The sequence below is a fragment of the Mycolicibacterium moriokaense genome (assembly GCF_010726085.1).
Taxonomy (GTDB): domain Bacteria; phylum Actinomycetota; class Actinomycetes; order Mycobacteriales; family Mycobacteriaceae; genus Mycobacterium; species Mycobacterium moriokaense.
This window is the reverse complement of sequence record NZ_AP022560.1, coordinates 5006604-5064274: the sequence shown is the minus strand read 5'-3', so window position 1 is coordinate 5064274 and position 57671 is coordinate 5006604. Positions and strand designations below refer to the sequence as shown.

The 57671-nt window shown below is 65.7% G+C and carries 21 protein-coding genes and 1 pseudogene (2 of these 22 cut by a window edge); 14 read left to right on the top strand and 8 right to left on the bottom strand.

The features are described from left to right. The 6 genes and pseudogenes from G6N43_RS24690 to G6N43_RS24665 form a co-directional block, all read left to right on the top strand. Positions 1-4327, top strand: the 3' end of a protein-coding gene (locus G6N43_RS24690; protein ID WP_234810283.1) for a non-ribosomal peptide synthetase. 5903 nt of this gene lie to the left of the window's left edge; only the last 4327 of its 10230 coding nucleotides appear in the window; its start codon lies beyond the left edge, outside the window; the stop codon is at positions 4325-4327. A gap of 23 nt (positions 4328-4350) precedes the next feature. After that, positions 4351-11969 (top strand): annotated as a pseudogene (locus G6N43_RS24685) (amino acid adenylation domain-containing protein). 2 nt (positions 11970-11971) lie between these two features. Next, on the top strand, positions 11972-12754 hold the full coding sequence (locus tag G6N43_RS24680; protein ID WP_083157845.1) for a GAP family protein: 783 nt from the start codon (positions 11972-11974) through the stop codon (positions 12752-12754). Positions 12755-12862: 108 nt separating this feature from the next. After that, complete coding sequence (locus G6N43_RS24675; RefSeq protein WP_083157844.1) at positions 12863-13201, top strand: hemophore-related protein; 339 nt, start codon at positions 12863-12865, stop codon at positions 13199-13201. A 134-nt stretch (positions 13202-13335) separates the two neighbouring features. Continuing rightward, positions 13336-14121, top strand: a complete 786-nt coding sequence (locus G6N43_RS24670; RefSeq protein WP_083157843.1) for a TylF/MycF/NovP-related O-methyltransferase — start codon at positions 13336-13338, stop codon at positions 14119-14121. 515 nt (positions 14122-14636) lie between these two features. Continuing rightward, a complete protein-coding gene (locus G6N43_RS24665) occupies positions 14637-22271 on the top strand; it encodes a non-ribosomal peptide synthetase (RefSeq protein WP_163658192.1) in 7635 nt (2544 codons plus the stop codon). Here the strand turns inward: G6N43_RS24665 and G6N43_RS24660 are convergent. Then, positions 22268-23347 (bottom strand): acyltransferase family protein, encoded by a 1080-nt coding sequence (locus G6N43_RS24660; protein WP_083157853.1) that lies wholly within the window; start codon positions 23345-23347, stop codon positions 22268-22270. The genes G6N43_RS24665 and G6N43_RS24660 overlap by 4 nt on opposite strands. 879 nt (positions 23348-24226) lie before the next feature. Between G6N43_RS24660 and G6N43_RS24655 the strand changes: the two genes are divergently transcribed. Beyond that, complete coding sequence (locus tag G6N43_RS24655) at positions 24227-42643, top strand: non-ribosomal peptide synthetase (RefSeq protein ID WP_163658190.1); 18417 nt, start codon at positions 24227-24229, stop codon at positions 42641-42643. Positions 42644-42662: 19 nt separating this feature from the next. Here G6N43_RS24655 and htpG read toward each other — a convergent pair whose 3' ends face one another. After that, positions 42663-44603 (bottom strand): molecular chaperone HtpG, encoded by a 1941-nt coding sequence (gene htpG / locus G6N43_RS24650; RefSeq protein ID WP_083149223.1) that lies wholly within the window; start codon positions 44601-44603, stop codon positions 42663-42665. A gap of 108 nt (positions 44604-44711) precedes the next feature. Between htpG and G6N43_RS24645 the strand changes: the two genes are divergently transcribed. Next, on the top strand, positions 44712-45464 hold the full coding sequence (locus tag G6N43_RS24645; protein WP_083149470.1) for an alpha/beta hydrolase family protein: 753 nt from the start codon (positions 44712-44714) through the stop codon (positions 45462-45464). An 11-nt stretch (positions 45465-45475) separates the two neighbouring features. Here G6N43_RS24645 and G6N43_RS24640 read toward each other — a convergent pair whose 3' ends face one another. Both G6N43_RS24640 and G6N43_RS24635 read right to left on the bottom strand, forming a co-directional pair. Then, positions 45476-46330 carry an endonuclease/exonuclease/phosphatase family protein gene (locus tag G6N43_RS24640; RefSeq protein WP_083149224.1) on the bottom strand — a complete coding sequence of 285 codons (855 nt, stop codon included), beginning with the start codon at positions 46328-46330 and terminating at the stop codon, positions 45476-45478. Further along, positions 46327-47298: an NADPH:quinone oxidoreductase family protein gene (locus G6N43_RS24635; RefSeq protein ID WP_083149471.1), complete on the bottom strand. Its 972-nt coding sequence runs from the start codon at positions 47296-47298 to the stop codon at positions 46327-46329. Before G6N43_RS24635 ends, G6N43_RS24640 begins: the two co-directional genes overlap by 4 nt. A 109-nt stretch (positions 47299-47407) precedes the next feature. On the opposite strand from G6N43_RS24635, the gene G6N43_RS24630 reads away from it, so the two are divergent. After that, the gene (locus G6N43_RS24630; RefSeq protein WP_083149225.1) at positions 47408-48379 is read left to right on the top strand and encodes an alpha/beta fold hydrolase; all 972 of its coding nucleotides are present in this window, start codon (positions 47408-47410) and stop codon (positions 48377-48379) included. 203 nt (positions 48380-48582) lie between these two features. On the opposite strand, the gene G6N43_RS24625 is transcribed toward G6N43_RS24630, so the two are convergent. Then, positions 48583-49938, bottom strand: a complete 1356-nt coding sequence (locus tag G6N43_RS24625) for a flavin monoamine oxidase family protein (RefSeq protein ID WP_083149226.1) — start codon at positions 49936-49938, stop codon at positions 48583-48585. Positions 49939-49957: 19 nt separating this feature from the next. Here G6N43_RS24625 and G6N43_RS24620 point away from each other — a divergent pair, with 19 nt between their 5' ends. The 4 genes from G6N43_RS24620 to G6N43_RS24605 are packed head-to-tail and all read left to right on the top strand — an operon-like array spanning position 49958 to position 54257. Beyond that, positions 49958-50947, top strand: a complete 990-nt coding sequence (locus G6N43_RS24620; protein WP_083149227.1) for a TIGR03617 family F420-dependent LLM class oxidoreductase — start codon at positions 49958-49960, stop codon at positions 50945-50947. Between the two features lie 40 nt (positions 50948-50987). Beyond that, the gene (locus tag G6N43_RS24615; RefSeq protein ID WP_083149228.1) at positions 50988-52496 is read left to right on the top strand and encodes a flavin-containing monooxygenase; all 1509 of its coding nucleotides are present in this window, start codon (positions 50988-50990) and stop codon (positions 52494-52496) included. A gap of 10 nt (positions 52497-52506) precedes the next feature. Continuing rightward, complete coding sequence (locus G6N43_RS24610) at positions 52507-53994, top strand: flavin-containing monooxygenase (protein ID WP_234809982.1); 1488 nt, start codon at positions 52507-52509, stop codon at positions 53992-53994. Positions 53995-53999: 5 nt separating this feature from the next. Next, the gene (locus tag G6N43_RS24605; protein WP_083149230.1) at positions 54000-54257 is read left to right on the top strand and encodes a DUF4345 family protein; all 258 of its coding nucleotides are present in this window, start codon (positions 54000-54002) and stop codon (positions 54255-54257) included. Between the two features lie 43 nt (positions 54258-54300). Here G6N43_RS24605 and G6N43_RS24600 read toward each other — a convergent pair whose 3' ends face one another. Both G6N43_RS24600 and G6N43_RS24595 read right to left on the bottom strand, forming a co-directional pair. Continuing rightward, a complete protein-coding gene (locus G6N43_RS24600) occupies positions 54301-55413 on the bottom strand; it encodes an Rv3169 family protein (RefSeq protein WP_083149231.1) in 1113 nt (370 codons plus the stop codon). Next, positions 55413-56546: a phosphotransferase family protein gene (locus G6N43_RS24595; RefSeq protein ID WP_083149232.1), complete on the bottom strand. Its 1134-nt coding sequence runs from the start codon at positions 56544-56546 to the stop codon at positions 55413-55415. Before G6N43_RS24595 ends, G6N43_RS24600 begins: the two co-directional genes overlap by 1 nt. A 46-nt stretch (positions 56547-56592) precedes the next feature. On the opposite strand from G6N43_RS24595, the gene G6N43_RS24590 reads away from it, so the two are divergent. Then, a complete protein-coding gene (locus G6N43_RS24590; RefSeq protein WP_083149233.1) occupies positions 56593-57195 on the top strand; it encodes a TetR/AcrR family transcriptional regulator in 603 nt (200 codons plus the stop codon). A 77-nt stretch (positions 57196-57272) separates the two neighbouring features. On the opposite strand, the gene G6N43_RS24585 is transcribed toward G6N43_RS24590, so the two are convergent. Continuing rightward, positions 57273-57671, bottom strand: the 3' portion of a protein-coding gene (locus G6N43_RS24585; RefSeq protein ID WP_083149472.1) for an SDR family NAD(P)-dependent oxidoreductase. The gene runs 381 nt beyond the window's last position; only the last 399 of its 780 coding nucleotides appear in the window; its start codon lies off the right edge, out of view; its stop codon occupies positions 57273-57275.

Genomic DNA, 57671 nt, shown 5'->3' with positions numbered 1-57671 from the left:
GTCGGCGAATCGGCTGGCTCGTCGCCTGATTGAGTTGGGTGCGGGTCCGGGGGAGCGGGTGGCGTTGTTGTTGCCTCGCACTCCGGAGGCGATCGCGGCGATTGTGGCGGTGCTCAAGACCGGGGCGGCGTATCTGCCGATCGATCCGGCGCATCCGGATGCCCGCATCGAGTTCGTGGTCGGGGATGCGGCGCCGATCGCGGCGGTCACCACCGCCGATTTGCGCGCGCGACTGGAGTCGTTCGAGGTGCCGGTCCTCGATATCGCCGAAACCGCAGCTGAAACCGATGGCGCGGCAGTGTCATCGGTGGCTGCCCCGGATGACGTCGCCTACATCATCTACACGTCGGGCACGACCGGGAAGCCCAAGGGGGTGGCGGTCACTCACCGCAACGTGACCCGGTTGTTGGAATCGCTGGATGTCGAGCTGTCGCTGGGTCAGGTGTGGACGCAGTGCCACTCGCTGGCGTTCGACTATTCGGTCTGGGAGATCTGGGGCGCGCTGCTTTATGGCGGCCGCCTGCTGATCGTGCCCGATGCGGTGGTCCGCTCTCCGGAAGAGCTGCACGCCCTGCTGGTCAGCGAACAGGTCAGTGTGCTGAGCCAGACCCCGTCGGCGTTCTATGCGTTGCAGACCGCCGACGCGCTGCAGCCGGAGCTGGGCCAGCAACTCAAACTGCAGACCGTGGTCTTCGGCGGCGAAGCGCTGGAGCCGCAACGTCTTTCGACGTGGTTGCACAGCCATCCGGGATTGCCGCGGATGATCAACATGTACGGCATCACCGAGACGACGGTGCACGCGTCGTTCCGGGAGATCGGGGTCGGCGACGTCGCTGACAGTTCCAGCCCGATCGGTGTGCCGTTGGAGCATTTGGCGTTCTTCGTCCTCGACGAGTGGATGCGCCAGGTGCCCGTCGGCGTCACGGGTGAGTTGTATGTGGCCGGAGCGGGGGTGGCGACCGGGTACGTGGGTCGCTCAGATCTGACATCGACACGGTTTGTGGCGTGCCCGTTCGGGGCGCCCGGATCGCGGATGTATCGCACCGGCGACTTGGTCCGCTGGGGTGCTGATGGGCAGCTGCGCTATGAGGGGCGTGCCGACAAGCAGGTCAAGATCCGCGGCTACCGCATCGAGCTCGGCGAGATCCAGGCCGCCCTGGCCGGCCTCGACGGGGTGGACCAGGGCGCGGTGATCGTGCGCGAAGACCGCCCCGGCGACAAACGACTGGTGGGCTATATAACTGGGACCGCAGACCCGTCGACAGTGCGGACCAAGCTTGGTGAACGGCTGCCGACCTACATGGTGCCCGCCGCGGTGGTGGTGCTCGACACGCTGCCCTTGACTGTCAACGGCAAGCTCGACACCCGCGCCCTGCCGGCACCGGAGTTCTCCGACACCGACAGCTACCGCGCGCCGTCGACCGCCTTCGAAGAGATCCTGGCAGGCATCTTCGCCGAAGTCCTGGGTGTGGAGCGGGTCAGCGTCGATGACTCGTTCTTCGACCTCGGCGGCGACAGCATCCTGTCGATGCAGGTCGTCGCCCGCGCGCGCGCCGCCGGACTGGTATGCCGACCCCGCGACATCTTCGTCGAACAAACCGTCGCCCGACTGGCACAGGTGACGGTCTACGCCGACGCCGAGGGCGGCGCGGTCGACGAGGGCATCGGGCCGGTGGTGTCCACCCCGATCATGGAGTGGCTCTACGGTCTGGACGGCCCGGTCGATCAGTTCAACCAGACCGTCGTGTTGCAGGCTCCCGCGGGAGTGACCGAAGACGACGTGGTCGTCGTCCTCCAGGCGCTGCTGGACCGGCACGCCATGTTGCGGCTGCTCGTCGATGACGACGGCGCAGGCGGCCGCGCGCTGAGCGTGCCCGAGGTGGGCGCCGTGGATGCGCGAGGCTGCCTGCATGCGGTGGACACCTTCTCCGACGACGCACTGATCGAGGCGCGGGAGTTGTTGAGCCCGGCCGCCGGCGCGATGGTCAGCGCGCTGTGGGTGCGCGACACCAGCCGGTTGGTGCTGTTGATTCACCACCTGGCCGTCGACGCTGTGTCGTGGCGAATCCTGTTGGAGGACATCAACATCGCCTGGGCCCAGCACCACAGCGGCCAAGCGGTCGCCCTGCCGACCGGCGGGACGTCGTTCCAACGCTGGGCGGCGATCCTCGACGAGCACGCGCGCGTGCCCGCAGTCGTCGAGCTGGCGGAGGCCTGGCGGCAGGTCAGTTCGGTGCCCGCCGCGCTGCCGGCGGTACAACCGCAGATCGATACCTACGCCAACGCCGGGCAGTTGTCGATGTCGTTGGACACCGACACCACCAGGCTGCTGCTCGGGGAGGTGCCCGCGGCGTATCACGCCGGCGTGCAAGACATTCTGTTGATCGCGTTCGGGCTGGCCTTCAAGCAGTTCCTGGGCACCGGCGCATCGCCGATCGGTATCGACGTCGAGGGTCACGGCCGCCAGGAAGAACTGGCTGATGCGGACTTGTCGCGCACGGTGGGGTGGTTCACCACCAAGTACCCGGTCGCGCTGAATGTCGACGGGGTCAGCTGGGAGCAGGTGACCGCCGGCGACGCCGCGCTGGGGCCGCTGATCAAGAACGTCAAGGAACAACTGCGGTCGCTGCCCGACGGCCTGACCTACGGTCTGCTGCGCTACATGAACCCCGACGCCGACTTGGGCGAGACCGATCCCGCGATCGGGTTCAACTACCTGGGCCGCCTGGGCGCGGCCGCGGCCGACCTCTCCGAGGACCTGTGGCGCATCGACCACGATGGTGTGGCGATCACCTCGGCGGCCACCGCAGTGCCCACGCCGCTGGGACACACCGTGGAGCTCAACGCCGGCACGATGGACACCGAGGCCGGACCGCACCTGCATGCGACGTGGACGTGGGCGCTGTCGGCCCTGGATCACGAGCAGATCAGCCGGTTGGGCCAGCTGTGGTTCGACGCGCTGGCCGGCATCTGCACCCATGTCCAACAAGGCGGGGGTGGGCTGACGCCGTCCGACGTCCTTCCGGCACGCGTGAGCCAGCAGCAGATCGACGAACTGACCCGGCAGTACCAGCTCGCCGATGTGCTGCCGCTGACCCCGCTGCAGCAGGGCCTGCTGTTCCACACCGGCGCCGCACCCGGCAACGAAGACCTCTACGCGGTCCAGCTGGACATCACCATCACCGGCCAACTGGATGCCGAGCGTCTTCGCGATGCGGTGCAGAACATGATCAACCGCCACCCCAACCTGGTGGCCCGGTTCAACGAAGACTTCGGTGAGCCGGTGCAGGTGCTCGTGGCCGATCCGCCGCTGACCTGGCAGTACCTCGAGCTCAACGGCACCGCAGCCGACATCGAGAACCAGATCGACCAGTTCAGTGCCGCCGAACGCGCGGCGGTGTGCGACCTGGTCGACGGGCTCCCGTTCCGGGCGGCGTTGATCCGGACCGCCGAAGACCAGTACCGGTTCGTGCTCACCAACCACCACATCGTGCTCGACGGCTGGTCAAAGCCGATCCTGCTGCAGGAGATCTTCGCCGGCTACTTCGGTGCCCGGCTGCCCGCACCGGTGACTTACCGGAGGTTCATCACCTGGCTGGCTGCACAGGATCGCGAGGCTGCACAGGCCGCGTGGCGCAAGGCGTTCGCCGGATTCGAGAACCCGACCCTGGTGGGTCCACCGGGCCGGTTGTCGCTCGGGCAGCGAGGGGTCGAGGACTTCCACGTCTCCGCGGAGACCACGCAAGCCCTCACCGAGTTGGCTCGCCAGTGCCGCACGACGGTCAGCACGGTGCTGCAGGCCGGCTGGGCGCAAATGCTGATCTGGCTGACCGGACAGCACGACGTGGCCTTCGGCACCGCCGTTTCCGGACGGCCAGTTGATTTGCCAGGCGCCGAATCAATGATCGGCCTTTTGATCAATACCGTGCCAGTACGGGCCAGCGTCACACCTACAACCACAATTGCCGATTTGCTGAACCAACTACAGGGCGCCTACACTGAGACGTTAGAACACCAACATTTGGCGCTGAACGAGATCCATCGCGCTACCGGACACGACCAACTCTTCGACACCGTCTTCATATACGAGAACTACCCGATCGACACCGCGGGCATGTTGAACGTGCCCGAAATGGCGATCACCGGCTACACCAACCGCGAGTACAACCACTACCCGCTGTCGGTGCAGGCCGTGCCCGGTAACGAATTGGGTCTACGCGTCGAATTCGATAAGGACGTGTTCACCACCGCCCGCATCGGAAAGCTGGTCGACAGATTCCGGCGCGTGCTCGAAGCGATGACCGCAGACACGAGGGGTAAGTCATGAGTGCTGACGCCACCAGGACACTTCTGTCACTGGACCTCCTCGACGACGACGAGCACGACCAGCTGGCCGAGTGGGGTAACCGCGCGATCCTGACCGAGCCCGCCCGTCACCGCGACTCGATCCCGGCGTTGTTCAACTCGCAGGTCGTCCGCGCCCCCGAGGCCGTCGCTCTGGTATGCGGTGAGCAGTCCTGGACGTATCGCGAGCTCGATGAAGCCGCCAACCGGCTGGCTAACCTCCTGGTCGGCCACGGCGCCGAGCCAGGCAAGACGGTCGCGCTGCTGATTCCGCGTTCTGCGGAGGCGATCATCTCGATCCTGGCGGTGCTCAAGACCGGGGCGGCCTATCTGCCGATGGACCCCGCCCACCCGGATGAGCGGATTGCGTTCATGCTGGGCGACGCCGAGCCGATCGCTGCGGTGACCACCGCGGACCTGCGTTCGCGTCTGGTCTCCTCGGACCTGACGGTCGTCGACTTCGATGACCCCGCCATCGCCAAGCAATCCAGCACCGAGGTGTCCACCCCGGCGCCGGAGGACTTGGCATATATGACGTATACGTCCGGGACGACGGGTGTTCCGAAGGCGGTGGCGGTTACGCATCGGAATGTGGCGTCGTTGGTGGAGTCGTTGCATGCGGATCTGCCTGCGGGGCCGGGGCAGGTGTGGTCACAGTGGCACTCGTTGGTTTTCGACGTCTCGGTGTGGGAGATCTGGGGTGCGCTGCTGCACGGGGGCCGGCTGGTGGTGGTGCCCGAAGCGGTCGCCAGTTCGCCGATTGATTTCCACAATTTATTGGTCACCGAGAAGGTGAGTGTGCTGTGCCAGACGCCGTCGGCGGCGGGGATGCTGTCGACGGAGGAGCTGGAGTCCACGACGTTGGTGGTGGCCGGGGAGGCGTGCCCGACGGAGTTGGTGGATCGCTGGGCCAGCGGCGATCGGGTGATGATCAACGCTTATGGGCCGACAGAGGCCACGATCTATGCCGCGATGAGTGCGCCGTTGGTGGCTGGTGCGGGGGTGGCGCCGATCGGGTCGCCGGTTCCTGGCGCGGCGTTGATGGTTTTGGATAAGTGGTTGCGTCCTGCGCCGGAAGGTGTGGTCGGTGAGTTGTATATCGCCGGCGAGGGTGTGGCTGCGGGGTATGTGCGTCGGGCGGGGTTGACGGCGTCGCGGTTTGTGGCGTGCCCGTGGGCGCCGGGGGCGCGGATGTATCGCACTGGCGATTTGGTTCGTTGGGGCGAGGATGGCCAGCTGCAGTACCTGGGGCGTGCCGACGAGCAGGTCAAGATCCGCGGCTACCGCATCGAACTCGGTGAAGTGCAGGCCGCACTCGCCGACCTCGACGGCGTAGACCAAGCGGTCGTCATCGCCCGCGAGGACCGCCCCGGCGACAAGCGCCTCGTCGGCTACATCACCGGAATCGCCGAACCGGCCCAGCTGCGCAGCGCGCTGGCCGAACGACTTCCCGCCTACATGGTCCCGGTCGCGATCGTGGTGCTCGAGACACTACCGCTGACCGTCAACGGCAAGCTCGACAAGCGTGCCCTGCCCGCACCCGAATATCGCGCAGTCGGTGCCGACTACCGGGCTCCCGGAACTCCGGTGGAGGAGATCCTGGCGTCGATTTATTCGCAGGTGCTCGGCGTGGAGCGCGTCGGTGTCGACGACTCGTTCTTCGACCTCGGCGGCGACAGCATCCTGTCGATGCAGGTGGTCGCGCGCGCCCGCGCCGCGGGCCTGTTGTGCCGCCCGCGTGACATCTTCGTCGAACAGACTGTCGCCCGGCTGGCGACCGTGGCCAAGGTTGTCGGCGGCGAAGCCGCGGTTGTCGACGAGGGCATTGGCCCCGTACAGGCCACCCCGATCATCCGCTGGCTGCAGAGCGTTGAGGGTCCGGTCGACGAGTTCAACCAGACTCTGGTGTTGCAGGCTCCTGCCGGGGTCACCGAGGACGACGTGGTCGCCGTGCTGCAGGCGCTGCTGGACCGCCACGCCACACTGCGGCTGCAGGTCGAGGACGACGGCGCCGGTGAGTGGTCACTGCGGGTGCCTGCGGTGGGCTCGGTCGACGCTCGCGCCTGCGTCTACGTCGTCGACGAACTGACCGACGACGCCATCGCCGGGGCGCGGTCGCGGCTGAACCTCGGTGCCGGGGCGATGCTCAGTGCGCTGTGGGTGCCGACCACCGGTGAGTTGGCGCTGATGATCCACCACATGGCCGTCGACGGGGTGTCCTGGCGCATTCTGTTGGAGGACCTGAACATCGCCTGGGCGCTGCATCACAGCGGTCAGCCGGTGGAGCTCCCGACCGGGGGTACGTCGTTCCAACACTGGGCCGTGCTGCTGGAAGAGCATGCGCGCCGTCCCGAGGTCGTTGAGCTGGCCGACGCCTGGCGACAGGTGACGGCGGCGCCGGTGGACTTGCCCGCCGTGGATCCCGCGGTGGACACCTATGTCAACGCCAAGGAAATGTCGGTGACGTTGGATGCCGCGACCACCCGGTCCTTGCTGGGCGAGGTCCCCGCGGCGTTCCACGCCGGCGTGCAGGACATCCTGCTGATCGCTTTCGGCTTGGCCTGGAAGGAGTTTCTGGGAACCGACACCGCGGTCGGATTCGATGTGGAGGGCCACGGCCGCCACGAGGAGTTGGACCCCGAGGTCGACTTGTCGCGCACGGTGGGCTGGTTCACCACCAAGTATCCGGTCGCGCTGAACGTCAGTGGTATCGACTGGGATCAGGTGATCGCCGGTGATGTCGGGTTGGGCCCGGTGATCAAGGCGGCCAAGGAGCAGCTGCGAGCACTGCCGGATCCGCTGACCTACGGTCTGCTGCGCTACCTGAATCCCGACGTGGAGTTGGCTGGTTCGGATCCGGTGATCGGTTTCAACTACCTGGGCCGCCTGGGCGCAGGCGCGGCCGACCTGTCCGAGGACATGTGGCGCATCAGCGAGGACGGCCTGAAGGCTGCCGCCGCCGCGGCGGCGGTACCGATGCCGTTGATGCACACCGTGGAGCTCAATGCGGGCACGCTGGATACCGATGCCGGCCCGCAGTTGCAGGCGTCGTGGACGTGGGCGCCGTCGGCGCTCGATGAGGCTGCCGTCCAGCGGTTGAGCCGGTTGTGGTTCGACGCGTTGACCGGGATCTGCGCGCATGTGCGTGCCGGCGGTGGCGGGTTGACGCCGTCGGACCTGGCGCCTGCGCGACTGACCCAGCAGCAGATCGACGATCTGACCAGCGAGCACGACATCGTCGACGTGTTGCCGTTGACCCCGCTGCAGCAGGGCCTGCTGTTCCACTCCACCATTGCCCGCGGCACCGGCGACGACGTCTACGCCGTGCAGTTGGACATCACCGTCACCGGCGCCCTCGACGCTCACCGCTTCCGCGACGCGGTGCAGAACGTCGTCACCCGTCATCCCAACCTGGCGGCCCGCTTCTCCGAGCAGTTCGGCGAACCGGTGCAGATCATTCCCGCCGATCCGGTGATGGCATGGCGCTATCTGGATCTGCGCTGGGACGACCGCAAGTCCGACGCCGAGGTCGAGCAGCTGTGCGCCGCCGAGCGTGCCGCGGTCTGCGACCTGGCCGACCGGCCCACCTTCCGCGCCGCCCTGATCCGCACCGCAGGCAACCAGCACCGGTGCGTGCTGACCTTCCACCACATAGTCATCGACGGTTGGTCGCTGCCGGTCCTCCTGCAGGAGGTCCTTGCCGGCTACTTCGGACAGCGCCTGCCCGCGCCCGTGCCTTACCGCAACTACGTGAGCTGGCTGGCCACCGAGGATCGCGACGCCGCCCGCGAGGCCTGGCGCGAAATCCTGGCCGGGTTCGAGACCCCCACCCTCGTCGCACCGCCGGCCCTGCCGGGTCCGCGCGGGGTGGAGTCGTATCGACTGTCGACCGAGATCACCAGTGGCCTCAGTGAGCTGGCGCGCTCGTGCCACACCACCGTGAACACCGTGCTGCAGGCCGGCTGGGCGCAGCTGCTGATGGCCATGACCGGTCAGCACGACGTCGCCTTCGGCACCGCGGTCTCGGGCCGGCCCGCCGAGTTGCCCGGCGCCGACTCGATCATCGGTCTGCTCATCAACACCGTGCCGATTCGTGCGGACATGACCGCGGCCGCCACCGTCGCTGACCTGCTCGCCCAGTTGCAGCGCCACCACAACGACACCGTCGAACACGAGCACTTGGCGCTCAACGAGATTCACCACGTCGCCGGTCACGATCGGCTGTTCGACACCCTGTTCCTGTACGAGAGCTATCCGATCGACGCCAGCGCGTTCGCAGGCGTGCACGAGTTGGCCATCACCGAGTTCAAGAACCGCGAGTACAACCATTACCCGCTCTCGGTCATGGTCCTGCCAGGCCACGAATTGGAGATTCGCGTCGAATTCGACTCTGACGTCTTCGATGTCGCCCGCATCGAATCGCTGATCGGTCGCTTCGAGCGGCTCCTGGCCGCCATGATCGCCGACCCGCAGCGACCGCTGGCCTCGATCGACGGCCTCGATTCCGAGGAGCATGACCAGCTTGATGGTTGGGCGAATCGGGCGGTGTTGGGTCGGCCGGTGGTGGCGCCGAAGTCGATTCCTGCGGTGTTCGCTGAGCAGGTGGACCGTGATCCCGGCGCGGTGGCGTTGACGTTCGAGGGTCGGTCGATGACCTACGGCGAGCTCGATGAGGCCGCCAATAGCCTGGCCAACCTGCTGGCGATGCACGGCGCGGGTCCGGGCCGGTCGGTGGCGTTGTTGGTACCGCGCTCAGATGACGCGATCGTGGGGATGTTGGCGATCCTGAAGACTGGGGCGGCGTATCTGCCGATCGACCCGTCGGTGCCCGAGGCGCGGCTGGAGTTCATGCTCGGCGACGCCGCGCCGATCGCCGCCGTGACGACCGCGGATCTGCGGGCCCGGCTGGATGGCGCGGATCTGGCGATCGTCGAAATCGACGACCCGGCCGACTATTTCGCCCACGACACGCTGCTGACCCCGGCTGCTGATGATGTGGCGTATTTGATTTACACGTCGGGGACGGGTGTGCCTAAGGGTGTGGCGGTGTCGCATGTGAATGTGACGCAGACGTTGGCGTTGTTGCATCCGGATATGCCTGCCGGTGCGGGGCAGGTGTGGTCGCAGTGGCATTCGTTGGTGTTTGACGTGTCGGTGTGGGAGATCTGGGGTGCGTTGCTGCATGGTGCGCGGTTGGTGATCGTGCCTGAGGCGGTGGCGGGTCGCCGGCGGAGTTGCATGAGTTGTTGGTGCGTGAGCAGGTCAGCGTGTTGTATCAGACGCCGTCGGCGGCGGGGATGCTTTCGCCGGAGGGTTTGGAGGACACCACTTTGGTGGTGGCGGGGGAGGCGTGTCCGACGGAGTTGGTGGATCGGTGGGCGCCTGGGCGGGTGATGCTCAATGCCTATGGTCCGACGGAGGCCACGATTTATGCGGCGATCAGTGCTCCGTTGGTGGCGGGTTCGCATGAGGCGCCGATCGGGTCTCCGGTGCCTGGTGGGGCGACGTTTGTGCTTGATGAGTGGTTGCGTCCGGTGCCTGCGGGGGCGGTGGGTGAGCTGTATCTGGCTGGGCGTGGGATCACGGTGGGTTATGTGAACCGTGGCGGGTTGACGGCGTCGCGGTTTGTGGCGTGTCCGTTCGGTGAGCCGGGGGCGCGGATGTATCGCACTGGGGATTTGGTGCGCTGGGGTGCTGATGGTCAGTTGCAGTATCTGGGGCGTGCTGATGATCAGGTCAAGATCCGCGGTTATCGCATCGAGTTGGGTGAGATTCAGGCGGCGTTGGCTGAGTTCGACGGGGTGGATCAGGCGGTGGTGATTGCGCGTGAGGACCGCCCGGGCGATAAGCGTTTGGTCGGCTATATCACCGGCACCGCTGAACCCGCCGAACTGCGTGCCCAGCTGGGGCAGCGGCTGCCCGGTTATATGGTGCCCGCGGCGGTGGTGGTGCTCGACGCGCTGCCGTTGACGGTCAACGGCAAGCTCGACCGCCGCGCGCTGCCTGCACCGGAGTATCAGGCCGTGGCGCAGTATCGGGCGCCGTCGAATGCGATCGAGGAGGTCATCGCCGGCATCTTCGCCCAGGTCCTCGGAGTCGATCGCGTCGGTGTGGATGACTCCTTCTTCGACCTCGGTGGCGACTCGATCTCGGCAATGCGCGTCATCGCCGCGGTCAACACCGCCCTGGACGCGCAATTCGCGGTGCGCACCCTGTTCGAGACCCCGACGGTAGCCGGGTTGGCCGGTCAGTGGAATCCCGACGCCGCAATGGCCACGCATGGGCCCAGCTTCGCGGCGGTGCATCCGCTGACCGACGGGCGTGTACATGCAAGCGAACTGACCCTGGACAAGTTCCTCGACGACACCACCCTGGCCGGCGCACCCACGCTGGCCGGGCCCAGCACCGAAGTCCGCACCGTCTTGTTGACGGGGGCGACCGGATTCCTGGGGCGGTATCTGGTGTTGGAGTTGCTCGAGCAGCTCGGCGCCGTCGATGGCACGTTGGTGTGTCTGGTGCGCGGCAAGGACGACGCGGATGCGCTGCGTCGCCTGGAGAAGACCTTCGACAGCGGCGACCCGCATCTGCTGAACCACTTCCACGACCTGGCCGCCGACCGACTGCAGGTGGTCGCGGGCGACAAGGGTGCGGAGTCGATGGGGCTGGATCCCCAGACCTGGCAGCGGTTGGCGGAGTCGGTCGACCTCATCGTCGACTCGGCGGCATTCGTCAACAGCGTCCTGCCGTACAGCGAGCTCTTCGCTCCGAACGTGGTGGGCACTGCGGAGTTGATTCGGTTTGCGTTGACTGGTCGTCTGAAGCCGTATGCGTTTGTGTCGACGTCGGATGTGGGCCGTCAGATCGAGCCGTCGGTGTTTACCGAGGACGCCGATATCCGTCAGATCAGCGCTACCCGGGTTGTGGACGGCAGTTACGCCAACGGGTATGGCAACAGCAAGTGGGCCGGTGAGGTCCTGCTGCGTGAGGCTCATGATCTGTGTGGGTTGCCGGTGGCGGTGTTTCGCTCGGGGATGATCATGGCTGATCCGAGGTATGCGGGTCAGCTCAATGTGTCTGACACGGTGACGCGGATGGTGTTGTCGGTGGTGGCCACCGGGGTGGCGCCGGCGTCGTTCTACCAGGTGGATGCCGACGGGAATCGGCAGCGCGCGCACTTCGATGGGCTGCCGGTCGATTTTGTGGCCGAGGCGATCGCCACCCTGGGTACCCGGTTGGGCGAGGGGTTCCAGACCTATCACGTGATGAATCCTCACGATGACGGCATCGGCATCGATGAGTACGTGGACTGGTTGATCGAGGCGGGGTATCCGATCGAGCGTATCGGCGACTTCGGTGAGTGGGTCACTCGCTTTGAGGCCGGGCTGCAGGGGTTGCCGGAGTCGCAGCGGCAGCAGTCGGTGTTGCAGATGTTGCAGTTGTTGGTGAGCCACACTGACGGGCAGGTGTCGGCTCCGGAGCCGACGGTGGGGTCGTTTGCTCCGGCGGATCGGTTCCACGCCGCGGTCAAGGCCGCCAAGATCGGACCCGATCACGACATCCCCCACATCAGCGCACCGCACATCATCAAGTACGTCACCGACCTCCAACACCTCGGACTGCTCTAGGTATGTGGGGTCCGGTTCTGGGGCTGGCGCTGCTGGTCGCCCTCAATCCGATCCTTCTCGGATTCGTGCTGCTGGTGATCGCCCGTCCCAGGCCCGTGTCGAACTTGTTCGTCTATTGGGTCGGCGCCATGCTCACAAACGTTCCGGTTTATGTGGCTCCAGTGATCTTGGTCCGTGTGATCCCGGGATTCGCCTCGTTTACCGACGGTCTGGTTCAGTCGCAGGAGCCATCCCCAGGCTCAATCCAGCCGGGCCCGCTGGGTCTGGCTGTGCTGTCGTTGACGATTGCGACGGTGATGGCCGTGCGTCCACGGGTACGTGAGCGCGCGAAAGTGTCCGTCGGTGGCGGCGACGATACAGCCGCTACGGTGCTGGAGCCGGAAACGCCGGGCGGCGCCAAGGGTTTGCTGGTCAAAGCTGTGACAACCTTTCAGCGGATCTATGGTCGCCTCACTGAGACGTGGGAGAACGGCGCGCTGTGGGTGTCGTTTGTATTCGGCCTGATGTATGTGCCATCAACGACGCTCCTGCTGATCGTCGATACGGCCATCGTGTCGTCGGGAGCCGGGCTCGGTGAGCAGATCGTCGCTGCGATTGCCTTCGTGGTCGGTATGCTCGCAGTCCTCGAACTCGTCCTCGTGAGCTGTGTGGTTGCACCCCGGAAAACGGAAGCCGTATTGCGGCCGGTGCACGAGTGGGCGCGGCGGAACAATCGGCAAATCTTCATCGTCTTCTTCGTGCTGATCGGGATTTGGCAACTCCTCAGAGGCTTCGGCATCGCCTGACGGCCGCTCCCTGCCCTTGCTCAATCCTTCCGCGAGGTGCACGCAGGACGTTTAGAGTCCGGTTTGGGCGGGGTTTTGTGCAGCGCTCAGGAGGGGAAGGATCAACACATGATCGCTCTGATGTTGCCCAGGCTAGCCGCCGCGTTCTGCGGTCTGGCGCTGTCATTGGCCGCTGGCGCTGGGATCGCTTCGGCCCAGCCCAACTTCGATCCGATGATCAATACGACGTGCACCTACGATCAGGCGATGGCTGCTATACACGCGGAGAATCCGATGGCGGCCCAGTACCTTGACTCGTCACCGCCGAATCTGGAATTCCTGCGGGTGTTCATCGCTTCGACACCGGACCAGCGCCGGAATCTGATCAGCCAGGTGCAGAACAATCCGGGTGCTGCGGAGGCCTTCCCCGTCATCCAGCAGATGTTCGCGAGCTGCCCCAACTACTGAGCGGATTGGAATGCGAGGCACCAGTGCGTGCGTCGCTCGGTTGGTGACTTGCGTCGCCGATACCTCACGTCTCGCACAATCGTCTTTTGGTGTTGAAGCCGCGCATGCCGTTGTATGGTTCGGCCGTGGGGGTAATGCAAAGGTGGCCCAAGAGATTTCGGCTGATGTGGTTTGCGCTGCGTACGGGGTACTGGGTGCCCCGGACGTTTCTGCCCGATGTGTATTCCGATGATGCGCTGATCTGTTTCAACAGTGACGCTTTTCGTGATGACCCGGTGTTTCGGCGCGCCTATCAGCGTGGTGTGCAGGCGCTCGGCGGCCAGGATTTCTATCACTGGGAGTGGCGGTTTCACGTCGGGTTGTGGGCGGCGTCGAGCGCGACCAAGCTCGACGGTGATTTCGTCGAGTGCGGTGTCAGCCATGGGTTTTTGAGCAGCGGCATCATGCAGACCCTGGACTGGGATCGGTTGGGCAAGACGTTTTATCTGCTCGACACGTTCGGCGGGATGGACCCGCGCTTCGTCACCGATGTCGAACGGGAAACCGGGGCGCTTGTCAAGAGCCAGGCGGCGCTCGACTTCGGGGTCTACGCGAATTCGGTCGAAAGCGTCCGCAAGAATTTTGCGGAGTGGAACAACGTGCGCATCATTGCCGGGACGGTTCCGGAAACCTTGGAGCAGGTCGACACCGAGAAGGTGGCCTACCTCCATATCGACATGAACTGCGCCCCACCCGAGGTTGCGGCGTTGCGCTATTTCTGGCCGCGATTGACCCCGGGCGCGTTTGTGCTGCTCGACGATTACGCGCAGAGGGGACGCGACGAACAGCGCCTGGCGATGGATGGGGTGGCCCGCGAACTTGACGTGCCGATCTGCACCCTGCCCACCGGCCAGGGCCTGATCATGAAGCCGGCCCGCTGAGGATTTGTGTGCGTTGAGGAGCGCTCACCGCTCCTCGATGCACACAAATCGCCGGGAACGCCCACGCGCTAAATAAATGCGCTCTTAATTTCAAAGACGGCGAAAACCCAGGCCGCCTCCAGTATGTTTGCTGGCGGGACTGGAAAACCTGGAGGAGACCGGAGCGCCAACTTTTCGACGACGACTATTTCAGCCTTTTCGTCATGATTAGCGACGAGGAGCCGCACAGCGTATGACCTGCATTCACAGAATGGCCCACGCCAGGGACGCGTGCGATTCTCATCCGCCATTGTCGCCGGTCCGCCTGGGAACGCGCCGTCGTCGACGCGCAGCCGACCACACCACAAATTTGCGGGACCGTAGATATCGGGTCGTCGTCGCAGGCCAGGCGGTCCCTGACCGCCTACACAGCCAAGGCTGCGGTCGACGGCGACTATCGAGCTTCGAAGGTATAGGGGTGGCACGGCTCCTCGGGGGGCGCTCGCGGCAATGACCGCCTGTCTGGGGGGACAGTCATGACGACCGATGCGGGACGACGGTTGTGGTCGATTGACGCGCTCGATGATGACGAGCACGACCAGCTGGCGGAGTGGGGTAATCGGGCGATCTTGTCCAAGCCGGCCCGTCACCGGGACTCGATTCCGGCGCTGTTCGCCCAGCAGGTGGTTCGCATCCCGGACGCCGTGGCGTTGGCATGTGGTGAGCAGTCGTGGACGTATCGCGAGTTGGACGAGGCCGCCAACGGGCTGGCACATGAGCTCGTAAGCCGAGGCGCGGGCCCGGGCGAGGTTGTGGCGCTGCTGATTCCGCGTTCTGCGGAGGCGATCATCGCGATCCTGGCGGTGCTCAAGACCGGTGCGGCGTATCTTCCGATCGACCCTGCGCATCCCGACGATCGAGTCGCCTTCACGCTCGGCGACGCCGCGTCTGCCGTCGCCATCAGCACGACCGAACTGCGGCCGCGGCTTGCGACGTTCGACATTCCGGTCATCGATGTCGATGATCGCTCAGCGGCAGGCCCGACGACCGCATTGCCAACGCCGTCACCTGATGACGTCGCCTACGTCATCTACACTTCCGGCACCACCGGCGTCCCCAAGGGTGTCGCCATCACCCACTACAACGTCACACAGCTCTTGTCCTCGCTTGATGCGGCGCTACCCGGTCCCGGCGTATGGGCCTTGTGCCATTCGCTGGCGTTCGATGTCTCGGCGTGGGAGATCTTGGCGCCGCTGGTGCGAGGCGGCCGGTTGGTGGTGGTGTCCGAGACGGTGGCACGTTCACCGGAAGAGCTTCACGAGGCGTTGATACGCGAAGGGGTGACGGTACTGACTCAGACCCCTTCTGCGGCAGGGGTTTTACCACCCGAGGGTCTGGAGTCGATGACACTGGTGGTGGCGGGGGAGGCTTGCCCGGCGGAGCTGGTTGATCGGTGGGCCAGCGATGACCGGGTGATGCTCAACGCGTACGGGCCGACCGAAACCACCATGTGCGTGACAATCAGCGCCCCGTTGACACCAGGGACGGTCGCGGTGCCGATCGGTACGCCGGTGCCGGGGGCCGCACTCTTTGTGTTGGATGCGTGGTTGCGGCCGGTAGGCGCCGGTTTGGTCGGCGAGCTGTATGTGGCCGGTCGAGGTGTGGGTGTGGGCTATGTCGACCGTGGTGGCTTGACGGCGTCGCGGTTTGTGGCGTGCCCGTGGGCGCCGGGTGCGCGGATGTATCGCACCGGCGATTTGGTTCGTTGGGGCGAGGATGGTCAGCTGCTGTATCTGGGGCGTGCTGACGAGCAGGTCAAGATTCGTGGGTATCGCGTCGAACTCGGTGAGGTACAAGCCGCCCTCGCTGCAGTGGACGGCGTCGAACAGGCCGCGGTGATCGCTCGCGAAGACCGCCCCGGCGACAGACGACTGGTCGGCTATATCGTCGAATCATCCACTGGAGCAGTGGATTTGATCAGGGTTCGGACCACCTTGGCTGCTCGCCTGCCGGCCTATATGGTCCCGGGGGCGGTGGTGGCACTCGACGCGCTGCCGCTGACGGTCAACGGGAAGCTCGACAAGCGTGCCCTGCCCGCGCCGGAGTACGGCGGCATTGTCAACGAGTACCGGGCCCCCGGTAATCCGGTGGAGGAAATCCTCGCGACGATCTATTCGCAGGTGCTCGGGGTCGAGCGCGTCGGTGTCGACGACTCGTTCTTCGAGCTGGGTGGTGACAGCATCCTGTCGATGCAGGTCGTGGCCCATGCTCGGGCGGCCGGGGTGTTATGTCGGCCGCGCGACATCTTCGTCGAGCAAACCGTTGCCCGGCTGGCCACGGTCGCTGAGATCGCCAGCGATGCAGACGATGTCATCGATGACGGCGTCGGTGAGGTGGCGCCGACGCCGATGATGCGTTGGTTGCACGACGTGGAGGGTCCGGTCGACGAGTTCAACCAGACTCTGGTGTTGCAGGCCCCCGACGGGGTCACCGCCGACGACGTGGTGGTCGTGCTGCAGGCCCTCCTGGAACAGCACGCGATGCTGCGGGTGCGTGTGGAGGACGACGGTGCCGGCGGGTGGTCGCTCAGCGTGCCCGAACCCGCGTCGGTCGATGCCGCCGAGCGACTACACGTGGTGGACGCGCTGACGGATGAGGCCATCATCGGTGCGCGGTCGCAGTTGAATCTGGCCACCGGGGCGATGGTCAGCGCGGTGTGGGCTTCCTCGACAAGCCAGCTGGTCTTGATGATTCACCACCTGGCCGTTGATGGGGTGTCTTGGCGAATCCTGTTGGAGGACATCAACATCGCCTGGGCTCAGCACCATAGCGGCCAAGCTGTCGCCTTACCGACCGAGGGTACGTCGTTCAAGCGCTGGGCTACGCTGTTGGACGAGCATGCGCGCAGCGTCGAGGTGGTGGCGACGGCCGAGGCTTGGCGGCAGGTCGCCGACGTTCCAGCCGTGTTGCCCACGATGCAGCCTGAGGACACGTACGCCAATGCCGGTCGCCTGACGGTGTCGCTGGACACCGACACCACAAGGCTGCTGCTCGGGGAGGTGCCCTCGGCATATCACGCTGGCGTGCAAGACATTCTGCTGATCGCGTTCGGGTTGGCCTGGACCGAATTCCTGGGCGCCAACACGCCGATCGGGTTTGATGTCGAGGGCCACGGGCGGCATGAGGAACTGCGCGCCGATGTAGATCTGTCGCGCACGGTGGGCTGGTTCACCACCAAGTATCCGGTCGCGCTGAATGTCGCTGGTATCGACTGGGATCAGCTGATCTCCGGTGATGCGGGGTTGGGCGCGGTGATCAAGGCGGCCAAGGAACAACTGCGGTCGCTCCCCGACGGGTCGACCTATGGGCTGCTGCGGTATCTCAATCCCGACGTGGAGTTGGGAGGTTCGGATCCGGCCATTGGGTTCAACTACCTGGGCCGCCTGGGCGCAGGCGCGGCCGATCTGTCCGAGGACCTGTGGCGCATCAGCCCGGCCAGTATGGCCTCCGCGGATGCAGCCGCGGCGGTCGCGATGCCGTTGGCCCATACCGTGGAATTGAATGCGGGCACGCTGGATACCGATGCCGGTCCGCTCCTGCAGGCCAATTGGTCCTGGGCGCCGTCGGCGTTCGATGCCGAGAAGGTAGAACGGTTGAGCCGGTTGTGGTTTGACGCGTTGGCCGGCATCTGCGCGCATGTGCGTGCCGGCGGGGGTGGGTTGACGCCGTCCGACGTCCTACCGGCGCTGCTGACTCAGCAGCAGATCGACGACCTCGCCCAGCAGCACCAACTTGTCGACGTGTTGCCGCTGACGCCGCTGCAGCAGGGCCTGCTGTTCCACTCCACGCTCACCCGCGGCGACGACGTCTACGCCGTGCAGCTGGACATCACCATCGCCGGCCCGCTGGATCCCCGTCTCCTGTGCGAGGCGCTGACCACCGTGATCCAACGTCACCCGCATCTGGCCGCGCGCTTCTGCACTTCGTTGAGCGAACCGGTGCAGATCCTCACGGCCGATCCCGACATCGGTTGGCAGTACTGCGAACTGGATACCGACGAACAGATAGAAGAACTGCGTGCGGCCGAGCGGGCGGCGGTGTGCGAGCTGGCCGACTCGCGTCCCTTCCGGGCGGCGCTGATCCGTACTGCGGAGCATCGGCATGAGTTCGTCCTGACCGTTCATCACATCGTGATCGATGGGTGGTCGCTGCCGCTGTTGTTGCAGGAGATCTTCGCGGGCTATTACGGGCATCGGTTGCCCGCGCCGGTACCCTTCCGCAAGTTCGTCACGTGGTTGGCCGGTCAGGACCGCGACGCGGCGGAAGTGGTGTGGGCGAAGGTATTCGACGGGTTCGAAACCCCAACCCTGGTAGCCCCGGCGGATCGACCGGGTCCGCGCGACGTCAGCTTCGCCCGTGTTTCCGCGGAGACGACGCGGGCGTTGGGGGAGTTGGCGCGGTCGCGGCGCACCACGGTGAGCACGGTGTTGCAGGCGGGCTGGGCGCGATTGTTGATGACGTTGACCGGTCAGCATGACGTGGCGTTCGGCGCGGTCACTTCGGGGCGCCCGGCCGAGCTCGCGGGCTCGGAGTCGATGATCGGTTTGTTGATCAACACCGTGCCGGTGCGGGCGAATGCCACGCCCACGTCGACGGTCGGTGATCTGCTGGACCGGTTGCAGGAGGGGTACAACGACACCCTCGAACATCAACATCTCGCGTTGGCCGACATTCATCGGGTCGTCGGGCTGGACCGGTTGTTCGACACGTTGTTTGTGTACGAGAACTATCCGGTTGATCTCGGAGCGCTTTCGGGGGTGCAGGAGCTGGCGCTCACAGGGTTCAGCGCACGGGAGTACAACCACTATCCGTTGACAGTGGCGGTGACGCCGGGCCAGCAGTTGAGTCTGCGGGTGGAGTACGCCGCCGAGGTGTTCGACCCGGCGGCCATCGACGCGATAGTTGATCGCTTCCACCGGATCTTGGCTGCGATGGTGACTGAACCCGATCGGCGGTTGTCGTCGATCGATGTCCTCGATTCCGAGGAGCATGACCAGCTTGATGGTTGGGCGAATCGGGCGGTGTTGGGTCGGCCGGTGGTGGCGCCGAAGTCGATTCCTGCGGTGTTCGCTGAGCAGGTGGACCGTGATCCCGGCGCGGTGGCGTTGACGTTCGAGGGTCGGTCGATGACCTACGGCGAGCTCGATGAGGCCGCCAATAGCCTGGCCAACCTGCTGGCGATGCACGGCGCGGGTCCGGGCCGGTCGGTGGCGTTGTTGGTACCGCGCTCAGATGACGCGATCGTGGGGATGTTGGCGATCCTGAAGACTGGGGCGGCGTATCTGCCGATCGACCCGTCGGTGCCCGAGGCGCGGCTGGAGTTCATGCTCGGCGACGCCGCGCCGATCGCCGCCGTGACGACCGCGGATCTGCGGGCCCGGCTGGATGGCGCGGATCTGGCGATCGTCGAAATCGACGACCCGGCCGACTATTTCGCCCACGACACGCTGCTGACCCCGGCTGCTGATGATGTGGCGTATTTGATTTACACGTCGGGGACGACGGGTGTGCCTAAGGGTGTGGCGGTGTCGCATGTGAATGTGACGCAGACGTTGGCGTTGTTGCATCCGGATATGCCTGCCGGTGCGGGGCAGGTGTGGTCGCAGTGGCATTCGTTGGTGTTTGACGTGTCGGTGTGGGAGATCTGGGGTGCGTTGCTGCATGGTGCGCGGTTGGTGATCGTGCCTGAGGCGGTGGCGGGTTCGCCGGCGGAGTTGCATGAGTTGTTGGTGCGTGAGCAGGTCAGCGTGTTGTATCAGACGCCGTCGGCGGCGGGGATGCTTTCGCCGGAGGGTTTGGAGGACACCACTTTGGTGGTGGCGGGGGAGGCGTGTCCGACGGAGTTGGTGGATCGGTGGGCGCCTGGGCGGGTGATGCTCAATGCCTATGGTCCGACGGAGGCCACGATTTATGCGGCGATCAGTGCGCCGTTGGTGGCGGGTTCGCATGAGGCGCCGATCGGGTCTCCGGTGCCCGGTGGGGCGACGTTTGTGCTTGATGAGTGGTTGCGTCCGGTGCCTGCGGGGGCGGTGGGTGAGCTGTATCTGGCTGGGCGTGGGATCACGGTGGGTTATGTGAACCGTGGCGGGTTGACGGCGTCGCGGTTTGTGGCGTGTCCGTTCGGTGAGCCGGGGGCGCGGATGTATCGCACTGGGGATTTGGTGCGCTGGGGTGCTGATGGTCAGTTGCAGTATCTGGGGCGTGCTGATGATCAGGTCAAGATCCGCGGTTATCGCATCGAGTTGGGTGAGATTCAGGCTGCGTTGGCTGAGTTCGACGGGGTGGATCAGGCGGTGGTGATTGCGCGTGAGGACCGCCCGGGCGATAAGCGTTTGGTCGGCTATATCACCGGCACCGCTGAACCCGCCGAACTGCGTGCCCAGCTGGGGCAGCGGCTGCCCGGTTATATGGTGCCCGCGGCGGTGGTGGTGCTCGACGCGCTGCCGTTGACGGTCAACGGCAAGCTCGACCGCCGCGCGCTGCCTGCACCGGAGTATCAGGCCGTGGCGCAGTATCGGGCGCCGTCGAATGCGATCGAGGAGGTCATCGCCGGCATCTTCGCCCAGGTCCTCGGAGTCGATCGCGTCGGTGTGGATGACTCCTTCTTCGACCTCGGTGGCGACTCGATCTCGGCAATGCGCGTCATCGCAGCCATCAATTCAGCTATCGATGCCGAAGTCGCGGTGCACACGATCTTCGACGCGCCCACCGTCAGCGGATTGAGTCAGCACGTGGAGGACGCCAGCGCGTTGGCGTCTTCGATGGCGAACACGCCAAGCTTCGCGTCGGTGCACGGTGTCGACGCGACGGAAGTCCACGCGTGTGATCTCACGTTGGATAAGTTCCTCGACGACACGACGCTGACTACGGCCCCGACGCTGCCTCGAGTCAGCGAGGTGCGAACGGTCTTGTTGACGGGGGCGACCGGATTCCTGGGGCGGTATCTGGTGTTGGAGTTGCTCGAACAGCTCGGCGCCGTCGATGGCACGTTGGTGTGTCTGGTGCGCGGCAAGGACGACGCGGACGCGCTGCGTCGCCTGGAGAAGACCTTCGACAGCGGCGACCCGCATCTGCTGAACCACTTCCACGACCTGGCCGCCGACCGACTGCAGGTGGTCGCGGGGGATAAGGGTCAACCCGGGCTCGGGCTCGATGAGGAGATTTGGGGGTGCCTGGCCGACGCCGTAGACCTGATCGTGGATTCCGCCGCTCTGGTCAACGGGATCCTGCCCTACCCGGAGTTGTTCGGCCCCAACGTGGTGGGCACTGCGGAGTTGATTCGGTTTGCGTTGACTGGTCGTCTGAAGCCGTATGCGTTTGTGTCGACGTCGGATGTGGGCCGTCAGATCGAGCCGTCGGTGTTTACCGAGGACGCCGATATCCGTCAGATCAGCGCTACCCGGGTTGTGGACGGTAGTTACGCCAACGGGTATGGCAACAGCAAGTGGGCCGGTGAGGTCCTGCTGCGTGAGGCCCATGATCTGTGTGGGTTGCCGGTGGCGGTGTTTCGCTCGGGGATGATCATGGCTGATCCGAGGTATGCGGGTCAGCTCAATGTGTCTGACACGGTGACGCGGATGGTGTTGTCGGTGGTGGCCACCGGGGTGGCGCCGGCGTCGTTCTACCAGGTGGATGCCGACGGGAATCGGCAGCGCGCGCACTTCGATGGGCTGCCGGTCGATTTTGTGGCCGAGGCGATCGCCACCCTGGGTACCCGGTTGGGCGAGGGGTTCCAGACCTATCACGTGATGAATCCTCACGATGACGGCATCGGCATCGATGAGTACGTGGACTGGTTGAGCGAAGCGGGGTATCCGATCGAGCGTATCGGCGACTTCGGTGAGTGGGTCACTCGCTTTGAGGCCGGGCTGCAGGGGTTGCCGGAGTCGCAGCGGCAGCAGTCGGTGTTGCAGATGTTGCAGTTGTTGGTGAGCCACACTGACGGGCAGGTGTCGGCTCCGGAGCCGACGGTGGGGTCGTTTGCTCCGGCGGATCGGTTCCACGCCGCGGTCAAGGCCGCCAAGATCGGACCCGATCACGACATCCCCCACATCAGCGCACCGCACATCATCAAGTACGTCACCGACCTCCAACACCTCGGACTGCTCTAGGTATGTGGGGTCCGATTCTCGGGCTGGCGAGGTGCCGTTGCTGGGGCTTGTGAACGTTCGCTAAATGACTTGAACAGGCGACGTTTCAGGGCCACCGCGCGCTTCTCCACCAAGAGCCAGCTCGCGGCAGCAACGGGCAGGGTCGCCGCCATCGCAGCGAGGAAAAATACGGGAGGACTCAATTGGGCGAGCCCAAACGTGGCGAGCAGCTGCTGCATCGGGAACCCGTAGATGTACACACCGTAAGACAGGTCGTAACGGAGATTTATCCTGCGGACGAGTGCGCCAGAAACGATGATCGCGTATGCCACGGAGAGGGCGGCGATCACCCGGTAGTTGTCCATGAAGCCCGATGCCACGATGACCGCGACGCTGAGCGCCACCAGCGACCAGCGGGCTGGGATTCTGTCCTGGTACTGGAAGAACATCGCCCCCGCAAGAAACATCAGAAAGAACCGTGCCAACGCCTGGGGCCACGTCGGCACTTCGAATGTCGAGTAAGAAACGCACGCCGACCAGCACAACGAGATGACAAACAAGGTTGGAATGGTCCAGCGGCGCTTCAGGAGGCCGACCACCCCCAGTACCGAAACCACGAGATCACACAGCAATACAAAGAACAGAGTCCAGATCGCTCCGTTCCATACCTCAGGGTATGGCACGCCGGTGGGTGTGCCGTCAATCCCCGCGTAGCCCACATTCATCACGGCGTTGTTCAGAACGTATGCGATCTCCGACGACAACGTGATCGTTGTGTGCTGGTACGCGGCGGCGATCGGAGCGATGACAAACGCAATCACCAGCAGACAGACCCATAGGCCCGGGAAGATTCGCAGCCAACGGGATGCCCAGAACTCCTTCAGGCGTGGGCGCCGCATCCAGGCCGCCACGATGAGAAACCCGGAAATGGTGAAGAAGCCGTCCGCGAACAGCTCGCTGAGCAACCTCATTATCGGCTCGTGCGAGATCGAGCGGCCGGTGAGGTCCCAGGAGTGCCAGAAAACCACCCCTGTCGCGAGGACCAGTCGCCACGCCGTCAACGCATTACGGCGCGGATCGAACACATGCCTCAGCACTACGAGCTCCCCCACGGTCGGAGTTCAACGGAAACGAGCTCCGACGGATGGGGCTGTATGTGTCGCCCGGTACCGCCAGATCCGGAGTCTCTACTTATAAAGGTTTCCGGGATCTGCTCGCAATTTTTAACGGCACTTCGATCCGCGACGTGGGTGGTTGGGTTATCGGTGCGCGTCCAAGTGGTCGCGGCGAGCGGCCCGGTGAGCACGGTCGTACGAGCATTTTGATCGCGGGGTAGCGTTCGCGAGCTAACGCGGTGGATGGGCGGCGGGCCACTTACGATCGATTGCTGGCGGTGCCAGGCGCAGTCGGTCTGGCCGTAGGTCATGCCACCGAACAGGTCGACCAGATCCCCGCGTTTGCTGCGCCTCGGGGGGCGGTGTGGACGGTGACCGGCTCAGCCATCGGCGTGACCTCAACATTCGTCGAATCCGGGCCTCGGCGGCAATCTGCAAGGCGGAATTTGCTCACGGTACGATGATTACCGCGAAGCCACCAAAATTTGCCAGTTAGGTGCCACATCAGCATCTCCGGTTATTAGCACCATCTTGACTCTTGGGCAAATTTTGCCAAACCGTTGATCAGCTCCCTTAGCTGTACTACCGTCCGTCCCGGCGGATGAGTTATTCACCGGGGGGCGGGGCATCCGCCTTGTGCTCGACTAAATGGCCTGGAGAAACATGAGAATCAATCCGCTTCCCGACTACGACAGCGCTCTGCTCGCGTTGATTGAGGCCGTAAAACAACGAGGTCAGGTCCGATACGCCGGCGAGAATCTCGCGCGAGAGGCTAGCGGCGGTTCAGGCGGCTGATGGGTCCCGTGGTTCAGGACCGTCGGCCTCGACGACGCCTGGCAACGGCCGGACATGGTGAGTTGGATGGATCTCGGTGACCGTGGGCTGCCGCTGACGCGTGGGCAGCTCGGCATCTGGTTGTCGCAGGAACGTGGTCTGGTCGGCGCGGCCTGGCAGCTCGGCCTGTTGGTGCGAATCGAGGGGGCGATCGACCGTTCCCTCCTCAAGTGCGCGATCCGTCAGGCGCTGCACGAGGCCGAACCGGCCAGGGCCGCCTTCTTCGAGGTGGACGGAGAGGTATTCCAACAGGCCATCGATTACTCGGACGTTGAGGTCGCTTATCGAGATGTGACTGGCTCGGCCGATCCGGTGGAGGAAGTCCGCCAGATCACGTCATCGCTGCAACGCACGCCCATGCCGTTGACGGGTCCGCTGGTCAAGTTCGCGTTGTTCCGAACCGGACCCGATCAGTACTACATGTACGGGCTGTGTCACCACATGGCCGTGGACGGAACAGGCATGGCGTTGGTCTGCCGCCGAATCGCCACGATCTATTCCGCGCTTGTTGCTGGAGAGCCGGTCCCGCCTGCCTATTTCGGCTCGTTGCAGGATCTGGTCACCTACGAGTCGGAGTACACGGACTCCGCCGACTATCTTGACGATCTGGCCTACTGGAGCGCCAACCTTCCCCCGGAGGGAGGACGGAACCAGCTGCCGTCCGTGTCCGCGCACGGATATGACGAATTCCTGCCTTCGGCATCGGTTCAGATGAGTCCAGCCGTCGTCGGCCAGGTCAAGGAACTCACCAAGAAACTGCGCATCCGTCGTCACTCGGTGATCACCGCGGCATGCGCGCTGTTGGTGCGAGCGTGGTCCGGGCACGGTTCGGAGGTAGCGCTCGATTTCCCGGTGAGCAGGCGCGTGCACCCCGGGGCCAAGACGCTTCCCGGCCTTTTCTCCGGAGTGGTGCCCCTGGTGCTGCAGACCCCGCCAGACGCGACAGTCGGCGAATTCTGCCGCCATGTTGACGCGCGCATACGGGAACTGCTGCAGCATCAACGCTTTCCGGTGCACGTGCTCGAGAGCGAACGCGGCCTCCGTAGCCCCGGACAGGCGGCGAACCGGGTCGCGGTGAACTTCATCCCGGGTCGGCTCACCCTCGACCTCGGCAGCGCTCGGGCACACGCGACGTACACGAATTTCGGTCCGCTGGATCACTTTGGGTTCTTCTTCCTCGGATCCAGCGACGAACTCTTCTTCACCACAGTGGGCGCCGGGCAGCCCTTTGCGAATTTCGAGGTCGACGATCTGGCGGACCGGTTGAGCCAGTTGTTGGTGTCGATGGTGGCCGATCCGACGAAGCCGTTGTCGTCGTTGGGTGTGGTTGGTCGGGCCGAGTGTGAGCAGTTGTCGGAGTGGGGGAATCGGCCGGTGTTGTGGGGGCCGGGACCGGGGTGGGTTTCGGTGCCGGAGTTGTTCGCGGTGCAGGTGCGGGCGCGGCCTGAGGCGGTGGCGCTCACGGGCGGGGATCGGTCGCTGACCTATCGTGAATTGGACGCGGTTTCGGACCGGTTGGCCGCGGTGTTGGCCGGTCATGGTGCCGGGCCTGGGGCGTGCGTCGGGGTGCTGGTGCCGCGCTCGGTGGACGCGGTGGTGGCGCTGTTGGCGGTGCTCAAGTCCGGGGCGGCGTATGTGCCGATCGATCCGGGTCTGCCGAATGCGCGGGTGCAGTTCCTGCTTGCCGATGCCGCACCGGCGATTGTGCTGACCACTGCCGAATTGCGTTCGCGGTTAGGGGATTTCGGCGGAGCGGTGATCGATGTGGCCGACCCGGGATCGGTCGATCCGGGGGCGGAGGTCCGGCCGCCATGCGTCCAGGACATTGCCTACGTCGTGTACACGTCGGGCACCACGGGGGTGCCTAAAGGTGTGGCAGTCAGCCATCACAACGTGACGCAGCTGTTGGAGTCGTTGCATGCCGGGGTGGGTGCAGGGCCGGGGTGCGTGTGGTCGCAGCTGCATTCGTTGGCGTTCGATCTGTCGGTATGGGAGATCTTCGGGGCGTTGTTGAGTGGTGGCCGGCTCGTGGTGGTTACGGAGTCGGTGGCCGCATCCCCGCCGGATCTACAGGCGTTGTTGTGCGCCGAGCGGGTGCAGGTGTTGACGTCGACGCCGTCGGCGCTCGCGATGCTGTCGCCGCAGGGTCTGGCGGGGACGACTTTGGTGGTCGCTGGGGAGTCGTGTGCGGCTGAGGTGGTGGATCGGTGGGCGCCGGGGCGGGTGATGGTCAACGCTTACGGTCCGACCGAGACCACGATGGGGGTGGCGATCAGTGCGCCGCTGACCCCGGAGTCGACGGTGGTGCCGATTGGGTCGCCGGTGTCGGGCGCGGCGCTGTTTGTGTTGGACCCGTGGCTGTTGCCGGTCCCCGCGGGGGTGGTGGGTGAGTTGTACATCGCGGGCCATGGCGTGGGTGTGGGGTATCTGGGTCGGTCGGGGTTGACGGCGTCGCGGTTTGTGGCGTGTCCGTTCGGGTGCGCGGGTGTGCGGATGTATCGCAGTGGGGATTTGGTGCGCTGGCGGGCCGATGGGCAGTTGGAGTATCTGGGTCGTGCCGATGAGCAGGTCAAGATCCGTGGGTATCGCATCGAGCTGGGTGAGGTGCAGGCGGCCCTAGCCGCGTGCGAGGGCGTGGATTCGGCGGTGGCGATCGCGCGCGAAGATCAGCCCGGGGACAAGCGGCTGGTTGGCTATGTCACCGAAACCCACAGCGGGGCAGCAGATATCGCGGGGATCCGGGCGGCGTTGGCACAGCGCTTGCCCGGCTACATGGTGCCCGCAGCCATCGTCAAGCTCGAGTTCTTGCCGTTGACGCTCAACCATAAACTCGACGTCCGCGCGCTGCCTGCACCCGACTACCGCAGTTGTACGCGGTATCGAGCGCCGTCGACGACCACCGAACAGATCCTGGTCGGCATCTACGCCGAGGTGCTCGGGGCTGACCGCGTCGGGGTGGATGATTCGTTCTTCGACTTGGGTGGTGACTCGCTGTCGGCGATGCGCCTGATCGCCGCGATCAACACCACCCTTGGCGCCCAACTGGCCGTACGCACCATCTTCGAAGCACCGACCATCACCCAACTCACGCCGCACATCCACACCAGCGCAGTGCGTCTGGCGCCGTTGGGGCCGGTGGAGCGGCCTGCGGTGGTGCCGTTGTCGTTTGCGCAGAGCCGCTTGTGGTTCATCGACCAGCTGCAGGGTCGATCGCCGGTCTACAACATGCCGCTGGCGGCGCGGTTGGTCGGACCGCTTGATGTCGACGCGCTCGGTGCTGCGTTCGCCGATGTGGTGGGCCGCCACGAGAGTCTGCGCACACTCATCACCGCGCCCGACGGAATCCCCCAACAGGTGGTCGTCGAACCCGAACGCGCAGACTTCGGGTGGCGGGTCGTCGATGCCACCGAGTGGCCGATGAGTGAACTCGAGCGCACTGTCGAGGCGGCCGCAACGCACGCTTTTGATTTGTCGGTTGAGGTTCCGTTGCGGGCGTTGGTGTTTCGGGTTGGCGTTGATGTGCATGTGTTGGTGGCGGTGGTGCATCACATTGCTGCTGATGGGTGGTCGATTGCGACGTTGACTCGGGATTTGAGTGCGGCGTATGCGGCTCGGCGGGCGGGTCGGGCGCCGGGGTGGGCGCCGTTGCCGGTGCAGTATGTGGATTACACGTTGTGGCAGCGCGCCAATTTGGGTGATCTCGACGATGAGGATTCGGCGATCGCGCGTCAGTTGGCGTACTGGGAACAGGCGTTGGCGGGCATGCCTGAGCGGGTGCAGCTGCCCACGGATCGGCCCTATCCGGTGGTGGCCGATCACCGGGGTGCGGCGGTGGATATCGAGTGGCCGGCGCAGTTGCAGGCCGCGGTGGCTGCGGTGGCGCGTGCGCAGGGCGTGACCAGTTTCATGGTGGTGCAGGCCGCGTTGGCGGTGTTGTTGTTGGCGGCCACTAGTGATGTGGCCGTGGGGTTCCCGATCGCCGGGCGCACTGATGCTGGTCTCGATGATGTGGTGGGGTTGTTGGTCAACACGTTGGTGTTGCGGGTGGATTTGGCCGGCAATCCCAGTGTGGCGCAGGTGTTGGCGCGGGTGCGTGCGGCCAGTCTGGGCGCTTATGAGCATCAGGATGTGCCGTTTGAGGTGTTGGTGGAGCGGCTGAACCCGACGCGCAGTTTGGCTCATCATCCGTTGGTGCAGGTGATATTGGCCTGGCAGAACCTGCCGGTGGGTGCGGCTGTGGAGAGCGGGTTGGGGTTGGGTGACGTGGCGGCTGAAGCCTTGCCGGTGAGCACCCGTACCGCGCGTATGGACTTGTCGTTCTCGTTGGCTGAACGGTTCACCGACGACGGCGCCCCGGCCGGTATCGGCGGCACGGTCGAATTCCGCACCGACATCTACGACACCGAAACCATCCACACCCTCATCCACCGATGGCAACACGTATTGGCATCGATGGCGGGGGATCCCGCGCAGCGATTGTCCTCTATCGATGTGCTGGACACCGACGAGCGCGGCCACCTCGATCGCATCGGCAACCGCGCGGTACTGAGCCGGCCCACAAGTACGCCGATGTCGATCCCGGCATCGTTGACCGCCCGGGCGGCCGCCGACCCGGAGGCTGTCGCGCTCTCCGGTGAAGGTCGGTCACTGACCTACCGGGAGTTCGATGAGGCCTCGAATCGGTTGGCACACTCGCTCGCTGGCCGTGGCGCCCGCCCAGGGACGTGCGTGGCACTGTTGATGCCGCGGTCGGTGGACGCGATCGTGGCGATGTTCGCGGTGCTCAAGTCCGGCGCGGCGTATCTGCCGATCGATCCGGCGCTGCCGAACTCCCGGATCGCGTTCATGCTCGGCGATGCCGCGCCGGTCGCGGTTCTCACCACCGCTGAATTGCGGCCGCGGCTGGGCGGTTTCGAAGGTGCCCTCATCGATGTGGCAGACCCGGATTCGGTCGATCCTGCGGTGGTGGTGCAGGCCCCAGCACCCGATGACATCGCGTATCTGATCTATACGTCCGGCACCACCGGGGTCCCCAAAGGCGTTGCGGTGACCCATCACAACGTCACGCAGATTCTGGAGTCCATGCACGCGAATCTGCCGACAGGGCCAGGTGAGGTGTGGTCGCAATCTCATTCCCTGGCGTTCGACGCTTCCGTATGGGAGATCTGCGGTGCGTTGCTCAGCGGTAGCCGGCTCGCGGTGGTCCCCGACGCGGTGACGGTCTCCTCGGACGAGCTCCACGAGTCGTTGATGCGCGAGCAGGTCAGCGTGCTGACCCAAACCCCCTCGGCGGTAGGAGGATTGTCGCCCGAAGGTTTGGACTCGATGGCCTTGACGACGGTGGGTGAAGTGTGCCCGACCGAGGTGGTGGATCGATGGGCGCCGGGGCGGATGATGGTCAACGCCTATGGGCCCACCGAGACCACGATGTGCGTGACGGTCAGTGCGCCGCTGACACCCGGATCGGGGATGGTACCCATTGGCGCACCGCTGTCCGGAGCGGCGCTGTTCGTGCTGGACCCATTGTTACAGCCGGTGCCCGTAGGGGTGGTAGGCGAGTTGTACATCGCCGGGCTGGGTGTGGGTGTGGGGTACCTCGGCAGGCCTGGACTGACGGCCGCGCGGTTTGTGCCCTGCCCGTTCGGGTCGGCGGGGATGCGGATGTATCGCAGTGGGGACCTGGTCCGCTGGCGCCCCGATGGGCAGCTGGACTACTTGGGTCGCGCCGACGAGCAGGTCAAGATTCGCGGATACCGCATCGAGCTGGGCGAGATCCAGGCGGCACTGACCGAACTCGACGGCGTCGAGCAGGCCGCCGTCATCGCTCGTGAAGATCGGCCCGGCGACAAGCGTCTCGTCGGCTACATCACCGGGACAGCGGATCCCACCCAGATACGACGCGCGTTGGCGGATCGGTTGCCGTCCTATATGGTGCCCGCCGCCGTCGTCTTGCTCGACGCACTGCCGCTGACGGTCAACGGCAAGTTGGACAAACGCGCGCTCCCTTTGCCGGAATACCACGGGGTTTACCGACCCCCGTCGACTCCGGCGGAGGAGATCATCGCCGGCATCTACGCCGAGGTGCTGGGGGTCGACCGCGTCGGCGTGGACGACTCGTTCTTCGATCTCGGCGGTGACTCCTTGTCCGCGATGCGGGTGATGGCATCGGTGAACATCGCCCTCGATGCCCGACTTCCGGTGCGCACGCTGTTCGAAGCGCCCACCGTGGCTCAGTTGGCGCCGCGCGTCGGCGCGGGCGGCTCGCGGTTAGAGCCGTTGCTGCCGATGCAGCGCCCCGCGGTGGTGCCGTTGTCGTTTGCGCAGAGTCGGTTGTGGTTCATCGACCAATTGCAGGGTCGCTCACCGGTTTACAACATGGCAGTGGCGTTACGGTTGAACGGCCGACTGGACGCCGAGGTGATGGGTGCTGCGCTCGCCGACGTGGTGAGTCGCCATGAAAGCCTGCGCACGTTGTTCGTTGCCGCTGAGGGCGTCCCCCAACAGGTGGTCATCGACCCCGAAAACGCCGACTTCGGGTGGCGGGTTGTAGACGCATCCGAGTGGTCGATGAGCGAACTCGAGCATGCCGTCGACGCCACCGCAATGCAGGGTTTTGACTTGGCGACGGAGCTTCCGTTGCGGGCGACGCTTTTCCGCCGCGCTGAGCACGAGCACGTTCTGGTGGCCGTGGTGCACCACATCGCCGCTGACGGCTGGTCGATCAGCCCACTGATTCGCGATCTCGGGCAGGCGTACGCCAGTCGGTGCCAGGGCCAGGCCCCGGGATGGACGCCGCTCCCCGTGCAGTATGTCGATTACACGCTGTGGCAGCGCGCACAGTTCGGCGATCTCGAGGACTGCACCAGTCCCATCGCCGCGCAGCTGGCCTACTGGCTGGAGGAGCTGGCGGGAATGCCTGAGCGGTTGCAGCTGCCGACCGATCGGCCCTACCCGATGGTGGCCGATCATCGTGGCGCAGTCGTGTCGATCGATTGGTCTCAGCAGGTGCAGCTCCGGATCGGTGAGGTGGCCCGCGCGCACAATGCCACCAGTTTCATGGTCGTCCAGGCCGCCCTGGCGATGCTGCTGTCCAAACTGAGCGCCAATAACGATGTGGCGGTGGGATTCCCGATCGCCGGCCGGGGCGATCCTGCGCTCGATGAAGTGGTGGGCTTCTTCGTCAACACGTTGGTGTTGCGGGTCGATCTGAGCGGGGATCCCAGCTTTGCCGACGTGTTGGGGCAGGTGCGTCGGCGCAGCCTGGCCGCATACGAGCACCAGGACGTGCCCTTCGAGCTGCTCGTCGAGAAGCTCAACCCCGCGCGTAGCCTGACCCATCATCCGGTGGTGCAGGTGATGCTGGCGTGGCAGAACCTGCCCGGGCAGAGCAGTGAGCCGGGAGCCGGATTGACCCTGGGCGACCTGCAGGTCACCCAGTTGCCGATCGACACCCACACCGCCCGTATGGATTTGTCGTTCTCGCTGGCGGAGCGTTTCACCGACGACGGCGAGCCCGCAGGAATCGGCGGAACAGTCGAATTCCGCACCGACGTGTTCGACTCCACCAGCATCGAGGCGCTGATCCAACGTTGGCAGCGGATGTTGGTGCCCATGCTCGGTGACCCCAGCCAGCGGCTGTCATCGGTTGATCTCCTCGATGCGGACGAGCAGCAACGGCTCGACGAATGGGCCAACCGGGCCGTGTTGAGCCAGACGGTCACCACCGCCAAGTCCATCCCGGAAGTCTTTGCCGCGCAGGTGGACCGCGATCCGGCGGCGGTAGCATTGACGTTCGAGGACCGGTCATGGAGTTATCGCGAGCTCGATGAGACCGCGAATCGACTGGCGCACCTGCTGGCCGACTTCGGAGCCCGCCCAGGAGAATCCGTGGCGATCGTGCTTCCCCGCTCTGACGACGCGATCGTCGGCATGATCGCGGTGCTCAAGACGGGGGCGGCCTACCTGCCGATCGACCCCGTACATCCCGATGCGCGAATCAAGTTCATGCTCGGCGATGCCGGGCCGATCGCGGTGCTCACCACCGCGGAACTACGTTCGCGGCTGGACGGCTTCGACGGGGCCGTCATCGCTGTGGACGATCCCCGCCTGGATGCGCAGCCGCCCGGCAGATTGCCCGCACCAGCGCCTGATGACATCGCGTACCTGATGTACACCTCTGGGACGACGGGCACACCGAAAGGTGTTGCGGTAACGCACCATAACGTGATCCAGCTTTTGGAGTCGCTGCACGCCACTCTGTCGACGTCGCCTGGTCAGGTCTGGTCGCAGTGGCATTCGTACAGCTTCGATATATCCGTCCAGGAGATCCTGGGTGCACTCCTAGGAGGCGGGCGCCTGGTGGTGATACCGCAGGCAGCCGCCGGGTCACCGCACGATTGCCACGACGTGCTGGTTCGCGAGCGGGTCAACGTGTTTACCCAGACCCCGTCGGCGGCGGCGATGTTGTCGCCGCAGGGTCTTGAGAACACGGCGCTGGTGGTCGGCGGTGAGGTCTGTCCTGCCGACTTGGTGGATCGGTGGGCACCGGATCGGTTGATGCTCAACGCCTACGGTCCGACCGAGACCACGATGGGAGTGGCGATCAGTGCACCCTTGTCTCCGGGAGCCGGTGCGGTGCCGATCGGTGCGCCGGTGGCGGGGGCGGCGTTGTTCGTGTTGGACGCCTGGTTGCGTCCGGTCCCCATGGGGGTGGTGGGTGAGTTGTACATCGCGGGCCATGGCGTGGGTGTCGGGTACGTGGGTCGGTCGGGGTTGACGGCGTCGCGGTTTGTGGCGTGTCCGTTCGGGCCTGCGGGTGTGCGGATGTATCGCAGTGGGGATTTGGTGCGCTGGCGTGCCGATGGGCAGTTGGAGTATCTGGGTCGCGCCGATGAGCAGGTCAAGATCCGTGGGTATCGCATCGAGCTGGGCGAGATCCGGTCGGCACTCGCCGAACTCGACGGGGTCGAGCAAGCGGTCGTGATCACGCGTGAGGACCGCCCCGGCGACAAACGGCTAGTAGGCTACGTCACCGAAACCCACGCCGGGGCAGTCGATCCCGCCGCAGTGCGTGGTGCGCTGGCCGATCGGCTGCCCCCTTACATGGTGCCTGCCGCGATCGTCGTGCTCGATACGTTGCCGCTGACGGTCAACAGCAAACTCGACAAGCACGCACTGCCGGCACCGAATTACGACAACGGCGAGCGGTACCGCGCACCGCAGAGTGCGGTTGAGGAAATCATCGCCGCCATCTATGCCGAGGTGCTGGGGGTCGACCGTGTCGGCGTCGATGACTCGTTCTTCGAACTGGGTGGTGACAGCATTCTGTCGATGCAGGTGGTGGTACGCGCCCGCGCAGCCGGAGTGATGTTCCGACCGCGCGACATTTTCGTCGAACAGACGGTGGCCCGGTTGGCCATGGTGGCCGAGGTTTTCGACGGCCAAGCGATGGTCGACGAGGGCATCGGGCCGGTGGTGGCCACCCCGATCATGCGCTGGCTGGACAGCCTCGAGGGCGCCGTCGACCAGTTCAACCAGACGTTGGTGGTGCAGGCCCCGGCCGGGGTGACCGAGCACGACGTGGTCGTGCTGTTGCAGGCCCTGCTCGATCGCCACGCGATGCTGCGGCTACGTGCCGGATCCGACTGGGCGACAGGCGAGCCGGGGTCGGTGCAGGCACGAGAGCTGCTCCATACCGCGGAGGTGTTGTCGGATGAGGTGGTGGTGGCAGCGCGGACGCAGTTGAACCCGGCAGAGGGACGGATGCTCAGCGCCGTGTGGGTGCCCGATACCGGTCAATTGGCGTTGATCATCCACCATCTCGCCGTCGATGGGGTGTCGTGGCGAATTCTGCTGGAAGACTTGAATATTGCGTGGGCACAACACCATAACGGCCAACCGGTCGACCTACCTGCGACAGGAACATCGTTTGCCTCGTGGTCGTCACTGCTCGCCGAGCACGCGCGGGACGCAGCCGTGACGGAGTGCGCCGACATGTGGAGGCGGGTTGTGGCAACCCCGGCCGTATTGCCGCCGGTGCAACCTGAGCTGGACACCTACGCCACGGCCGGGTCGTTGTCCGCCTCGCTGGATGTCGAGACGACCCGTCGACTGCTCGGCGAGGTGCCCGCCGCGTTCCATACCGGGGTTCAAGATGTGCTGCTGATCGCATTCGCGTTGGCCTGCAGTGAATTCCTCGGCAGCGGCGCGGCGCCCATCGCTATCGATGTCGAGGGCCACGGCAGGCAGGAAGAACTGGATCGCGCCGTCGACTTGTCCCGCACCGTCGGGTGGTTCACCACCAAGTATCCGGTCGCCTTGACCGTCGGCGAACTGACCTGGGAACAGGTGGCTGCGGGTGACGCCGCCCTCGGGCCGGTGATCAAGGGCGCCAAGGAGCAGCTTCGCGCCCTGCCCGACGGCATCACCTACGGTCTGCTGCGCTACCTGAACCCCGACGTTGATCTCGGCGGAAGTGATCCGGCGATCGGATTCAATTACCTGGGCCGGCTCGGCGCTGCCACATCGGGACTCACCGACGATCTGTGGCGGATCAACGAGGAAAGTGTGGCGACGGCCGAGGCGGCCTCTGCGGTGCCAATACCGTTGGCGCACACCGTGGAAGTCAACGCCGTCGCGACGGAAATTGATGCCGGCCCGCAGCTGCATGCCACGTGGACGTGGGCGACGTCGAGCATCGACCACGACCAGGTCAGCCGACTGAGCCAGCTGTGGCTCGAGGCGCTGACCGGGATCTGCGGGCATGTCCAACGCGGCGGCGGAGGGTTGACTCCGTCGGATATCGCGCCTGCCCGGCTGAGCCAACAGCAGATCGATGAGCTGCAGCAGCAATACCGGATCGCTGACGTGCTGCCACTGACGCCGCTGCAGCAGGGCCTGCTTTTCCACTCGAGCCTTGCGGAAGGTGCCCACGACGACCTCTACGCGGTTCAGCTCGGCATCTCCGTGACCGGTGAGCTGGATCCTGATCGGCTCCGTGAAGCGGTGCAGACCGTTTTGACCCGGCACCCCAACCTTGCCGCCCGCTTCTGCGAACGGTTCGGCGAGCCCGTGCAGATCATCCCTGCCGAGCCCGTCATGGCGTGGTGGTACCTCGACCTCTCGTGGGACGACCAGAACCCCGATCAGGAGATCGAGCAGCTGTGCGCCGCCGAGCGCCGCGCAGTGTGCGACCTCGCCGAGCGGCCCACCATGCGGGCCGCCCTGATCCGCACCGCCGATGATCAGCACCGGTTCGTGCTGACCGTCCACCACATCGTGATGGACGGCTGGTCGCTGCCGATTCTCCTGCGGGAGATCTTCGCCGCTCTGCTCGGGCAGCAGCTGCCCGCTGTGACGCCCTATCGCACCATCGTCTGCTGGCAGGCCGGTCGGAATCATGATGCCGCAAAGGCCGCCTGGCGCAGGGTATTCGACGGTTTTGAAACCCCGACGCTCGTTGCTTCCCACGCTCAGACGGGGCCGCGTGACACCGAATCCCATCTGCTGTCGAAGGAGACCACACAGGCGCTCGGCGACCTCGCCCGCGCACAACACACCACCGTCACCACCGTGCTGCAGGCCGCATGGGCGCAGCTGTTGATGCGGATGACCGGCCAGCGTGACGTCGCGTTCGGCACCGTGGTTTCGGGCCGACCGGCCGAAGTGATCGGATCGGACTCCGCGGTCGGCCTGTTGATCAATACCGTGCCCGTGCGGGCGCGCGCGGCCGTCGACGCCACCATCGCAGACTTGATCGATCAGTTGCAGCACAACCGCAATGACATCGTCGAACACGAGCACCTCGGCCTGCGCGACATCCACCAGGCCGCCGGACACGACCAACTGTTCGACACCCTCTTCGTGTTCGAGAACTATCCGGTCGACACGGGCGCGTTGATCAGCGCCAGCGGGTTGGCGGTCACGGACGTCGTCGCCCACGAATCGACGCATTATCCACTTTCGGTGGCGGTTTCCCCGGGCCCGGAGTTGGGCGTTCGCATCGAATTCGATTCCGGCGTGTTCGACCGGGCCCAGATCGAGGTGCTGATCAAACGTTTCGAACGGCTGCTCGGCGTCATGACGGCCGATCCGTCAGCGCGGGTGTCGGCGATCGATGTGCTCGACGCGGCTGAGCACACGCAGTTGTCCGAGTGGGGGAACCGCGCGGCGTTGACTGCACCGGTGGCTGCGACATCCACGGTGCCGGAACTGTTCGCGGCGCAGGTTTCTGCGCGGGAACGCGCTCTGGCGGTCACTGATGGAAATCGGTCACTGACCTACCGCCAGTTGGATGAGGTCTCGGATCGGTTGGCGCACTTGCTGGCCGACCACGGGGCGCGACCGGGCGTGTGCGTGGGACTGCTGGCGTCGAGGTCGGTGGAGGCGATCGTCGGGTTTTTGGCGGTGCTGAAGTCCGGGGCGGCCTATCTGCCGATCGATACGGGGCTGCCCGATACGCGGATCTCGTTCATGCTCGGTGACGCCGCGCCAATCGCGGTGCTCGCCACTTCGGAACAGCGGTGGCGGCTGGATGGGTTCGATCGGCCGGTCCTGAGTATTGAAGACGGCAGTATCGAAGACGGCAATATCGAAGACGGCAGTGCCGAGACGCGGCCGGGAACCGTCCTGCAGGCTCCAGCCCCGGACGACATCGCGTACGTGATCTACACATCGGGCACCACCGGAGTCCCCAAAGGCGTCGCGATCACCCACCACAACGTCGCCCAACTGGCGACGACACTGGATGCCGGCCTGTCCGTGGGTCCGAAAAAGGTCTGGTCGCAGTGGCATTCGTTGGCATTCGACGCGTCGATCCAGGAGATCGTGGGTGCGCTGCTGGGTGGTGGTCGGCTGGTGGTCATCCCGGAGTCAGTGGCCTTCTCCCCGCAGGACTTCCACGCACTGCTGCGTGCCGAAAAGGTGAGTGTGCTGTGCCAGACCCCATCGGCGGTAGACGTGCTGTCGCCGCAGGGGTTGGAGAACACCGCGCTGGTGCTGGGCGGTGAGCAATGCCCGGTCGAGGTGGTGGATCGGTGGGCGCCGGATCGGTTGATGCTCAACGCCTACGGTCCGACCGAGACCACGATGTGCGTGACGGTCAGTGCACCCCTGTCTCCGGGAGCCGGTGCGGTGCCGATCGGTGCGCCGGTGGCGGGGGCGGCGTTGTTCGTGTTGGACACCTGGTTGCGTCCGGTCCCCGCGGGGGTGGTGGGTGAGTTGTACATCGCGGGCCATGGCGTGGGTGTGGGGTATCTGGGTCGGTCGGGGTTGACGGCGTCGCGGTTTGTGGCGTGTCCGTTCGGGTGCGCGGGTGTGCGGATGTATCGCAGTGGGGATTTGGTGCGCTGGCGGGCCGATGGGCAGTTGGAGTACCTGGGTCGCGCCGATGAGCAGGTCAAGATCCGTGGGTATCGCATCGAGCTGGGCGAGATCCGGTCGGCACTCATCGAACTCGACGGGGTCGAGCAAGCGGTCGTGATCACGCGTGAGGACCGCCCCGGCGACAAACGGCTGGTGGGATATGTCACCGGAACCGCGGACCCCGCCGAGATCCGAAGCGCGTTGGCGGATCGGTTGCCGTCCTACATGGTGCCGACCGCGATCGTCGTGCTCGACGCAATGCCGTTGACGGTCAACCACAAGCTCGATATCGATGCCCTGCCCGCACCGGAAACGCAGGGTGTCGAGCGGTATCGGGCACCGTCTACCCCGGCAGAAGAGATTCTCGCCGGCATCTACGCCGAGGTGCTCGGGGCTGACCGCGTCGGGGTGGATGATTCGTTCTTCGACTTGGGTGGTGACTCGCTGTCGGCGATGCGCCTGATCGCCGCGATCAACACCCGCTTGGGAGTCGGCATCGGCGTACGCGCGCTCTTCGAGGCACCCACGGTGGCCGAGTTGGCGCCGCGCATCGGCGCGGCCGAAGGGCGTTCGGCGCCGTTGGGGCCGGTGGAGCGGCCTGCGGTGGTGCCGTTGTCGTTTGCGCAGAGCCGGTTGTGGTTCGTCGACCAATTACAAGGTCCGTCATCGATTTACAACATGCAGGTTGCGGTGCGGTTGGTCGGACCGCTTGATGTCGACGCGCTCGGTGCTGCGTTTGCCGATGTGGTGGGTCGTCATGAGAGTCTGCGCACACTCATCACCGCACCCGACGGAGTCCCGCGCCAAATCGTGCTGGACATCGAGCAGGTCGAGTTGGGTTGGCAGGTCATTGACGCGACGGACTGGTCGACGGCGCAGCTGGACGACGCCATCGAGCAGATCGAGGACCACGCTTTTGATTTGTCGGCTGAGGTTCCGTTGCGGGCGTTGGTGTTTCGGGTTGGCGTTGATGTGCATGTGTTGGTGGCGGTGGTGCATCACATTGCTGCTGATGGGTGGTCGATTGCGACGTTGACTCGGGATTTGAGTGCGGCGTATGCGGCTCGGCGGGCGGGTCGGGCGCCGGGGTGGGCGCCGTTGCCGGTGCAGTATGTGGATTACACGTTGTGGCAGCGCGCCAATTTGGGTGATCTCGACGATGAGGATTCGGCGATCGCGCGTCAGTTGGCGTACTGGGAACAGGCGTTGGCGGGCATGCCTGAGCGGGTGCAGCTGCCCACGGATCGGCCCTATCCGGTGGTGGCCGATCACCGGGGTGCGGCGGTGGATATCGAGTGGCCGGCGCAGTTGCAGGCCGCGGTGGCTGCGGTGGCGCGTGCGCAGGGCGTGACCAGTTTCATGGTGGTGCAGGCCGCGTTGGCGGTGTTGTTGTCCAAGCTGGCGGCCACTAGTGATGTGGCCGTGGGGTTCCCGATCGCCGGGCGCACCGATGCCGGTCTCGATGATGTGGTGGGGTTGTTGGTCAACACGTTGGTGTTGCGGGTGGATTTGGCCGGCAATCCCAGTGTGGCGCAGGTGTTGGCGCGGGTGCGTGCGGCCAGTCTGGGCGCTTATGAGCATCAGGATGTGCCGTTTGAGGTGTTGGTGGAGCGGCTGAACCCGACGCGCAGTTTGGCTCATCATCCGTTGGTGCAGGTGATATTGGCCTGGCAGAACCTGCCGGTGGGTGCGGCTGTGGAGAGCGGGTTGGGGTTGGGTGACGTGGCGGCTGAAGCCTTGCCGGTGAGCACCCGTACCGCGCGTATGGACTTGTCGTTCTCGTTGGCTGAACGGTTCACCGACGACGGCGCCCCGGCCGGTATCGGCGGCACGGTCGAATTCCGCACCGACATCTACGACACCGAAACCATCCACACCCTCATCCACCGATGGCAACACCTACTCACGGCAATGATCGCGAACCCATCAGCCCGGCTGTCGTCGTTGGCTGTGGTCGGCGGCGCTGAGTGTGAAGTGTTGTCGGGCTGGGGTAATCGGGCGGTGTTGACGAAGCCGGCGTCTGCGAAGGTGTCGGTGCCGGACCTGTTCGGGGTGCAGGTTGCGGCGCGGTCGGGAGAGGTGGCGCTGTCCTGCGGGGCGCGGTCGTGGACGTATGGCGAGTTGGATGCGGCCTCGGATCGGTTGGCACACTCGCTCGCTGCACACGGAGCTCGCCCAGGGACGTGTGTGGCGCTGTTGATGCCGCGCTCGGGAGAGGCGATTGTCGCGATGTTCGCGGCACTCAAGTCCGGCGCGGCCTACCTGCCGATCGATGTGTTGGTACCGCAGTCGCGGTTGGATTTCCTGCTGGCTGATGCGAAGCCCGTTGCTGTGCTCACCACCGCTGAATTGGCCTCGCGGCTGGACGGTTTCGAAGGCGTCATCATTGATGTGTCAGACCCGGAACCGGCCACTCCGGCAGCGGTGGTACGGCCGCCGACGCCCGATGACATCGCGTACCTGATCTACACGTCGGGCACGACGGGGGTGCCCAAGGCGGTGGCGGTCTCTCATCACAATGTGACGCAGTTGTTGTCGTCGGTGTTCGCCGGGGTGTCGGCGGGGCCTGGGCGGGCGTGGTCACAACTGCATTCGTATGCCTTTGATCTCTCGGTGTGGGAGATCTGCGGTGCGCTGCTCAGCGGCGGGCGGTTGGTGGTGGTACCGGACTCGGTGACCGCCTCGCCGAGCGATGTGCATGAGGTGTTGGTGGGTGAGCGCGTCGAGGTGTTGACCCAGACGCCGTCGGCGGCGGCGATGCTGTCACCTGAGGGCCTGCAGGTCACGACGTTGGTGGTCGCTGGCGAGGCGTGTCCGACCGAGGTGGTGGAGCGGTGGGCGTCAGATCGGGTGATGCTCAACGCCTATGGGCCCACCGAGACCACGATGGGGGTGGCGATCAGTGCGCCGCTCTCACCCGGGTCCGGGGTGGTGCCCATCGGTGCACCGGTGTCGGGGGCGGCACTGTTCGTGCTCGATTCGTGGTTGCAGCCGGTGCCGGTGGGCGTGATAGGTGAGCTGTATATCGCCGGTGAGGGGGTCACCGCTGGGTATGTGGGGCGGGCGGGCCTGACCGCAGCGCGGTTTGTGGCGTGCCCGTTCGGCGGGCTCGGTAGACGGATGTATCGCACCGGGGACTTGGTGCGCTGGGGGACTGATGGGCAATTGCAGTACCTGGGCCGCACTGACGAGCAGGTCAAGATTCGCGGATACCGCATCGAGCTGGGCGAGATCCAGGCGGCGCTCACCGAACTCGACGGCGTCGAGTCGGCGGTCGTGATCGCGCGTGAGGATCAGCCGGGGGACAAGCGGCTCGTCGGCTATATCACCGGGGCTGCGGACCCGGTTCAGACACGACAGGCTCTGGCGGATCGGTTGCCCGCGTACATGGTGCCGTCCGCGGTGGTGACGATCGAGGCGTTGCCGTTGACGGTCAACGGCAAGTTGGACAAAAACGCGTTGCCCGCACCGGAGTACCAGAATTCGGCACGGTATCGAGCGCCCTCGACGGCCGCGGAGCAGAGCCTGGCCGACATCTACGCCGAAGTGCTCGGTGTCGACCGCGTCGGTGTGGACGACTCCTTCTTCGACCTGGGCGGCGACTCGCTGTCAGCGATGCGCCTGATCGCCGCGATCAACACCACCCTGAACGCCCAAACCGCGGTGCGCACCATCTTCGAAGCACCCACCATCGCGCAACTCGCGCAACGTCTTTCGGCAGCACCGGGCGGCACTGGAGCCACCTTCGAATCGGTGCACGGCCGCGACGCCGCCGAGGTGCATGCCCGCGACCTCACCTTGGACAAGTTCCTCGACGACACCACGTTGGCCGCTGCCCCCACCTTGCCCGGCCCGAGCGCCGAAGTGCGCACGGTGCTGCTGACCGGCGCGACCGGATTCCTCGGGCGCTACCTGTTGCTGGAATGGCTTGAGCAACTGGAACTCGTCGACGGCACCCTGATCTGCCTCGTGCGCGGCGAGGACGACGACGATGCGCGCCGCCGACTGGAGAAGACCTTCGACGCCGGCGATCCGCACCTGCTGGCACACTTCCAGGAATTGGCCGCCGATCACCTATGTGTCATCGCCGGTGACAAGACGCAAGCCAATTTAGGTCTCGACGGGCAGACATGGCAGCGGCTGGCCGAAACCGTTGACCTGATCGTGGATTCGGCCGCGCTGGTCAGCGGTGTGCTGCCCTATCGGGAGTTGTTCGGTCCCAACGTCGTCGGCACCGCCGAACTGATCCGGTTGGCGCTCACCACCAAGCTGAAGCCCTACAACTATGTGTCGACCGCCAACGTGGGCGACCAGATCGAGCGGTCGGCGTTCACCGAGCACGCCGACATCCGCGACATCAGCCCCACCCGTAGCGTCGAGGGCCACGGTTACGGCAACAGCAAGTGGGCCGGTGAGGTCCTGCTGCGTGAGGCGCACGACCTGTGCGGGCTACCCGTCGCGGTGTTCCGGTCCGCCATGATCATGGCCGACGCGACCTATCAGGGTCAGCTCAACCTGTCGGACACCGTGACGCGGATGGTGCTGTCCGTGGTGGCCACCGGCGTCGCGCCCAAGTCGTTCTATCAACTCGACGCCGACGGTCAGCGCCAACGGGCGCACTTCGACGGGCTGCCAGTGGAATTCGTCGCCGAGGCGATCGCCACCCTGGGCGCTGAGGTGGTGGAAGGGTTCGAGACTTATCACGTGATGAACCCCCACGACGACGGCGTCGGTCTCGACGAGTATGTCGACTGGCTGATCGACGCCGGCTATCCCATCGAGCGCATCGCCGACTTCGGCGAGTGGCTGCGGCGCTTCGAAGCGGGCCTACGTACCCTACCCGAGACCCAGCGCCAGCATTCGGTGCTGCAGATGCTGGCGATGCTGCTGCAGCAGTCCAACGACCTGCAGCCGCTGCCGCCGACCCGAGGAGCCAGCGGCCGCACCGATCGGTTCCGCGCCGCCGTGCAGGAAGCCAAGATCGGCATCGGCCGCTACGGTTCGAACAACGACATCCCGCACATCAGCGCGCCGGTCATCGTCAAATACGTCACCGATCTGCAGCAGCTCGGCCTGCTCTAGCCGCGATATCGCGGCGCCTTCACACGGTGCGCGCCAGTCGATTGGCGAGCAGTCCGGCGAACTTCGCCGGATCCTCGGGTACATCACCCTCAGCGAGCAGCGCGGTGCCGTAGAGCAGTTCGGCGGTTTCGGCGAGCTTGGCCATCTGGGCTTCGTCGCCACCGGCCTGGTGCGCCTGCTGCAGCGCGGTCACGAGCGAATGCTTCGGGTTGAGTTCCAGAATCCGCTTACCCACCGGAACCGCCTGCCCGGAGGCCCGATAGATGCGCGCCAATTGCGGTGTGATGCCGAAGGCGTCGGTGATGAGGCAGGCCGGGGACTCAGTCAGGCGGGTGGACAACCGCACCTCCTTGACGTGGTCGCTCAGGGTTTCCTTCAACCAGGTCAACAGGTCGGCGAATTCCCGTTCCTGTTCCTCGCGTTCGGCGGCGTGCGCTTCCTTGTCGGCCTCGGTGTCGAGGTCCACCTCACCCTTGGCGACGGACTGCAACGGCTTGCCGTCGAACATGGGCACCGACCCCACCCAGATCTCGTCGATCGGATCGGTGAGCAACAGCACTTCATAGCCCTTGGCCTTGAACGCCTCCAGGTGCGGCGACTTCAGCAGTTGCTCACGCGATTGTCCGGTGGCGTAGAAGATCTTCTCCTGCCCGTCCTTCATCCGCTCGACGTATTCGGCGAGGGTGGTGAGCTCTTCGTCGCTGTGCGTGGACGCGAACGACGCGATGCTCAGCAACGTCTCCTGGTTCTCGAAGTCCGACATCAGACCCTCTTTGAGGACCGTGCCGAACTGGGACCAGAACGTGCGGTAGTCCTCGGGGCGCTCGGACTGCAGGGTCTTGACCGTCGACAGCACCTTCTTGGTCAACCGCCGGCGAATCGCCGTCAGCTGCCGGTCCTGCTGCAGGAGTTCCCGAGAAACGTTGAGCGACATGTCCTGTGCGTCGACCACGCCCTTGATGAAGCGCAGATACGGCGGCATGAGTTGATCGCAGTCGCCCATGACGAAGACGCGCTTGACGTATAGCTGCATCCCGGTCTTGGCGTCCCGGGTGAACAGGTCGAACGGCGCGTGCGACGGGATGAAGAGCAGGGCCTGGTATTCGAAGGTGCCCTCCGCCTTCATCGCGATGACCTCCAGCGGGTCATCCCAGGCGTGGGCGATGTGCTTGTAGAACTCCTTGTACTCGTCCTCGGAGACTTCGTCTTTGGACTTCGCCCACAGGGCCTTCATCGAGTTCAGCGTCTGCGTCTCGACGGTGACGACCTCCTCGCCACCATCCTCGGCGGGCGGGGTGCGCCGCTCGACCTGCATCCGGATGGGCCAGGCGATGAAGTCGGAGTACTTCTTCACCAACTCACGCAGTTTCGCCTCGGACGTGTAGTCATGCAGTTCGTCCTCGGCGTCCTCGGGCTTGAGGTGCAACGTGACGGACGTGCCCTGGGGCGCATCCTCGACGGTTTCGATCGTGTAGGTGGCCTCACCGGTAGACACCCATCGGGTCGCGCCGCTCTCACCGGCTTTGCGGGTCAGCAGGTCGACCTTGTCGGCCACCATGAACGTCGAGTAGAACCCGACACCGAACTGGCCGATCAGCTCCTCCGAGGCCTCGGCTTTCTTGGCCTCCCGCAACTGTTGCCGCAGCTCGGCCGTACCCGACTTGGCGAGAGTGCCGATCAGGTCGACGACCTCGTCGCGTGTCATCCCGATCCCGTTGTCGCGGACGGTGAGGGTCCGCGCCTCCTTGTCGACCTCGAGCTCGATGTGCAGGTCGGAGATGTCGACGTCCAGGTCCTTGTTCCGCAGCGCCTCGAGCCGCAGTTTGTCCAGCGCATCGGAGGCGTTCGAAATCAGTTCCCGGAGAAACGAATCCTTGTGGGAGTACACCGAGTGGATCATCAGGTTCAGCAGCTGGCGCGCTTCGGCCTGGAACTCCAACTGTTCGACGTGTGCAGTCATGTATTTCCTTCGACAACACCTTCACTTGAAGCTGACGTAGGAGATGGTACCGACGGCGCCGGCACCGCTTCGGCGCCCTTCTCGCCGCGGGATGACAGGATGACGCCCGTGGCCGAGCGCGTCAGATTCCCCAGCACCACGGGTCCCATGCTGGCAGGACTCGTCGATCTGCCCGAACGCGAGCAACGCGGGTGGGCCGTCTTCGCGCACGGCTTCACCCTCGGCAAGGACAGCCCCGCCGCCGCCCGGATCTGCAAGCAGTTGGCCGCCGAGGGCATCGGCGTGCTGCGCTTCGACAACCTCGGTCTCGGCGATTCCGAGGGCGACTGGGGCGACGGGTCGTTCTCGCACAAGGTCGCCGACACCGTCCGGGCCGTGGAGTTCATGAACGCCTCGGGCCGGGAGGTTCGACTGCTCGTCGGGCATTCGTTCGGCGGTTCGGCCGTGATCGCCGCCGCCCACGAATGCCCGGGGGTGGCCGCCGTCGCCAGCATCGGCGCGCCCTTCCAACCCGCCCATGTCGAGCGCACCTTTGACGCGCTGTGCCAGCGGATCGAGGCAGAGGGCGAGGCGCCCTTTCTGATCGGCGGCAAGGCGCTGACGCTCAAGCTGCACTTCATCGAGGACGTCCGCACCGCCGATCTGCGCGAGCGCATCCGCACCCTGCACAGGGCGCTTCTCGTGATGCACTCACCCACCGACAACACCGTCGGCATCGCCAACGCCAGCGAGATCTTCCGCGCCGCCCGGCATCCCCGCAGCTTCATTTCGCTGGAGGGGGCCGACCATCTGCTCACGGGGAAGAACCAGGCGGCGCGGGCGGCCAGGATCATCAGCGCCTGGGCCGACCCATACCTGTGATTTGTGTGCGTTTAGGAGCGCTCACCGCTCGCAGATGCACACAAATCGAGATGGCACGCAACGCCGAAGTGGTCCGAGGGGAACACTCGCGGCAGGTCGGCCGAGATCGGCCGCGTGCCCAGCAGCTCGATAGTCGTTGCGCGCCAACACGTCCCCTTGAGCAGCACACGATCGAAACGCACCTGCCGCTCCTTGTTCTTGGCGTCCAAGCGCATGAGGTTGATCGACGTGTCCTCCGTGTAGCCGGGATCGTGCGGTCGCAGTACGGGCCAGATGTCGGCGTACGGGGCGGTGATGCGTCCGTTCTCCGCGTCGCGCATGTTGAAGTCGCCAAGGACCACGGCGTCGTGAGCCTTCCTCAGCGCGCGGAAGATCCTCCGCAGCTGCCAGGCGCGCAGCCGCGCCGACGATTTCCCGCTGTCGAGGTGGACGCCGCAGACGACGGGTCGGTCGCCAGTCAGCGCAAACTCCGCCTTGAGGAATCCTCGCGATTGCCGGGTCGGCAGACGGGCGTAACTCGCGTCGGCGATCGGCACCCGCGACAGCATCAGCATCCCGTAGTTTCCCGCTTCGCCGCCGACCACCGAGACGCTTCGGTACTCGTTGCGCACCCACGGCAGGGCGGTGAACATGTCGAGCGCTGGCGGCGTGACCTCCTGGAGCACAACCACATCCGGCCTGCGCTCGCGCAGCAGCTCCGCGATCGCACGGTACCGCTGCTCGGCGTAGTAGTCGTCGAACCAGATGTTGAACGTCGCGACGGTCAACCCGTCACGGTCGACGGCGGCTGCAGTCCCGTCGTCCACCCAGCGGCCCGCATCGAATCGGCGGACCGCGACGCTGCGGCGCCGACGAAGCAGCCTCACCGAACGGCGACGACGACTTTGCCCTTGGCGCTGCGGTCTTCGAGCGACGCGATGGCATCGGCGGCGCGCTCGAGCGGGTAGACCACCGGTGTCGGCGCGGACACCTTGCCCGACGCAAGCAGCGGCTCGAGCTCCGCCCACTGCTCCAGCAGATACCCCGGATGAGTACCGGCCCAGGCGCCCCAACCGACACCGACGGCGTCGATGTTGTTGAGCAGCAACCGGTTCACCTTCACCTCGGGGATCGACCCGCCGGTGAACCCGATCACGAGCAGCCGGCCGCCCGGCGCCAGCGACCGCAGTGAATCGGTGAACCGGTCCCCACCGACGGGGTCGACGACGATGTCGACACCGCGTCCTCCGGTCAGCTCTTTGACCGCGTCCTTGAAGCCGTCGGCCAGCACCACATCGGAGGCCCCCGCCGCCTTGGCGATCTCGATCTTGTCCTCGGTGCTGACCACCGCGATCGTCCGCGACGCACCCCACACCGGCGCCAGCCGTAGCGTCGACGTCCCGATGCCACCCGCGGCGCCGTGCACCAGCACGGTCTCACCCTCGGCGAGGCGCCCGCGGGTGCGCAGCGCGTGGTGCATGGTGAGGTCGTTGAAGAGCAGGCCCGCACCTGCCTCGAATGACACCGAGTCCGGCAGTTTGAACACCCGGTCGGATTGCAGCGCAACGACTTCCGCCATCGCCCCGCACAGCATCGTCAGGCCGCAGACCCGGTCGCCCGCCGAGACGTGCGCACCCTCGGGGGCACTGCGCACCACGCCGGCGACCTCCGCGCCGGGGATGTAGGGCATCTCCGGCTTGTATTGGTAGAGCCCGCGCGACTGCAGCGCATCGGGAAAAGCGACGCCGGCCGCGTGCACGTCGATCAGGACCAGGCCGTCACCGGCCGGTTCATCGATCTCGACAAGCTTGGCGGCTTGCGGTCCATCAAGGCTGGCAATCTGTATCGCGCGCATCGCGGGCCCTTCCTTCGTCGACGCCATCATTTAACCCTGCGCCGGAATTGACCAACCGCCCGATAGGATAGTTAGTCCGGCAACGTAGCCGAGCACGACGGGAGCACCCATGGCACCAGGTCAAAGAGGCCAGCGACCGGCGAGGCGATTCGCCCCGGCCGAGCAGTTGGGCCGAGGCCGCAGCGTCGGAGTGCGGTCCAAGGACGGCATCCGCCTGCACGCCGAGGTATTCGGCCCCGAGGACGGTTATCCCGTCGTGCTGACCCACGGCATCACCTGCGCCATCCGCGTGTGGGCCCACCAGATCGCCGACCTCGCCAAGGACCACCGCGTCATCGCCTTCGATCATCGCGGTCACGGCAGAAGCGCCGTCCCGGCCAGGCGCAGCGGCTACAGCCTGGATCGCCTGGCCGATGACGTCGACGCCGTCCTCGAGGCGACGCTGGCGCCGGGGGAGCGGGCCGTCATCGCCGGGCACTCCATGGGTGGAATCGCGATCTCGTCCTGGGCGGAGCGCTATCCCGATCGGGTGGCGGAGCGCATCGATGCGGCCGCCCTGATCAACACCACCACCGGCGACCTGCTGCGTAACGTGCAGTTCCTCCCGGTGCCGAAACCGCTAACCGCCGCCAGGGTGCGCGCGGCGGGCACACTGCTGAAAACCTTTGGCGCGGTGCCGCTTCTGCCGGTGGCCGACATCCCTGGGCGCCGCTTCCTGTCGGCCCTTGCGGTCGGGCGTGACGCCGATCCCGCCATCGTGGACTTCGTGTTCGAACTGTTCAACGGAACGCCACCCGCGGGCCGGGGCGGATGGGCGCGTGCCCTGGTCGACACGGTGGGCACCCACCAGCACATCGGGTTGCAGAACCTCTCGGTGCCGACGATGGTGATCGGCAGCGACAAGGACCGACTGCTGCCGATGGTGTCGTCGCGTCGAATCGCCAAGGAGGTCCCCAACCTTGCGCAGTTCGTCGAACTGTCGGGCGGTCACTGCGCCATCCTGGAATGCCCCGACGCCGTCAACAAGCATCTGCGCTGGCTGATCGACTCGGTCCGTGAGGAGGGTGCGGTCAGCTCCTAGTCGGGGCCACCGGCTGTCGGGCGTCCTTGGACATGCCGTTGTGACAACCTCCTAGCGACACCGTCGCTCAACTACTACTGGCGAGGCCGACTTCAGCGACTTAGTCGCTACGAGGTTGGCAGGGCGGGGTGCAGTCCGACGGCGGCGACGCAGCTGGACGCGACGGCCCGCCGGCGCAGGCTGACGCGATCGGCCTGCCTTCCTCAGTCTGCCGACAACTGCCGATCCACCTCGTCGGCCGCACGCTGTCCCGACCGGACGGCGCCGTCGAGGAACCCCGTCCACGTGTCGGCGGTTTCCGTTCCGGCCCAATGGATGCCGTCGACGGGTTTGCGCAACCACGGCCCGTACGTCGTCCACGAACCCGGCGGCACCGCTGCCGTCGGGCCGCCAGGCGCGAATTCCTCTGCGCTCCAGCAGTGGTCGAGGTAGTCGATGGGCTCGCGCGCGGCCTCGCCGAACAACATCGCGAAACCCGCCAGCGCCCGCTTGCGCCGATCGGCAGGCGGCAGCGGGTCGAACGTTCGCGCATCGGTGAACCCCAGCAGGATCCCGGGGCCGTCATCGCTGGGGCTGACGTCGAACGTGATGAACACCGGGCCTTCGTCGGAGAGCGCCTCACCCGAGCAGCCGTTGGCACGCCAGAACGGGGTCTCGTAGGCGACATACGCCTTGCTCAGATTGCCCTGCGGCCAGTGCGCGGCGAGCTTGCCGTACTCGGGCGGCAGATCCGGCACGAACGTGATGCCCGCACGATGCTCCGGCGGGACCGCGACGATGACCGCCCTAGCGGCGACCGCACCCTTATCCGACGTCACGGTCAACGTGCCGTCGGCGTGCCGCTCGATGCTGCGCACCACCGCCTCCAGCACCACGCGCGGGGCCAGCTCGTCGGCCATCCGCACCGCGATCTGCTGCGTCCCGCCGGGGAAGCGGTCCTGCTGGGCACCGCCCTCCACGTCGAGCATGCGGCCGAGACCGCCCGCGGCCTTGACGTAGCGCACCGCGTGCAGCATGGACACTGCGTCGGGCTCGCAACCCCACGTCACGCGGGCCATGATCGCCATCAGGTCCCGCGTCCCGGCGCTGGCGTGCACATACCGCAGCCACTCGTCGAGCGTCTTGGAGTCGAGGGTCTCGGCGAGCGGCGACGTCCACGGCTCGTCCACCGGCACCCGCCGGCACACCCGCTCGAACCGCCACTGGATGCGGGACACGTCGAGCAACTCGATGATGGACAGCCGCGGAATGGTGCTGCGATAGGCCCGGACCTTGCCGCGCCAGCGGATGAGGTTCTTGCCGCGGCTGTGGGTCGGCACGGTCTCACAGCCCAGTTCGGCGGCCAGCGCGACGACCGCGTCCTGCGTCGGCCCGACGAACGTGCCGCCCAGGTCGACGGGCACTCCGGCGATCGTCGCCGTCGACGAGCGCCCGCCGACACGGTCGCGCCCCTCGAGCACCACCACCTCGCGGCCGCGTTTCACCAGCTCCCGCGCGGCGGCCAGGCCCGCGAACCCGGCTCCCACGACGACGACATCGACACTCGGTGGGATGGTCACGTGACTAGGCTCTCATGCGATGAAGGTCATGACTGCGCTGTTCGGCCCCACGGATGCGATCGATCGCGCACACGCACTGCGCGAGGCGGGCGCCAGCGGCGTGTTCACGTTCGAGGGTCCGCACGACGTCTTCACCCCGTTGGCCGTCGCGTCGGCCGTCGGCGGCCTGGACTTGATGACCAACGTGGCAATCGCGTTCCCGCGCAACCCCGTTCAGCTCGCGCATCAGGCCAACGACATGCAGCTGTTGGCGCAGGGGCGCTTCACGCTGGGCCTCGGCACGCAGGTGCGCGCGCAGATCGAGAAGCGTTACGGCGTCGATTTCGATCGGCCGGTCGCGCGGATGAAGGAGTTGGTGGCTGCGCTGCGCGCCATCTTCGCCGCATGGAACGACGGCGAGCGTCTCGACTTCCGCGGCGAGTACTACCGGCACACCCTGATGACGCCGACGTTCAACCCGGGACCGAACCCGTTCGGTCCGCCGCCGATCTATCTGGGGGCGCTGGGTCCGCTGCTGACGCGCGCGACCGCGGAGGTCGCCGACGGCCTGCTGGTCATGCCCTTCGGGTCCAAACGCTTCCTGCACGAGGTGACCCTGCCCAACGTCGGCAAGGGGCTGGCGTCGGCGGGCCGCGACGCCGCCGATTTCGCGATCGTCCCGGAGATCATCGTGTCGGTCGGCACCGAGGACGCCGACCACACCGCCGCGCGACGGCTGCTGGCCTTCTACGGGTCGACGCCCGCCTACCGCCCCGTGCTCGACGTGCACGGCTGGGGCGACCTGCAGCCCGAGCTCAACTCGCTGTCCAAGCAGGGGCGCTGGGAGGACATGGGCAGGCTCATCGACGACGACATTCTGCACACCATTGTGGCGTGCGGCAGCCCCGCCGAGGTCGCCGCGCACATCCGCGACCGGGTCGAAGGGGTGGCCGAGCAAATCTGCCTGTACCAGCCCGGACCGATCGCCGTGGAGTCATTGGCGTCGATCGTGGACGCGCTCGGGTCCTGAGCCATATCGTGGTACCCAGCGGAACCAAAGGAGGTTGCGGATGGGCCAGGGTGTCGAGCGCTTGCAGGACGATCAGCTGGTGAGCGACTACTTCGATGTGCTGATCATCGGCGCCGGGATATCGGGGATCGGTGCTGCGTACCGCATCCACGAGAAGAACCCGCACCTGAGCTACGCGCTTCTCGAGCGGCGGTCGCGCATCGGCGGCACCTGGGACTTGAACCGCTATCCGGGCATCCGCTCCGACAGCGACATCTTCACGCTGAGCTATCCCTTCGAGCCGTGGACACGGCCGGAGAACGTCGCCGACGGGGACGACATCCGCGAGTACCTGACCCAGACGGCGCACAAGCACGGCATCGACAAGCACATCCGCTTCGACACCCGCGTGCTGTCCGCCGACTGGGACTCGACCACCGACACCTGGACGGTGAGCGCCGAACACGACGGTGAGCCGACCACGTACCGCTGCCGCTTCCTGTTCTTCGGCACCGGCTACTACAACTACGACGAGCCCTACCAACCCGAGTTCCCAGGCATCGAGCAGTTCTCCGGCCCGGTGATCCACCCGCAGCACTGGCCGGAGTCGCTCGACTACGCCGGCAAGAAGATCGTGGTGATCGGCAGCGGCGCGACAGCGGTCAGCATGATCCCCACGCTGACCGAGAAGGCCGGCCACGTCACGATGCTGCAGCGCTCACCGACGTACATGCTGTCGACGCCCCGCATCAATCCCGTGGTGCAGTTCCTGCGCAAGGTGTTCCCCAAGCGTGTCGGCTATGTCGCGGCCAGGATCTACAACACCTTCTTCACGGTGTTCGTCTACGCCTTCGCGCGGACGGCACCGCGACTCGCCAGGGCCTACGTGCGCGCCTACGCGAAACGTCAACTGCCGAAGGGCTATCCGGTCGACGTTCACTTCAAGCCGCGCTACGACCCGTGGGATCAGCGACTGTGCGCGATTCTGGACAACGATTTCTACGAGGTCATCGCCGCGGGCAGGTTGGATGTGGTGACCGACCAGATCGACCACATCGACGAGCACGGCGTCGTGCTGCGTTCGGGACACCGCCTCGACGCCGACATCATCATCAGCGCCACCGGAATTCAGCTGCAGGCGCTCGGCGGTATCGCGTTGAGTATCGACGGTGCGGAGGTCAAGCCGCAGGACCGGTTCGTCTACAAGGAGCACATGCTCGAGGACGTCCCGAACGCCGCGTGGGCCGTCGGCTACATCAACGCGTCGTGGACGCTGCGCGTCGACCTCACCGCGCGCTCGGTGGCGAAGTTGTTGGCGTACATGGATTCCCACGGCTACACACACGCCTATCCGCACCTGGGTGGCGAGCCGATGCCGGAGAAGCCTGCGTGGAACATCAACGCGGGCTACGTGCAGCGCTCCGGACACGTGCTGCCCAAGTCGGGCACCCGTCGTCCGTGGAACGTGCGCCACAACTATGTGCTGGACGCCATCGATCACCGATTCGACCGGATCGAGGAATCGATGGTGTTCGGCCGCGCGACTGTCGAGGCGGTCAAGTCGGCATAGGAGGTTCTCCGTGACTGAATACAGCGACGTGCTGATCATCGGCGCGGGCTTCTCCGGCATCGGGGCGGCCTACCGCATCCGCGAGAAGAACCCCAACCTGACCTACACCATCCTGGAACGGCGTGAACGCCTTGGCGGCACGTGGGATCTGTTCCAGTACCCCGGCATTCGCTCCGACAGCGACATCTTCACGCTGAGCTTTCCGTGGGAGCCGTGGACGCGCGACGAGATGATCGCCGACGGCGCCGACATCTGGCAGTACATGGCCGACACCGCGCGTAAACACGGCATCGACAGGCACATCCAGTTCCGTACCAAGGTCATCTCCGCCGACTGGGATTCGGCCACGGACACCTGGTCCGTAGAGACCGAACACGACGGGGAGCCCAAGACCTACCGCGGGCGGTTCCTCGTCTTCGCCAGCGGCTACTACAACTACGACGAGCCGTACATGCCGACGTTCCCCGGCGTCGAGGACTTCACGGGCGACGTGATCCACCCGCAGCACTGGCCCGACGGGTTCGACATCTCCGGCAAGCGGTTGGTCGTGATCGGAAGCGGTGCGACGGCCGTCAGCATGATCCCGTCGCTGGCCGAAAAGGCCGGCCACGTCACGATGCTTCAGCGCACCCCGTCGTACCTGTTATCCGTCCAGCGAGTGCAACCCGTGATCAACGCTGTACGGAAAGTGCTCCCGCGCAGAATCTCCCACGCGCTGGCACGCACGGCCTTGTCCCTGTTCGGTGCGGTGCTCTGGCTGGTCTCCCGTCGCGCCCCCGAGTTCAGCAAGCGGCTGCTGCGTGGTGTCGCCGAGAAGAACCTGCCCGAGGGCTACGACATCGACACCCATTTCACCCCGCCGTACGACCCGTGGGACCAGCGGATGTGCTTCATCCTCGACGGCGACTTCTACAAGGCGATCGCGGCCGGCGATGTCGACGTGGTGACCGACCACGTCGACCATTTCGATCCCACGGGGATCGTGTTGAAGTCGGGCAGACATCTCGACGCCGACGTGATCATCACCGCCACCGGAATCCAGTTGCATGCGTTGGGCGGAGTCGCGATAAGCATCGATGACGAGAAGATCGACCCGCACGACCGGTTCGTCTTCCGGCGCCACCTCTTGGAAGATGTGCCCAACGCGGCATGGTGTTTCGGCTACTCGAACGCGTCGTGGACGCTGGGCGCCGACATGACGGCGCGCAACGTGGCGGAACTGTTGGCCTACATGGATTCTCAGGGCTACACCCACGCCTACCCGCATCTCGGGGACGTCGACATTCCCGAGCAGCCCGTGTTCAACCTGACGTCCGGCTATGTCCTACGCGCACAGAAGGTGCTGCCGAAGTCGGGGGCGCGGCGGCCATGGGCGATGACGCACAACTACCTGCGGGACGCGCTTGGCAGCCGGTTCGACCGCATAGACGACTCGATGGTGTTCGGCCGCGCCGCTACGGCGTCTGCACCGCAAGCCCAGTCTGAAGCAGTCGGCTAGCCGCGGTGACGATCGCGGTCATTGCCGTAATCGGTGTGTTCTTCGCGGGGATGGGCGCTTACGCGCTTGTCGCACCTGCGGCGATCATTCGCCCGTTCGGCATCACGCTCGGGGGAGCGGCGGCGCGTTCGGAGGTCCGCGGGGTTTACGGCGGGTTCGGCTTGGCGATCGCGGGTGTGTTGGCGTATGCGGCGGTGGTGGGTGGCGACGTAGGGAGGGGGATTCCCATCGCCGCGGCCGCCCTCTTTGCGACTTCGGTGTAGTTGGTCGCGCCCTCCGCGACTGGCTACACCGAAATCGCAGCTTTTAGGGCGCGACGGTGAGCCAATCGACGAAGCCCGACGGGTCGTGCCGCCCCAGCGCGCCGTGCTCGAACAGCCCCCAGCCCTCGACGGACTTGCCGCCCTCGGTGCAGACCGCGCGGCCGACGTGGTCGATGACGCCGAAGCCGGCGCGCCCGACGATCGCCGGGTCGGTCATGTCGTAGGTCAATCGTTCGGTGAACTTGTCGCCCTTCCACATGCCGTGCAGCCAGTCCGAGTCGCCGCCGTAGCCGCCGCCGACGTGGATCGGCACCGGCAGCTTGGACTCCACGTCGAAGTGGACGGGGGAGCCGTCGGCCGCGGTCGCGTCGATGGTCGCACCCGTCGGAATCCGCGTGCCCGAGGTGTAGTGGATCTTCACCCGCGGCCAGCCGAGCTGCTCGACCCTGCCGTCGCGCCACACCCGGGTGACGTCGTTGAGGCTGCGGAAACCGTTGGGTTCCTCCTGGATGATCAGGCAGATGGCGAAGTCGTCGAACGCCATCGGCACGTACAGCCACCACATGCCCTCGAACGGCGGATGCGCGGGCCTGCCCGCGGGCTCAGGCTCGCCGATCGGGCGGATACCCCACGACCGGTCGCGGCTGCCGATCCACACGTCGGGGTCGACGGCGATCTCCTCACCATCGATCGAGATCACTCCGCTCCAGCTGCCGACCTGCGCAAATCGCTGCGCGTCCAACGTGACGCGGGTTCCCGAACGCAGTACGTGACGCTGTTCCTGGATTACGTCGAACAGCCCGTTCCAGGTGAGGTCGACGGCGATGCCCTCGGTCTCCTCGAGCACGACGCGAAGCTTGTGCAGCGGTTCGCTGACTTCGACGCGGTAGCCCAGCACATGCTGGTTGAGCCGATCCTGGTCGATGCCGTCCGACAGATGCACGGCCGTCTGGGTGTCGCCACGGCGCACCAGCACGAATGCGTCCTTGACCCCGAGATTGGGGTAGTACCCGATGCCGGTGATCAAGAAGATGTCACCGGTGCGGTCGTGGGCGTTGAGGTAGGAGCGGTCGTAGAAGTTGCGGTCCGACGACCCTGGCCAGGAGATAGGTTGGGGCAGTTGATGAATGGGGAATTCATCAGTGGGTCCGAGCATCAGGCATCATCTCCGATGAGTCGTTTGAGTACCGAGCCGTGATAGAAGAGCGATTCGACGTCGTCGGGTGCCTCCATCTCGCCGAACCGGATCCGCCGGGCGGTGGTCCGCATGAAGACGCAGCACCAGATCGCGCCGGAGTAGACGTAGAACCAGGTCAGGTCGCCCAGCTCGACTCCACTGTGCTTGGTGTAGGTGGCCTTGACGTCCTCCTCGCGCATGACATGAGGCAGGCCGGGCAGGCCCGCCAGGCCGGCCAGTTCCTGAAAGACCATGTGGGCAAAAATGATCCATGCGACGTCCATCTCCCGCGGGCCCAATGTGGCCATTTCCCAGTCGAGGACGGCCGCGGGTCGGAACCCGTCGTAGAGCACGTTGCCGATGCGCGAGTCGCCCCACACCAGCACCGGGTCGGTGGCGGCGACGTCGGCGGGCCAGTGGGCCTCCAGCCACTCCAGCGAGCGTTCCACCAGCGGGGACCGGCCGATATCGGGAACCGCGAACTCGTACCACGACTTCAGCCAGTTGAGGTTGCGTCGCAACGCATTCGGATCCGACCCGTCGTTCAAGAAGCCGAAGGTCTTCTCGGGCTCGGGGATCGAGTGCAGCTTGGCGATCACCTCGACGGTGGCGTCCTGCAGCTCGCGCTGACTCTCCTCGGAGGCATCGGCAAACCAGTTGCCGCCGAACGTATATGGCATCACGTCCGGTGGAACGCGTCCCTCCACGTAATCCATCAAGAAGAACTGCGTGCCCAGCACCGAACCGGTGGGCTCGAGCCAGCGCACCGGCGGAACCGGCACGTCGGTCTTCTCGCCGACGATGCGGATCACGTCGAACTGGTGGTCCATGCGGTAGGCCGAGAACACCGGCACGTCCTGCGCGGCGGGGGCCACCCGGGCGACCCACTTCTGCTCGCGCTGTTCGCCGTTCTCGTCCCATCGCCCGGTCAGGATGATCGTCTCCGAGGACATGCCATTGGCGTCGACACCGCTCTCCACGGTGATCTCGGGCGCTACGCCGCCGGGCAGTACGGTCGACAGCCACTTCGACATGACCCCGGGGAGCGCGGTGAGGTCTCGGCTTGAGTGCTCTAGGCGGCTGACATCTTCGACAGCCGGTTCGGTTGGCATCAGATTAGGTCCTTCGGCCGATAATTACGATACGATGCGTAGCGTTATGAAAGCAGACCGTTCGGTCCTTGACAAGACCCCGGGCGCCGGGCGGCCCCGGGATCCGCGGATCAACGCTGCCATCCTGCGCGCGACCTCGGAATTACTGGTGGAGGTCGGCTATTCCAACGTCACGATGGCCGCGGTCGCGGAGCGGGCGGGTACCACCAAGACGGCGTTGTACCGGCGCTGGTCCAGCAAGGCTGAACTGGTGCACGAGGCTGCCTTTCCCGCCGAGCCCACCGCGATCGAGACTGCGCCCGGCGACATCAAGGCCGACATCCGCGCGATGATCGACGCGGCCCGCGCGGTCTTCAGCAGTTCGCTGGTCCGGGCCGCGCTGCCGGGGCTCATCGCCGACATGTCCGCCGACGCCGAACTCAACACCCGCGTGCGGGACCGCTTCAACGACGCATTCGCCGCCGTGCGTACGCGACTGGCGGATGCGGTGGAACGCGGCGAGGTGCATCCCGATATCGATCCCGACCGGCTCGTCGAGGTGATCGGCGGCGCCACCCTGCTCAGGTTTGTGCTGCGACCCGACGAACCGCTCGGGTCCGACTGGGTGGACCAGACCACCGCGATCTTGGTCCACGGCGTGGTCGTCTGACACTGAGACGCAAAGGGCTCGCAATCGTCGGCGTGTCGGGAACTTTTCCGTCTGCTCAGCCGGCGTGGTCGTCCAACCTAACTCGGTAGCAGTGGAGTCCTCGGCCCGAGATACAACCCGCCGTTCACATCCAGTGTCTGGCCGGTCACCCATCGACTGTCATCTGAGGCGAAAAAGGCGACGGCGTCGGCGATTTCGGACGCGGCGCCGATTCGATCCAGCGCCGTGATCTCGGTGAAGCCGGTTGGAGCGTCGTCGCTGTCGTGCAGCCACGAGTTCATGTCGGTGTCGGTGACGCCCGGTGCAATGTTGTTGACGGTGATCCCACGCTCGCCGAGCGTATTCGCCAGCGACCGCCCCAGGACGTTGAGTGCGCCCTTGGTCATCGAGTAGACGATCTGCGGCGTCGCGAACCACGTCACGCCGGATGAGATGTTGATGATGCGCCCGCCGTCGCGCAGCAGTGGCAGCGCGCG

What these genes read in the sequence shown, in the direction of transcription:
- G6N43_RS24665 (WP_163658192.1), top strand. Translation starts at nt 14,637, where the DNA reads ATGACGACCGATGCGGGACGACGGTTGTGGTCGATTGACGCGCTCGAT.
- G6N43_RS24590 (WP_083149233.1), top strand. Translation starts at nt 56,593, where the DNA reads ATGAAAGCAGACCGTTCGGTCCTTGACAAGACCCCGGGCGCCGGGCGG.
- G6N43_RS24595 (WP_083149232.1), bottom strand. Translation starts at nt 56,546, where the DNA reads ATGCCAACCGAACCGGCTGTCGAAGATGTCAGCCGCCTAGAGCACTCA.
- G6N43_RS24670 (WP_083157843.1), top strand. Translation starts at nt 13,336, where the DNA reads ATGCAAAGGTGGCCCAAGAGATTTCGGCTGATGTGGTTTGCGCTGCGT.
- G6N43_RS24600 (WP_083149231.1), bottom strand. Translation starts at nt 55,413, where the DNA reads ATGCTCGGACCCACTGATGAATTCCCCATTCATCAACTGCCCCAACCT.
- G6N43_RS24615 (WP_083149228.1), top strand. Translation starts at nt 50,988, where the DNA reads ATGGGCCAGGGTGTCGAGCGCTTGCAGGACGATCAGCTGGTGAGCGAC.
- G6N43_RS24655 (WP_163658190.1), top strand. Translation starts at nt 24,227, where the DNA reads ATGGATCTCGGTGACCGTGGGCTGCCGCTGACGCGTGGGCAGCTCGGC.
- G6N43_RS24635 (WP_083149471.1), bottom strand. Translation starts at nt 47,298, where the DNA reads ATGCGCGCGATACAGATTGCCAGCCTTGATGGACCGCAAGCCGCCAAG.
- G6N43_RS24630 (WP_083149225.1), top strand. Translation starts at nt 47,408, where the DNA reads ATGGCACCAGGTCAAAGAGGCCAGCGACCGGCGAGGCGATTCGCCCCG.
- G6N43_RS24675 (WP_083157844.1), top strand. Translation starts at nt 12,863, where the DNA reads ATGATCGCTCTGATGTTGCCCAGGCTAGCCGCCGCGTTCTGCGGTCTG.
- htpG (WP_083149223.1), bottom strand. Translation starts at nt 44,603, where the DNA reads ATGACTGCACACGTCGAACAGTTGGAGTTCCAGGCCGAAGCGCGCCAG.
- G6N43_RS24620 (WP_083149227.1), top strand. Translation starts at nt 49,958, where the DNA reads ATGAAGGTCATGACTGCGCTGTTCGGCCCCACGGATGCGATCGATCGC.
- G6N43_RS24680 (WP_083157845.1), top strand. Translation starts at nt 11,972, where the DNA reads ATGTGGGGTCCGGTTCTGGGGCTGGCGCTGCTGGTCGCCCTCAATCCG.